This is a genomic window from Streptomyces sp. NRRL F-5650 (assembly GCF_000721365.1).
Taxonomy (GTDB): Bacteria; Actinomycetota; Actinomycetes; order Streptomycetales; family Streptomycetaceae; genus Streptomyces; species Streptomyces ardesiacus.
The window spans coordinates 1-56,569 of the sequence record NZ_JOGV01000014.1 but is presented as its reverse complement, the minus strand read 5'-3'; the positions used below and the strand labels follow the sequence as shown (position 1 = coordinate 56,569).

At 72.1% G+C, this 56,569-nt stretch carries 48 protein-coding genes and 2 pseudogenes (1 of these 50 cut by a window edge); 22 read left to right on the top strand and 28 right to left on the bottom strand.

Features of this window, described 5'->3' with window-relative positions; all coding sequences use genetic code 11:
- Positions 1 to 924, bottom strand: the 5' portion of a protein-coding gene (locus IG88_RS0115670) for an LLM class flavin-dependent oxidoreductase (protein WP_031040622.1). It extends 105 nt beyond the left edge of the window; only the first 924 of its 1,029 coding nucleotides appear in the window; its start codon is at positions 922 to 924; its stop codon lies beyond the left edge, outside the window.
- A gap of 211 nt (positions 925 to 1,135) precedes the next feature.
- Here IG88_RS0115670 and IG88_RS0115665 point away from each other — a divergent pair, with 211 nt between their 5' ends.
- Positions 1,136 to 1,468 (top strand): hypothetical protein, encoded by a 333-nt coding sequence (locus tag IG88_RS0115665; RefSeq protein ID WP_031040618.1) that lies wholly within the window; start codon positions 1,136 to 1,138, stop codon positions 1,466 to 1,468.
- Between the two features lie 12 nt (positions 1,469 to 1,480).
- Here the strand turns inward: IG88_RS0115665 and IG88_RS0115660 are convergent, their stop codons facing one another.
- From IG88_RS0115660 to mce, 7 genes are all read right to left on the bottom strand, one after another.
- Positions 1,481 to 2,350 carry an ABC transporter permease subunit gene (locus IG88_RS0115660; RefSeq protein WP_031040614.1) on the bottom strand — a complete coding sequence of 290 codons (870 nt, stop codon included), beginning with the start codon at positions 2,348 to 2,350 and terminating at the stop codon, positions 1,481 to 1,483.
- Entirely contained in the window at positions 2,347 to 3,597 is a 1,251-nt protein-coding gene (locus IG88_RS0115655; RefSeq protein WP_031040610.1) for an ABC transporter ATP-binding protein, read from the bottom strand. The genes IG88_RS0115660 and IG88_RS0115655 overlap by 4 nt, the downstream gene beginning before the upstream one ends.
- A gap of 135 nt (positions 3,598 to 3,732) precedes the next feature.
- Entirely contained in the window at positions 3,733 to 4,503 is a 771-nt protein-coding gene (locus IG88_RS0115650) for an ABC transporter permease (protein WP_031040608.1), read from the bottom strand.
- 2 nt (positions 4,504 to 4,505) lie between these two features.
- Complete coding sequence (locus IG88_RS0115645) at positions 4,506 to 5,504, bottom strand: ABC transporter ATP-binding protein (RefSeq protein ID WP_031040605.1); 999 nt, start codon at positions 5,502 to 5,504, stop codon at positions 4,506 to 4,508.
- Between the two features lie 112 nt (positions 5,505 to 5,616).
- Entirely contained in the window at positions 5,617 to 6,549 is a 933-nt protein-coding gene (locus tag IG88_RS0115640) for a DivIVA domain-containing protein (RefSeq protein ID WP_031040602.1), read from the bottom strand.
- 207 nt (positions 6,550 to 6,756) lie between these two features.
- Positions 6,757 to 10,671, bottom strand: a complete 3,915-nt coding sequence (scy, locus tag IG88_RS0115635) for a polarized growth protein Scy (RefSeq protein ID WP_031040599.1) — start codon at positions 10,669 to 10,671, stop codon at positions 6,757 to 6,759.
- A 233-nt stretch (positions 10,672 to 10,904) separates the two neighbouring features.
- Positions 10,905 to 11,345, bottom strand: a complete 441-nt coding sequence (mce, locus tag IG88_RS0115630; protein WP_031040596.1) for a methylmalonyl-CoA epimerase — start codon at positions 11,343 to 11,345, stop codon at positions 10,905 to 10,907.
- A 149-nt stretch (positions 11,346 to 11,494) separates the two neighbouring features.
- Between mce and IG88_RS0115625 the strand changes: the two genes are divergently transcribed.
- From IG88_RS0115625 to IG88_RS0115615, 3 genes are all read left to right on the top strand, one after another.
- Entirely contained in the window at positions 11,495 to 12,721 is a 1,227-nt protein-coding gene (locus IG88_RS0115625; RefSeq protein ID WP_063760619.1) for an acetyl-CoA C-acetyltransferase, read from the top strand.
- A gap of 46 nt (positions 12,722 to 12,767) precedes the next feature.
- Positions 12,768 to 13,724, top strand: coding sequence for a methylmalonyl Co-A mutase-associated GTPase MeaB (meaB, locus tag IG88_RS0115620; protein ID WP_030402704.1), 957 nt, complete (start codon positions 12,768 to 12,770; stop codon positions 13,722 to 13,724).
- A 220-nt stretch (positions 13,725 to 13,944) separates the two neighbouring features.
- On the top strand, positions 13,945 to 15,228 hold the full coding sequence (locus IG88_RS0115615; protein ID WP_051851921.1) for an MFS transporter: 1,284 nt from the start codon (positions 13,945 to 13,947) through the stop codon (positions 15,226 to 15,228).
- On the opposite strand, the gene IG88_RS0115610 is transcribed toward IG88_RS0115615, so the two are convergent.
- Complete coding sequence (locus tag IG88_RS0115610) at positions 15,137 to 15,898, bottom strand: PepSY domain-containing protein (RefSeq protein WP_031040587.1); 762 nt, start codon at positions 15,896 to 15,898, stop codon at positions 15,137 to 15,139. The genes IG88_RS0115615 and IG88_RS0115610 overlap by 92 nt on opposite strands.
- Positions 15,899 to 16,041: 143 nt before the next feature.
- Here IG88_RS0115610 and IG88_RS0115605 point away from each other — a divergent pair, with 143 nt between their 5' ends.
- Positions 16,042 to 16,758 carry a response regulator transcription factor gene (locus tag IG88_RS0115605; RefSeq protein WP_051851920.1) on the top strand — a complete coding sequence of 239 codons (717 nt, stop codon included), beginning with the start codon at positions 16,042 to 16,044 and terminating at the stop codon, positions 16,756 to 16,758.
- On the top strand, positions 16,755 to 18,215 hold the full coding sequence (locus IG88_RS0115600; RefSeq protein WP_031040580.1) for a sensor histidine kinase: 1,461 nt from the start codon (positions 16,755 to 16,757) through the stop codon (positions 18,213 to 18,215). Before IG88_RS0115605 ends, IG88_RS0115600 begins: the two co-directional genes overlap by 4 nt.
- A gap of 20 nt (positions 18,216 to 18,235) precedes the next feature.
- Here the strand turns inward: IG88_RS0115600 and IG88_RS0115595 are convergent, their stop codons facing one another.
- The 4 genes from IG88_RS0115595 to IG88_RS0115580 all read right to left on the bottom strand — a co-directional run bounded on the left by IG88_RS0115595 (position 18,236) and on the right by IG88_RS0115580 (position 20,871).
- Entirely contained in the window at positions 18,236 to 18,712 is a 477-nt protein-coding gene (locus IG88_RS0115595; protein WP_031040577.1) for a MarR family winged helix-turn-helix transcriptional regulator, read from the bottom strand.
- A gap of 101 nt (positions 18,713 to 18,813) precedes the next feature.
- Complete coding sequence (locus tag IG88_RS0115590) at positions 18,814 to 19,590, bottom strand: AIM24 family protein (protein WP_031040576.1); 777 nt, start codon at positions 19,588 to 19,590, stop codon at positions 18,814 to 18,816.
- Entirely contained in the window at positions 19,587 to 20,237 is a 651-nt protein-coding gene (locus IG88_RS0115585; protein WP_031040573.1) for an AIM24 family protein, read from the bottom strand. Before IG88_RS0115585 ends, IG88_RS0115590 begins: the two co-directional genes overlap by 4 nt.
- Before the next feature lies 1 nt (position 20,238).
- Positions 20,239 to 20,871, bottom strand: a complete 633-nt coding sequence (locus IG88_RS0115580; RefSeq protein ID WP_031040571.1) for an AIM24 family protein — start codon at positions 20,869 to 20,871, stop codon at positions 20,239 to 20,241.
- Positions 20,872 to 21,057: 186 nt separating this feature from the next.
- On the opposite strand from IG88_RS0115580, the gene IG88_RS0115575 reads away from it, so the two are divergent.
- The 5 genes from IG88_RS0115575 to IG88_RS0115555 all read left to right on the top strand — a co-directional run bounded on the left by IG88_RS0115575 (position 21,058) and on the right by IG88_RS0115555 (position 24,503).
- Positions 21,058 to 21,402: a DUF3817 domain-containing protein gene (locus IG88_RS0115575; protein ID WP_030402695.1), complete on the top strand. Its 345-nt coding sequence runs from the start codon at positions 21,058 to 21,060 to the stop codon at positions 21,400 to 21,402.
- Complete coding sequence (locus IG88_RS0115570; protein WP_030187368.1) at positions 21,399 to 21,692, top strand: MTH1187 family thiamine-binding protein; 294 nt, start codon at positions 21,399 to 21,401, stop codon at positions 21,690 to 21,692. Before IG88_RS0115575 ends, IG88_RS0115570 begins: the two co-directional genes overlap by 4 nt.
- Before the next feature lie 77 nt (positions 21,693 to 21,769).
- Positions 21,770 to 22,279, top strand: a complete 510-nt coding sequence (locus IG88_RS0115565; protein WP_030402693.1) for a MarR family winged helix-turn-helix transcriptional regulator — start codon at positions 21,770 to 21,772, stop codon at positions 22,277 to 22,279.
- An 89-nt stretch (positions 22,280 to 22,368) separates the two neighbouring features.
- Positions 22,369 to 22,710 carry a DUF3817 domain-containing protein gene (locus IG88_RS0115560; protein ID WP_031040568.1) on the top strand — a complete coding sequence of 114 codons (342 nt, stop codon included), beginning with the start codon at positions 22,369 to 22,371 and terminating at the stop codon, positions 22,708 to 22,710.
- A 92-nt stretch (positions 22,711 to 22,802) separates the two neighbouring features.
- Positions 22,803 to 24,503 carry an acyl-CoA mutase large subunit family protein gene (locus tag IG88_RS0115555; RefSeq protein ID WP_031040566.1) on the top strand — a complete coding sequence of 567 codons (1,701 nt, stop codon included), beginning with the start codon at positions 22,803 to 22,805 and terminating at the stop codon, positions 24,501 to 24,503.
- 96 nt (positions 24,504 to 24,599) lie between these two features.
- On the opposite strand, the gene IG88_RS0115550 is transcribed toward IG88_RS0115555, so the two are convergent.
- The gene (locus IG88_RS0115550) at positions 24,600 to 25,235 is read right to left on the bottom strand and encodes a TetR/AcrR family transcriptional regulator (protein ID WP_031040563.1); all 636 of its coding nucleotides are present in this window, start codon (positions 25,233 to 25,235) and stop codon (positions 24,600 to 24,602) included.
- A 252-nt stretch (positions 25,236 to 25,487) separates the two neighbouring features.
- Here IG88_RS0115550 and IG88_RS0115545 point away from each other — a divergent pair, with 252 nt between their 5' ends.
- The 4 genes from IG88_RS0115545 to IG88_RS0115530 all read left to right on the top strand — a co-directional run bounded on the left by IG88_RS0115545 (position 25,488) and on the right by IG88_RS0115530 (position 29,890).
- The gene (locus IG88_RS0115545) at positions 25,488 to 26,465 is read left to right on the top strand and encodes a tetratricopeptide repeat protein (protein WP_031040561.1); all 978 of its coding nucleotides are present in this window, start codon (positions 25,488 to 25,490) and stop codon (positions 26,463 to 26,465) included.
- A gap of 639 nt (positions 26,466 to 27,104) precedes the next feature.
- On the top strand, positions 27,105 to 27,737 hold the full coding sequence (locus IG88_RS0115540) for a DUF6230 family protein (protein WP_031040558.1): 633 nt from the start codon (positions 27,105 to 27,107) through the stop codon (positions 27,735 to 27,737).
- Between the two features lie 118 nt (positions 27,738 to 27,855).
- Positions 27,856 to 28,503 carry a DUF6114 domain-containing protein gene (locus tag IG88_RS0115535; RefSeq protein WP_031040557.1) on the top strand — a complete coding sequence of 216 codons (648 nt, stop codon included), beginning with the start codon at positions 27,856 to 27,858 and terminating at the stop codon, positions 28,501 to 28,503.
- Positions 28,493 to 29,890, top strand: a complete 1,398-nt coding sequence (locus tag IG88_RS0115530) for a hypothetical protein (protein ID WP_031040555.1) — start codon at positions 28,493 to 28,495, stop codon at positions 29,888 to 29,890. Before IG88_RS0115535 ends, IG88_RS0115530 begins: the two co-directional genes overlap by 11 nt.
- Positions 29,891 to 29,997: 107 nt before the next feature.
- On the opposite strand, the gene pyk is transcribed toward IG88_RS0115530, so the two are convergent.
- The 3 genes from pyk to pta all read right to left on the bottom strand — a co-directional run bounded on the left by pyk (position 29,998) and on the right by pta (position 34,816).
- Complete coding sequence (gene pyk / locus IG88_RS0115525; protein WP_031040553.1) at positions 29,998 to 31,428, bottom strand: pyruvate kinase; 1,431 nt, start codon at positions 31,426 to 31,428, stop codon at positions 29,998 to 30,000.
- Between the two features lie 74 nt (positions 31,429 to 31,502).
- A complete protein-coding gene (locus IG88_RS0115520; RefSeq protein ID WP_031040551.1) occupies positions 31,503 to 32,726 on the bottom strand; it encodes an acetate kinase in 1,224 nt (407 codons plus the stop codon).
- A complete protein-coding gene (gene pta, locus IG88_RS0115515) occupies positions 32,723 to 34,816 on the bottom strand; it encodes a phosphate acetyltransferase (protein ID WP_031040548.1) in 2,094 nt (697 codons plus the stop codon). The genes IG88_RS0115520 and pta overlap by 4 nt, the downstream gene beginning before the upstream one ends.
- A 245-nt stretch (positions 34,817 to 35,061) precedes the next feature.
- Between pta and IG88_RS0115505 the strand changes: the two genes are divergently transcribed.
- Entirely contained in the window at positions 35,062 to 36,087 is a 1,026-nt protein-coding gene (locus IG88_RS0115505; RefSeq protein ID WP_031040543.1) for an ATP-dependent 6-phosphofructokinase, read from the top strand.
- A gap of 21 nt (positions 36,088 to 36,108) precedes the next feature.
- Here the strand turns inward: IG88_RS0115505 and IG88_RS0115500 are convergent, their stop codons facing one another.
- The 5 genes from IG88_RS0115500 to IG88_RS0115480 form a co-directional block, all read right to left on the bottom strand.
- Positions 36,109 to 36,822 carry a helix-turn-helix domain-containing protein gene (locus IG88_RS0115500; protein WP_031040538.1) on the bottom strand — a complete coding sequence of 238 codons (714 nt, stop codon included), beginning with the start codon at positions 36,820 to 36,822 and terminating at the stop codon, positions 36,109 to 36,111.
- Between the two features lie 80 nt (positions 36,823 to 36,902).
- The gene (locus tag IG88_RS0115495) at positions 36,903 to 37,742 is read right to left on the bottom strand and encodes a carbohydrate ABC transporter permease (protein WP_031040535.1); all 840 of its coding nucleotides are present in this window, start codon (positions 37,740 to 37,742) and stop codon (positions 36,903 to 36,905) included.
- A gap of 1 nt (position 37,743) precedes the next feature.
- Positions 37,744 to 38,685, bottom strand: coding sequence for a carbohydrate ABC transporter permease (locus tag IG88_RS0115490; RefSeq protein ID WP_031040532.1), 942 nt, complete (start codon positions 38,683 to 38,685; stop codon positions 37,744 to 37,746).
- Positions 38,682 to 40,064 (bottom strand): extracellular solute-binding protein, encoded by a 1,383-nt coding sequence (locus IG88_RS0115485; protein WP_031040529.1) that lies wholly within the window; start codon positions 40,062 to 40,064, stop codon positions 38,682 to 38,684. The genes IG88_RS0115490 and IG88_RS0115485 overlap by 4 nt, the downstream gene beginning before the upstream one ends.
- Positions 40,065 to 40,260: 196 nt before the next feature.
- Positions 40,261 to 41,106 (bottom strand): 5'-methylthioadenosine/S-adenosylhomocysteine nucleosidase, encoded by an 846-nt coding sequence (locus tag IG88_RS0115480; protein ID WP_031040526.1) that lies wholly within the window; start codon positions 41,104 to 41,106, stop codon positions 40,261 to 40,263.
- Between the two features lie 33 nt (positions 41,107 to 41,139).
- Here IG88_RS0115480 and IG88_RS0115475 point away from each other — a divergent pair, with 33 nt between their 5' ends.
- The gene (locus IG88_RS0115475) at positions 41,140 to 41,679 is read left to right on the top strand and encodes a hypothetical protein (RefSeq protein WP_031040522.1); all 540 of its coding nucleotides are present in this window, start codon (positions 41,140 to 41,142) and stop codon (positions 41,677 to 41,679) included.
- Positions 41,680 to 41,902: 223 nt separating this feature from the next.
- On the top strand, positions 41,903 to 44,188 hold the full coding sequence (locus IG88_RS41215; RefSeq protein WP_158853958.1) for a tetratricopeptide repeat protein: 2,286 nt from the start codon (positions 41,903 to 41,905) through the stop codon (positions 44,186 to 44,188).
- Here IG88_RS41215 and IG88_RS0115465 read toward each other — a convergent pair.
- Both IG88_RS0115465 and IG88_RS0115460 read right to left on the bottom strand, forming a co-directional pair.
- Complete coding sequence (locus tag IG88_RS0115465; protein ID WP_031040516.1) at positions 44,073 to 44,762, bottom strand: response regulator; 690 nt, start codon at positions 44,760 to 44,762, stop codon at positions 44,073 to 44,075. The two genes, IG88_RS41215 and IG88_RS0115465, sit on opposite strands and share 116 nt — an antisense overlap.
- A 103-nt stretch (positions 44,763 to 44,865) precedes the next feature.
- A complete protein-coding gene (locus IG88_RS0115460; RefSeq protein ID WP_031040513.1) occupies positions 44,866 to 46,545 on the bottom strand; it encodes a sensor histidine kinase in 1,680 nt (559 codons plus the stop codon).
- Positions 46,546 to 46,698: 153 nt separating this feature from the next.
- Between IG88_RS0115460 and IG88_RS0115455 the strand changes: the two genes are divergently transcribed.
- From IG88_RS0115455 to IG88_RS0115440, 4 genes are all read left to right on the top strand, one after another.
- A complete protein-coding gene (locus tag IG88_RS0115455) occupies positions 46,699 to 48,093 on the top strand; it encodes a cation:dicarboxylate symporter family transporter (RefSeq protein ID WP_031040510.1) in 1,395 nt (464 codons plus the stop codon).
- A gap of 155 nt (positions 48,094 to 48,248) precedes the next feature.
- Positions 48,249 to 48,647 carry a MerR family transcriptional regulator gene (locus IG88_RS0115450; protein ID WP_031040508.1) on the top strand — a complete coding sequence of 133 codons (399 nt, stop codon included), beginning with the start codon at positions 48,249 to 48,251 and terminating at the stop codon, positions 48,645 to 48,647.
- Positions 48,644 to 48,976 carry a thioredoxin gene (trxA, locus tag IG88_RS0115445; RefSeq protein ID WP_031040506.1) on the top strand — a complete coding sequence of 111 codons (333 nt, stop codon included), beginning with the start codon at positions 48,644 to 48,646 and terminating at the stop codon, positions 48,974 to 48,976. The genes IG88_RS0115450 and trxA overlap by 4 nt, the downstream gene beginning before the upstream one ends.
- 132 nt (positions 48,977 to 49,108) lie before the next feature.
- Positions 49,109 to 51,385 carry a HelD family protein gene (locus IG88_RS0115440; protein WP_031040505.1) on the top strand — a complete coding sequence of 759 codons (2,277 nt, stop codon included), beginning with the start codon at positions 49,109 to 49,111 and terminating at the stop codon, positions 51,383 to 51,385.
- A gap of 3 nt (positions 51,386 to 51,388) precedes the next feature.
- On the opposite strand, the gene glgB is transcribed toward IG88_RS0115440, so the two are convergent.
- From glgB to IG88_RS44275, 4 genes and pseudogenes are all read right to left on the bottom strand, one after another.
- Positions 51,389 to 53,731, bottom strand: a complete 2,343-nt coding sequence (glgB, locus tag IG88_RS0115435) for a 1,4-alpha-glucan branching enzyme (RefSeq protein ID WP_078861503.1) — start codon at positions 53,729 to 53,731, stop codon at positions 51,389 to 51,391.
- A 40-nt stretch (positions 53,732 to 53,771) separates the two neighbouring features.
- Positions 53,772 to 55,166 (bottom strand): maltokinase N-terminal cap-like domain-containing protein, encoded by a 1,395-nt coding sequence (locus IG88_RS0115430; RefSeq protein WP_031040503.1) that lies wholly within the window; start codon positions 55,164 to 55,166, stop codon positions 53,772 to 53,774.
- A 95-nt stretch (positions 55,167 to 55,261) separates the two neighbouring features.
- A pseudogene (locus tag IG88_RS45300) lies at positions 55,262 to 55,630 on the bottom strand (alpha-glucosidase C-terminal domain-containing protein); the annotation flags it as partial.
- Between the two features lie 2 nt (positions 55,631 to 55,632).
- Positions 55,633 to 56,569 (bottom strand): annotated as a pseudogene (locus IG88_RS44275) (alpha-amylase family glycosyl hydrolase); the annotation flags it as partial.

Here is a 56,569-nt window from a genome sequence, read left to right as displayed (position 1 = left end):
GGTCCGCTCGCCGGTCGCCGCGAGCCGGTCCGCGCACAGCCGGGGCGTGCCCACCGGGTGCAGCCCGCAGAGCAGTTCGGTGTAGGCGTGCGGGTCGCGCATCCGCCGCTGACGGCCGTCCACCGTGACATGGGCACCGAGCCCCTGCCGCAGCCAGCCCGGCATCGCCTTGAGCAGGGTCTCCGCCGCGTCCGGGCGCCGGTCCGCGATCTGGCAGACGCCGGCCGAGACATGGGCCGCGCCGTGGATCTCCGCCGCCGGCCGCCCGGCAGCGCGGGCGTGGCGGCGCCACAGGGCGACCATCTCCGCCTTCTCCTCGTCCCCGACGTGCATCCCGAGGAGCATCGGCAGCCCCCGCTCGGCCGCCATGCGCACGCTCGACGGCGAGGTGCAGGCGACGACGACCTCCGGGCCCGGCTCCTCGGACAGGGACTCCGAGGGCCGCGGCACGACCGGCACCTCGCGGAACCGGTAGCGGTCCCCCGAGGCGCCGACGGCCGGCTCGCGCAGCCAGCGCAGCAGCAGGTCGAGCGACTCCGGGAACCCCTTCTCGTACGCCTCCAGGCCCGCGCCGAACACCTCCAGGTCCACCCACGGGCCGCCGCGGCCCACGCCCAGCGAGAAACGGCCGCCGCTCGTGACGTGCAGCAGCGCCGCCTGCTCGCCGAGCGCCACGGGGTGGACGGTGGGCAGCACGCTGACCGCGGTGCCGACCCGCAGGCGCCGGGTGCGGCCCAGCAGCAGCGCGGCCAGGGTCACGGCCGACGGACACGTGCCGTACGGCACGAAGTGGTGTTCGGCCAGCCAGGCCGTGTCGAGCCCGGCTTCCTCGGCGACCTCGGCCGAGCGGACCGCGCGGTGCAGCGCTTCCCCCTGGCCCTGCCCCGGGAACTGGGCTCCCAGCACGAAACTTCCTACGCGCATTGCCTTTTCCTGCTTCCTCGGCCCCGACACGGAGCTCCCCCACAGGGCATAACCGCCTGACACGTGCCGAGGACACGGCCGGACGGAGGACTTTGCGGATTGTCTGCAGAATCGGTTCCGGTGGGACGGCCGCCGGGGCACGCACCGGAGGCCCCCGTGCCGCGTAGGCTGGATGCCGCCCTGCTTCCTGTATAGCTCCGTGAGGTGTCCTGTGTCCCCGCGTCGCAACCGACCCAAGGGAGCCGGTTCCTCCGGCCGGAGCGCCGAGGCGGACGGCTCCGGCCGCTACGGCGGCTGGCAGTCCGCGGAGAGCTGGCAGGGGGAGGAGTGGAGCGTCCGGCACGTGGCGGGCGCGAGCGCGCAGGGGAAGTCGTACCGCTGCCCGGGGTGCGACCAGCTCATCCCGGACGGTGTCCCGCACGTGGTCGCCTGGCCCGCCCACGCGGGCGTCGACGACCGCCGGCACTGGCACAAGGCGTGCTGGAACGCGAAGGACCGCCGCACCACGCGGGTGCAGCGGTCCCGTAACGCGCCGAGGTTCTGAAGCCGCCGGACCCTACACGTCCCGCTTCTCCAGCAGCGCGAAGGCGGCGGCGAACGCGACCGCGGTCACGCCGAGCACGATCCACAACGGGTCCCAGCCCGAGGGCCCGGAATCGGAGAGCGAGTTGGCGTAGAAGATGCTCATCTGGTTCGGGATCGAGTACTCGAACAGCGCCTGCTGCACGTCCTTGAGCGACTCCGAGAACATGAACAGCGCGATCACCAGCGGGGCGAGCAGGACGCCGATCATGAGGGTGATGGCGCCCGCCGAGTGCCGGATGATCGAGCCCACGGCCAGCGAGAGCAGTCCGAGCAGCGCGATGTAGAGCGAGACGCCGACGGTGCCCTTCAGCCACTCCGTGCCGGTGGGATCACCGGCGCCGTTGCCCTCCAGCATGGACACGTGGAGCAGTCCGACCAGCGTCGCGGACACCAGGGTCACCACGAAGGCGACCAGGAAGAACACGATGCCCTTGGCGGCCAGCACCCGGCCGCGGCTGGGGCAGGCGGTCATGGTCGTGCGGATCATGCCCGTGCCGTACTCCGACGCGGTGGTGAGCACGCCGAGCGTGATCACGCAGATGCTGCCGAGCAGCAGGCCGAAGAAGCCGAGGCTCAGCGCGCTCTCGCCGGCCAGGTCGGAGTCCGAGTTCGCCACCACGACGCCGGTCAGCAGCCCGATGCCGAGCACCAGCAGGACGAACACGCCCAGCGTCCACATCGTGGAGCGCACCGACCTGATCTTCGTCCACTCGGAGGCCAGCGCGTGCACGAGGGTCGTGCGCACCACCGGGATCGGCGAGGTGTAGGTCGGGTACGGCGAACCGGGCGCCGCCTGCCAGTCGGGCGCGGCCTGCTGCGTCGGGGGCTGGGGGGTGCTCATCGGGCGTCCTCGGGCTTGGTCGGGTCGGTGACGGGCGCGGAGGCGGGCGCCGGGGCGGCGGCGGGCGGTGCGGGGGCCGCGGCGGGCGGCTGGGGCGTCTGCGCCGCGTACGGGTTGCCCGGCTGACCGCCCGGCACCGCGCCGGGCGCCGCCGGGGCGCCGTAAGGGCCCGCCGGGGCCTGGCCCGGTGCGCCCTGCGGCGCGGCGAAGGGCTGACCGCCCTGCTGGGGCGGCGGCGGGGCGTACCACCCCGGCTGGCCCTGTCCGGGCACCGGCATCGGCGGCTGCGCGCCCGGCGGCAGGGGCTGCTGGAGGCCGGCCTTCTGGTCGGTGGTCGAGCGGTAGTCCACGGCGCCCTGCGTCATCCGCATGTACGCCTCCTCCAGCGAGGCCTGGTGCGGCGACAGCTCCCACAGCCGTACGTCGGCGCCGTGCGCGATGTCGCTGATCCGGGGGAGGGGGAGGCCGGTCACCCGCAGCGCGCCGTCCTGCTCGGGCAGCACGTTGCCGCCCGCCTCGGTCAGCGCGGAGGTCAGCTTCTCCCGGAGCTGGGGCTCGCTGTCCGGCGTCCGCACACGGGCGAAGTCGGCCGAGTTGGCCGAGATGAAGTCCGTCACACTCATGTCGGCGAGCAACTGGCCCCGCCCGATGACGATCAGGTGGTCGGCGGTCAGCGCCATCTCGCTCATCAGGTGCGAGGAGACGAAGACGGTGCGGCCCTCCGCCGCGAGCGCCTTCATCAGGTTGCGCACCCAGTGGATGCCCTCCGGGTCGAGGCCGTTGACCGGCTCGTCGAAGAGCAGCACCTGCGGGTCGCCCAGCAGCGCGGCGGCGATGCCGAGCCGCTGGCCCATGCCGAGGGAGAAGCCCTTGGAACGCCGCCTGGCCACGTCCTGGAGGCCCACCACGCCGAGTACCTCGTCCACCCGGCGGGCCGGGATGCCGGAGAGCTGGGCGAGGCTCAGCAGGTGGTTGCGGGCGGCCCGGCCGCCGTGCACCGCCTTGGCGTCCAGCAGCGCACCGACCTGGCGCGCGGCGTTCGGCAGTTTGCGGTACGGGTGACCGCCGATCGTCACGTGCCCCGCGGTGGGGTTGTCCAGGCCCAGGATCATCCGCATCGTCGTCGACTTGCCCGAGCCGTTCGGCCCGAGGAAGCCGGTGACGGCACCGGGCCGCACCTGGAAGGAGAGGTTGTACACGGCGGTCTTGTCGCCGTATCGCTTGGTCAGGCCGACAGCCTCGATCATGCTCCGCACCCATCGGAAGGTTCAGGGACAGCAGGGCACACGCCCCCGTAAGGGTTAGGAGGATATCCAGGCGCTGACGGTTCCGTTCAAGCCCGGGCAAAACCCGGACCGGCCCGAAGGCGGCCGGTCCGCCTCCTAGGCGTCCCGGTGCCTCAGCACCGCGTACCCGCCGACGAGCGCCGCGACCACCCACAGTGCCATGATCCCGAGGCCGCCCCACGGTCCGTACGGCACGTTGTCGTCGACCGGGGTGACCACCTGCATGATCCGGCTGCCCGCCTGGTCGGGCAGGAACCGGCCCACCTTCCGGGTCGCGGGGACGTTGCCCAGGACGTTGGAGATCAGGAAGAAGAACGGCATCAGGATGCCCAGCGACAGCATGGGGGAGCGCAGCATCGCCGCGACGCCCATCGAGAACATCGCGATGAGGGTCATGTAGAGGCCGCCGCCGAAGACCGCGCGCAGGACGCCCGGATCGCCGATCGACGCCCGCAGGTCGCCGAGCATCGCCTGCCCGAGGAAGAAGGTGGCGAAGCTGGTGACCATGCCCACGACCAGGGCCAGGGCGGTCGCCACCGCGATCTTGCCGAACAGGAAGGTGCCGCGCCGGGGCACGGCCGCCAGCGAGGTGCGGATCATGCCGGAGCTGTACTCGTTGCCCACGACCAGGACGCCGAACACGATCATCGCGAGCTGGCCGAGGCTCGTGCCGGCGAAGCTGATGAAGGTCGGGTCGAAGGAGAGCTGGTCCCGCCGGCTCAGGTCGTTGAACTGGCTCTTGGTCAGGGCCGAGATCAGCATGCCGAGGGCGATGGTGACGACCACGGCCAGGCCCAGCGTCCACACCGTCGACGCCACCGACCGGATCTTGGTCCACTCGGACCGCAGAACCTGTGTCGCCGCCATGCTCAACCCCTCTTCCAGTCGCTGCCCCACTGCTGCCGCGGCGGTTGCCCCGGGGGCTGTTGCTGCTGCTGCGGCGGCACCGCGCCGGGCCGCTGCCCGTCGTGCGCGTGGTACTCCACGGACTCGGCGGTCAGCTGCATGAACGCCTCCTCCAGGGAGGCCCGCTGCGGGCTCAGCTCGTGCAGCACGATCTGCTGCCGGGCCGCCAGCTCGCCGACCGCCTCCGACGCGTCGCCGTCCACCTCCAGGACCCCGTCGGCCTCCTCGACGACCGGGATCCGGGCAGCGTGCAGCGCGTCGAGCAACTGCTCGCGCTGCGGGGTGCGGATGCGGACGTAGCTGCGCGAGTTCTCCGCGATGAACTCGGCCATGGAGGTGTCCGCCAGCAGCCTGCCCTGGCCGATGACCACCAGGTGGTCGGCGGTCAGCGCCATCTCGCTCATCAGGTGGGAGGAGACGAAGACCGTGCGCCCCTGGGAGGCCAGGGTCTTCATCAGGTTGCGGATCCAGTGGATGCCCTCGGGGTCGAGGCCGTTGACCGGCTCGTCGAACATCAGGATCCGCGGGTCGCCCAGGAGGGCGGCGGCGATGCCGAGCCGCTGGCCCATGCCGAGGGAGAAGCCCTTCGTCTTCTTCCGGGCGACCGCCGACAGCCCGACCGTGTCCAGCACCTCGCGCACCCGGCTCGCCGGGATGCCGTTGCTCTGCGCGAGGCACAGCAGGTGGTTGTAGGCGCTGCGCCCGCCGTGCCAGGCCTTCGCCTCCAGGAGCGCGCCGATGTACGTCAGCGGGTCCTTCAGCTCCTCGTAGTGCCTGCCGTCGATCCGCACGTCCCCGGCGGTGGGCCGGTCCAGGCCGAGCACCATCCGCATGGTGGTCGACTTGCCCGCGCCGTTGGGGCCGAGGAAGCCCGTGATGATGCCGGGTCTGACGGTGAAGGAGAGGTTGTCGACCGCCACCTTCTCGCCGTACCGCTTGGTCAGCCCCTCGAGCTCGATCATGGCGCCCACGCTAGAACGGGACGAGGCCCGCTGCCACCCCAGTGACAACGGGCCTCGCTCTTCTTCGTACGTGTTCAGCAGGCGTACGCCCCCCGAGCGGACGCCGGCCGGGTCAGCGGGACTGCTGGGCCGGCACCCCGCGGGAGACCGACTCGTCCTCGACCGCCGGGGCGGCGGCCACCGCGGCACCCGTGAGCGACGCCAGCATCTCGCGCACGTTGGTGAGCTGCGCGTTGATGGAGTCGCGGCGGTTGGTGAGGGCGGCCAGCTCGCGCTCGGACTCCGAACGGATCCGGTCGGCCTTGGCGTTGGCGTCGGCCACGATGTCCTCGGACTGGCGCTGCGCCGTCTCCACGGTCTGGCGGGCCCGGCGCTCGGCGTCCGTGCGCAGCTTCTCCGCCTCCAGGCGGAGCTGCTCCGCGCGGTGCTCGATCTCCGCGAGCCGCTTCTCGGCCTTGGCCTGACGGGAGGCCAGGTCGCGCTCGGACTGCTCGCGGCGCTTGGCGAGGTTCGTCTCGAAGTCGGCGGCGGCCTGCGCGGCCTTCGCGCGGGTCTCCTCGAAGAGCGCGTCGGCCTCGTCGCGCTTGGACTGCGCGTCCTTCTGCGCCTCGGAACGCAGCTGGGAGGCGTCGCTCTTGGCCTTCTCGACGATCCGGACGCCCTCGTCCTCGGCCTTGGCCTTGCGCTCGGCGGCGTACGACTCCGCGTCGTTGCGCACCTGCTGGGCGGCCGACTCGGCCAGCTCGCGGTGCTGCTCCGCCGCGCGCCGGGCCTCCTCGCGCAGGTCCTTCGCCTCTTCCTCGGCGAGCCGCAGGATCTTCTCGACCCGGGCACCGAGACCGGCGTACGACGGCTCGGCGTCGTTGACCTGGGCCTGGGCGTTCTGGGTCTCGAGGTGGAGTTCCTCGATGCGCTTTTCCAGAGCGGTGATGCGGGTGTGAGCGCTGTCACGGTCGGAGACGAGCTTGGCGATGTAGTCGTCCACCTGAGCGCGGTCGTACCCACGCCGCACGTGCTCGAAGCCGTAGGGGGAAGTGTCGCTCATGGGGTTCCTGTCGAAAGAGACCGGGTGAGGTGATAGAGGGAATCCTAGGCGCCAATGCGGTGTGTCATCGAGCGGATGCACGTTTGATACGGAGAATGACACCTCTTTTGGGTGGCTGACCCACGGATGGCTTGCCAAAGCTCTGGGCAGTGGTCCCGTCGGGACCCGGCCAAAGATCTCCAGCAGACACCCAAATCCCCCTGAATGCTAGCTGTCTGACGACTTGCCACCCGAACGTGGGGCGCCCACCGTCGCTCCGGCCTTCACGCCGTTGTCCTTCGCGCCCCCGGGCGCCTCGAACGACTCCAGCGCTTCCAGGACGTCCTGCACCCGGGAGATCTCCGCGTTGATGTCCTCGCGGCGCCGGACCAGCACCTCCAGCTCGCGCTTGCCCTCGTCGACCGTGCGCCGGGCCTCGCGGACCGCCTCCGCCTTCAGCTCCTCGGCCTCGCGGACCAGGGTGGCCTTCTTCTGCTCGGCCTCCTTGAGCAGCCCCTCGGCCTTCTTGACGGCGGCGATGCGCACCTTGCCCGCCTCGGAGTTGGCCTCCGACACCAGCTCCTTCGCCTTCGCCTCCGCCTTGGCGAGCTGCTCCTCGGCCGCCTTGACGAGCGCGTCGCAGCGGTCGCCGGCCGACTTCATCGTCTCGGCGGCCTCGCGGCGGGCCCGCTCGTGCAGCTCCTCGATCTCGGAGGTGAGCCGCTCGCGCAGCTCCTCCGCGCGCTCCCTTATGGCGGTCGCGTCCCGGCGGGCGCCGACCAGCAGTTCGTCGGCGTCCGTACGGGCCTTCTCCACGCGGGTGTTGCCCTCGACCGTCGCCTCCTGGACGATCCGGTCGGCCTCCGCGCGGGCCGCCCCGACCATCGTGTCGGCCTGCGACTCGGCGTCCGCGGTGGTCTTCTGGGCCTGCTGCCGCGCCTCGGTGAGCAGTTTGTCGGCCTCCGCCGCGGTCTCCGTGATGAGGGTGTCGACCTGCTCGGCCGCCTCCGAACGCCGCTTGTTGGCGTCCTTGCGGGCCTCGTCGAGGGTCCGCTCGGCCTCCTCGCGGGCGGCCGTGGTGACCCGCTCCGCCTCCGCGGCCGCCTCGGCCTTGGCCCGCTCCGCCTCGGCGCGGATCCGCTGCGCGTGCTGCTGGGCGGAGCCGACCGTCTCGGCGGCCTCGGCCCGCAGCCGCTCCGCCTCGCCGGTGGCCTCCGAGACGAGCTGCTCGGCCCGGGCGCCCGCCTCGGCGCGGACCCGCTCGGCCGCCTGGGCCGCCTCGGTGGTGACGCGCTCCGCCTCGGCGAGGGTCTCCGTGCGGAGCCGGTCGGTCTCGGCCGCCGTCTCCGCGGTCAGCCGCTCCGCCTCGGAACGCGCCTCGGTGATCAGGGTGTCCGCCTGCGTCGCCGCGTCGGACCGGATGCGGTTGGCGTCCTCGCGGGCGTCCGCCCGGGTGCGCGAAGCGGACTGCTCCGCCTCGGCGATGGCGTCGGAGGCCTCCGTACGCACCCGCTGGGCGTGCTCGTTGACGTCCGTGCGGATCCGGTCGGCCTCTGCGAGCGCCTCGGACACCGTCCGCTCGGCCAGCGCCTTGGCCGCCTCCGTCTCCTCCTGCGCCTCGCGCCTGAGGCGTGCGGCGTCCTCGCTCGCCCGCTCCCGCTCCGCGTAGGCGTCGGCGCGGACCCGGTCCGCCTCCTCCTGGGCCTCCTGCCGGGTGCGCTCGGCCGCGTGCTCGGCGGCGCTGCGCAGCCCCGTGATCTCCTCCTGGGCCTGCTCGTGCAGCCCCGCCACGGACTCCCGGACCTGCTGCGCGTGCTGCTCGGCGGCGGACACCATCTCGGTGGCGCGCCGGTCGGCCTCCTCGACCAGCCGGACCGCCTCGGCCTGCGCCTCCTCCACGCGGGTGCGCGCCGAGGCCAGCAGCTCCTCGCTCTGCTCGCGGGCCTGCCTGCGCTCCGAGTCGGCCTCCTGCCGGGCCGAGCCGAGCAGCTCCTCCGCCTCGCGGCGGCGCCGGGCGGCCTCCTCCTGCGCGGCGGCCAGCGTCTCCGACGCCTCCGCCGCGATGCGCTCGGCGGCGCTCTGCGCCTCCGCCCGCACCCGGTCGGCGCTCTCCTGCGCCTCCGACTTCAGCCGCTCCGCCTCGCTCGCCGCCTCCGAACGCAGCCGTACGGCGACGGCCTCGCCCTCCGCGCGGGAGGCCGACGCGTCCGCCGCGGCCTCGGTGCGCAGCCGCTCGGCCTCCGTCTCGGCCTGCTGCTGGAGCGTACGGATGCGCTCCGCGGCCTCGGCGCGCAGCCGCTCGCTCTCCTCGGCGGCCTCGCGGCGGATCCGCTCGCCCTCCTCGCGGGCCTCGCCCAGCGCCTCCTCGGCGGCGGTGCGGCGCTCCTCGGCCTCGGTGTGCAGCCGCGTCAGCTCCTCGGCGGCCTCCGCCTGCCGGGCCTCGACGGCGCGCTCGGTCTCCTCGCGCAGCTCGCGGGCGGCCCGCTCGGCCTCCGCCTGCAGCTCCTCCACCCGCTCGGCGGCCTCCGCGCGGTGCCGCTCGGCCTCCGCGCGGGTGCGCTCCAGGGTCTCCTCGGCCTGCCGGCGCAGCGTCGTCGCCCGCTCGATGGCCTCGGTACGGACCTTCTCGCTGTCCGCCGTCGCGGTCTGCCGCAGCTCGTCCGCGTCCGCCTTGGCCTTGGCGAGCAGCTCCTCGGCGGTCTTCGCCGCCTCCTCGATCTGCGCCACGGCCTCCTTGCGGGCCTCGGCGCGGATCTTCTCGCCCTCTTCGACCGCGTCGGCCCGCAACTGCTCGGCCTCGCCGCGCAGGCGGCGCGCCTCCTCCTGCAGCTCGACCGTCTTGGCGCGGTACTCCTTGGTGTCGTCCTTGGCCGCGCCCTTGAGCTGCTCGGCGATGTCGTGCGCCTCGCCGCGCAGCCGGTCCGCCTCGGCCTCGGCCTCGGAGCGGATCCGCTCGGCCTCCTCGGTGGCGGCCTTCGTGGTGCGCTTGGCGTCCTCCGCCGCCTTGTTCAGCACGTCCTCGGCGGTCTTGGCCGCCTTGGAGAGCTGGGTCGCCGACTCCTCGGCGGTGATCGTACGGGCCTTCTCGGCGGCCTCGGCGACGATCCGCTCGGCCTCGGCCCGGGCGTCGGCGACGACCTGCTCGGCCTCGGACCGGGTGTTCTCGGCGTCCTTGGTGGCCTCGCCGACCAGCCGGGCGACCTGCTCCTTGGCGGTGCGGGTGCGCTGCTCGTTGGTCGCCTCGGCGCTCGACAGCGCCTTGGCCGCGGCCTCCTGGGCCTCGGTGACCACCTTCTCGGCCTCGGCCTGCGCCTTGCGCAGCGCCTCCTCGGCCTCGGCCATGCGCTGTTCGGCGGCCCGGCTCAGCTCCTGGGCCTCGCGGCGGGCGGACTCCGACTCGCTGGCGGTGGAGCTGCGCAACTGCTCCGCGTGGTCGGTGGCCTCCTGCGCCTGCGTGGAGGCGGCGTTCAGCAGCCGCTCCGCGTCGGTGCGGGCCCGGCGCAGGATCTGCTCGGCCTCCGCGCGGGCGCTCTCCGCCTCGTCGCGCAGCCGGCGGCGGGCCTCGGCGGTCAGCCGCTCGGCCTCCGCGCGGGCCGCGCTCATGGCCTGTTCGGCCTCCGCGCGGGACTCGTCGAGCAGCCGGCGGGCCTGCTGCTCGGTGCGGGCGCGCAGTTGCTCCGCCCACGCCACGTTCTCGTTGACGTGCGACTCGACGGTCTGGCGGCGCTCGGCCAGCTCCTGGTCGAGCTGCTGGCGGCGGGTCACCGCCTCCTGGTGCAGCTCGGCCTGGAGCCGGGCGGCCTGCTCGGCGTGCTCCTGGAGGATCCGCTGCGTCTGCGCGCGGGCCTGGCTCAGCTCCCGCTCCGCGTCCGCGCGGAGCTGGTCGGCCTGCGTCTGCGCGTTGCGCAGCAACTGCTCGGCCTGGTACCCGATGTCGCCGCCGTCGAAGGCGGGCCGGGACATGATGGTGCGCCGCGCCTCGTGCAGCTTGGCGCGCAGCACCTCGACCTGGTAGCCGAGGTCCTCGGCGTGCTGGATCGCCTTTTCCCGCTCGGTCTTCAGCCGCTTCATCTCGGCCTCGAACCGAGAGAGGTGGTCGACGTCAGCCGCCGGCTCTCGCTCCTGGCTCTCGTAGCCCCGCACTGCGCGGTCCCATCCGTCCCCTGGTCGCAAATCTTCCCGAACGAGCTCCGTCCGTACGCCGGACGGTGCCCCCGGGGAATGGTGTCAGATCAACGGCGGAGCATGTGCTGCTGCCCCGTCGCCGACCCCCCGAAACACGACCCCGGCGGTCCCGGCGCCCAAGACGACAGGACCGGGTCACCCTGGACTGAGCGGCGACCGCACCCAACCCTACCGGCCCCTATGTACGAAGGTCAGTGCTCAGGTGACTCAACGGGCGCCGAAGTGACCAGTTCTGTCAGGACGCCGTGGCAGTCCTTGGGGTGCAGGAAGGTGATCCGCGATCCCATCGAACCGCGCCGGGGCTCGTCGTACAGAACGCGTACGCCCTTGTCCCGGATGTCCGCGGCGTCCGCGTCCACGTCCGCCGTGCCGAACGCGATGTGGTGGACGCCCTCGCCGTTCTTCGCGAGCCACTTGCCGACCGCGGAGTCCTCGCGGACGGGCTCCAGGAGCTGGAGGTAGGAGGCGCCGCCGTCCGAGGTGCCGTTGATCCTGAGCATGGCCTCCCGGACCCCCTGCTCTTCGTTGACCTCGGTGTGGAACACCTCGAAGCCGTACGTGGCACGGTAGAACTCGACGGTGGTGTCGAGGTCGTGGCAGGCGATTCCGATGTGGTCGATTCGCGTCAGCATGGATTCAGTGCAGCGCTCCGCAGGCAGTTACGCAACGTGCGCGCGATCACACCGACCGCCGGGTGACGGGCGGCATACCGCTCAGTACATTCGAGTAAACCCTCGTTCACTCCGCGGCCTGTGCGGGCCGGAAAAGGGGATCGCAGCCCATGTCATCTGCAGCTTCTGGAACGTCCTCCGGTACGAACGGCACGACGTCCGTCGTCGTCGCGGGTGCGCGCACCCCGATGGGGCGGCTGCTCGGCTCCCTGAAGTCCTTCTCCGGCGCCGACCTCGGCGGCTTCGCGATCAAGGCCGCCCTGGACCGCGCGGGGATCGGCGGCGACCAGGTCCAGTACGTGATCATGGGGCAGGTGCTCCAGGCCGGCGCCGGGCAGATCCCCGCCCGCCAGGCCGCCGTCAAGGCCGGCATCCCGATGAGCGTCCCGGCGCTCACGATCAACAAGGTCTGCCTCTCCGGCCTCGACGCCATCGCACTCGCCGACCAGCTCATTCGCGCGGGTGAATTCGACGTGGTCGTCGCCGGCGGCCAGGAGTCCATGACCAACGCCCCGCACCTGCTCCCCAACTCCCGCGAGGGCCACAAGTACGGCGCGATCGAGATGATCGACGCCATGGCGTACGACGGTCTGACCGACTCCTTCGAGAACATCGCGATGGGCGAGTCCACGGAGAAGCACAACACCCGGCTCGGCATCGACCGCGCCGCCCAGGACGAGATCGCCGCCCTGTCCCACCAGCGCGCCGCCGCCGCCCAGAAGAACGGGGTCTTCGACGCCGAGATCACCCCGGTCGAGATCCCGCAGCGCAAGGGCGACCCGGTGCTGTTCAGCAAGGACGAGGGCATCCGCGGCGACACCACCGCCGAGTCGCTGGCCAAGCTCCGCCCGGCCTTCGCCAAGGACGGCACGATCACCGCCGGCTCCTCCTCGCAGATCTCCGACGGCGCGGCGGCCGTGGTCGTCATGAGCCGGGCCAAGGCCGAGGAACTGGGCCTGGAGTGGATCGCGGAGATCGGCGCGCACGGCAATGTCGCGGGACCCGACAACTCTTTGCAGTCGCAGCCGTCGAACGCCATCCGGCACGCCCTGAAGAAGGAGGGCCTGACCGTCGGCGACCTGGACCTGATCGAGATCAACGAGGCGTTCGCGGCCGTCGCCGTCCAGTCAATGAAGGACCTCGGTGTTTCCACCGAAAAGGTGAACGTCAACGGGGGTGCCATCGCCCTCGGTCACCCGATCGGCATGTCCGGCGCCCGGCTGGTGCTGCACCTGGCGCTGGAACTGAAGCGGCGCGGCGGCGGCGTCGGCGCGGCGGCGCTGTGCGGCGGCGGCGGTCAGGGCGACGCGCTGATCGTGCGGGTACCCGGGGCCTGACCCCAGAGTCACGACATCTCACCGAGCGGAGCTGAACGGAGCTGTGATGCAGGACGTCTCCTCACTGGTGGCCCAGGCCCGAGAAGGCCGGCCGCGGGCCGTGGCCCGGCTGATCTCCCTGGTGGAGGGGGCGTCCCCGCAGCTCAGGGAGGTCATGGAGGCCCTGGCGCCGCTCACGGGCAACGCGTACGTCGTCGGCCTGACCGGTTCGCCGGGCGTCGGCAAGTCGACGTCCACCTCGGCGCTGGTGACGGCCTACCGCAAGCAGGGCAGGCGGGTCGGCGTCCTCGCCGTCGACCCGTCCTCGCCCTTCTCCGGCGGCGCGCTGCTCGGCGACCGGGTGCGGATGTCGGAGCACGCCTCCGACCCGGGCGTCTACATCCGCTCGATGGCCACCCGCGGCCACCTCGGCGGCCTTGCCTGGGCCGCGCCGCAGGCGATCCGCGTGCTCGACGCGGCCGGCTGCGACGTGGTTCTCGTCGAGACGGTGGGCGTGGGCCAGTCGGAGGTCGAGATCGCCTCCCAGGCCGACACCTCCGTCGTCCTGCTCGCCCCCGGCATGGGCGACGGCATCCAGGCCGCCAAGGCCGGAATCCTGGAGATCGGCGACGTCTACGTCGTCAACAAGGCGGACCGGGACGGCGCCGACGCCACCGCCCGCGAGCTGAACCACATGCTGGGCCTCGGCGAGGCCCGCGCCGCCGGCGACTGGCGCCCGCCCATCGTCAAGACCGTCGCCGCCCGCGGCGAGGGCGTCGACGAGGTCGTCGAGGCGCTGGAGAAGCACCGCGCGTGGATGGAGGAGCGGGACGTCCTCGCCGAACGGCGCCGTGCCCGTGCGGCGCGCGAGGTGGAGACGATCGCCGTCACCACGCTGCGGGAACGCATCGGCGACCTGCACGGCGACCGGCGCCTGGGCGCCCTCGCGGAGCGCATCGTCGCCGGGGAACTGGACCCGTACCGGGCGGCGGACGAACTGGTGGCGGGGCTGACACGGGGCTGACAGGGGCTTCGCCGGGGGTGCGGGGCCGGTGCACGGCCTCGTCTCGCGGGGCCGGTGCACGGCCTCGTCGGAAAAGCCCTCGTGGAGAGAGGCCCCACGGGCTAAAGTGACGCGCGTGTTCCTCCTCTTGGCATAGGGCCCGCCCCGTGCGCGACCGCCGTGTCCGGCCGTCGCGCGCCTCGGCGTCCCCTCGTTGCCTTCCTGTTGAGGAACCCTTCGCGTGTCCACGCCCCTGCCGCGGCCCTCGTACGCCGCCGTGCTCCGTGTCCCCCATGCCCGCCGCACGTTCGCGGCCGCCCTCGTCGGTCGGCTGTCCTACGGCACGGTCTCCCTCGCCCTGATGCTCTCCCTGACCCGGTCCACCGGGTCGTACGCCGTGGCCGGTCTGGTCATGGCGCTCTTCGGCGCCATGGGCGTCCTCCTGTCCCCCTACCGGGCCGCCCTCGTCGACCGGCACGGTCCGCGCAGGGCGCTGCTGCCCATGGCCCTGCTGTACGCCGCGCTGCTCTGCGTGCTGGCGGCGGTCTGCCGGCCGGGCACGCCCGAGGCCGTCCTCGTGGTGACCGCCGCGCTCGCCGGGGCCTGCCCGCCCCCGCTCGGCCCCACGATGCGCGCGGTGTGGGCGGAACTGCTGCCCGACCGCGCCCTGCTCCAGCGCGCCTACAGCCTGGACGGCGTCGCCGAGGAACTGCTCTTCGTCTCCGGCCCGCTGCTGGTCGGTGCCGTCGTCGCCGTCGCCCCGCCGACCGCCGGCGTCGTGCTCAGCGCGGTACTGGTGGCGGGCGGCACCCTCGCCTTCGTCACCTCCGCGACGACCGCCGCGCCGTCTCCGGCGGGGCCGGAGAAGGACGAGGGCGCCGCACCCGGGGGCGGTGCCACCGGGCAGGCCCGCGCCCTGCTGCAGCCCGTGGTCGTCGCGGCGGGCGTCGGCGTCTCGGTGAGCGCCGTCGACCTGCTCGTCGTCGCCTACGCGGGGGAGCGCGGTCTCGGGGACGGCGCCGCCGCCTGGGTGCTCGCGGCGCTGTCCGTGGGCAGCGCGGCCGGCGGTCTCGTCAACGGCGCCGTCACCTGGACCTCCTCGACCCGCGCCCGGCTGCCGTTCTTCGCGGCCGGACTCGGCCTCTGCCTCGCCGCCGCGGGCCTAGCCCCCGGGCTCGGCACGCTGCTCCCGGCCGTCATGTGCGCGGGTCTGTTCGTCGCCCCCGCGCTGACCACCGCCTACCTCGTCGCCGACGAGAACGCGGCGCCCGGATTCCGGGTCCGGGCGGGCACCTGGTGCAACACCGCGGTCAACGCCGGGAGTTCCGCCGGGGCCGCCGCCGTCGGCCTGTTGGTGGAGCGGCTGCCCCTGCCGGTGTGCTTCGCGGTCTCCGGCGCGGTCGCCGCGGCGGCGGCCCTGGTGCCGGGGCCGGTCAGTCGTCGTCGGAGTCGGGTCCGTCGTGCGAGTCGTCCGCGTCGTCCCCGTCAGGGGAGTCGTGCCGGTCGTGCGGGTGGCCGGCCGTGACCTTGCCGGTCTTCGCGTCGACCCGCCACTCCTGACCGCCCTTGCCCAGGGCGTGCGTCTCGACCTCCCAGGCGGGCCGTCCGTCGCCGTGGTGGCCGTCCTCGTCCAGCTCGACCGAGGTCACGGTCCCGTGTCCCGCCGCGGCCCTCGCGGCCGCGGCGGCGTCGACGGAGGTGCCCTGGAGCGCCGCGCGCACCTCGGCGGTGTCGTCCTCGTCGTCGTCCCGCTCCGAGCCGAGGACCTTGCCGGTGACCGCGTCGACCCGGACGCCGTGCCAGGTGCCGTCGCCCGACAGGACGTCGACCTCCCAGGCCGCCCGCTCCCGGCGGTCGCCGCCGTTGCCGTCGTCGCGGTCGCCGTCGTCGTCCTCGTCCTCGTCGTCCAGCTCGGCGGAGACGGCGGTGCCCGGGGTGTCCGCCAGCGCGGCGGCGACGGCTTCGGCCGCCGTGACCTTCGCCGAGGCGGCACGAGCCGCGTCCTCGCGGTCGTCGTCGCGGTCGTCGTCGCGGTCGTCGGCCTCGTCCCGTACGCCGCCGTCGTCCGGCACGCTCACGTCCGCGCGGGGCGCGGTGCTCCGCCCGTCGTCCCCCGTCGTCGCCAGAGCCGTCGCCGTACCGCCTCCGGCCAGCGCGGCGGCGGCCAGTGCGGCGATCACGATCTTGCGCTTCATGCGGCTTCCTCCGATTCGTCGGACATCGTCCACAGTCCGGTGGTTCCAGTGGTTCTCGACGTCCTCACTGTCGGGGACCGACGCTGAGGCCGAGCTGAAGCCGCCTGAAGCGATCTTCAGCTCCGCTTTGCCACTCTTGACGCATGCGCCCGCCCGTCGCCCACCATCACCCTGCCCGAGGCGCTTCGCGCCGCCCCTTCCGACTCTTGATCGTGGAGGACGAGAAGCGCCTCGCCGTGTCGCTCGCCAAGGGCCTCACCGCCGAGGGATACGCCGTGGACGTCGTCCACGACGGCCTGGAGGGACTGCACCGGGCCGGCGAGGGCGGGTACGACCTCGTCGTCCTCGACATCATGCTGCCCGGTCTCAACGGCTACCGGGTCTGCGCCGCCCTGCGCGCCGCCGGACACGACGTGCCGATCCTGATGCTCACCGCCAAGGACGGCGAGTACGACGAGGCCGAGGGCCTGGACACGGGCGCCGACGACTACCTCACCAAGCCCTTCTCGTACGTCGTCCTCGTCGCCCGGGTGAAGGCCCTGCTGCGGCGGCGGGGCGTCGAGGCCTCGCCCGTCCACGTCCACGGCGACCTCAGGGTCGACACCGCCGCCCGCCGGGTGTTCCTCGGCGAGGACGAGATCACCCTCACCGCCAAGGAGTTCGCGGTCCTGGAGCAGCTCGTGGTGCGCGCCGGGCAGGTGGTCTCCAAGGCCGAGATCCTGGAACACGTCTGGGACTTCGCCTACGACGGCGACCCCAACATCGTCGAGGTGTACGTCAGCGCGCTCCGGCGCAAGCTGCGCGCCGGGCTCATCCGGACCGTGCGCGGCGCCGGCTACCGGCTGGAGACCGGCCGGTGAGCCGCCTCTTCGGCTCCGTGCGGGCCCGCGCCACGCTGGCGGCGACCCTCGTGGTCGCCGTCGCCCTCGTCGCGGCCGGCACCGCCGTCCTGCTGTCCCTGCGCTCCAACCTGCTCGGCGAGGCGGGCACCCAGGCAGAGCGCTCGGCGCGGGACGTGGCGACCGCGCTGGCCGTCGGAACGCGGTACACGGAACTGAACCTGGACGACGACGAACGCCCCGTGCAGGTCGTCGACGAGGCGGGCACCCTGGTCGCCGCCACCGAGGACCTGCGCCGGATCACCGGCACCGGCGTCGACGCGGTCAAGCCGCAGCCGTCGGCCGCGGACGACGACTCCGGCTCCGATTCCGATTCCGATTCCGACTCCGACTCCGACGACGGGGGCACCGAGGACGACACCGACGCGTCGCTGGAGGCCGGCGAGATCGGCGAGCCGGCCACCGTGGGCGACGGCACCGCGACCATCGACGGCGACACGGAGGACTACCGCTTCGTCGCCGTCCCCGTGGAGACCCGCGCCGGCGACCGGCTCACCGTCTACGCCGGTGCCCCGCTCTCGGCCGAGCACGGTGCCGTGAACACGGCGCTCACGGTGATGCTGATCGGCTTCCCGCTGCTGCTCGCGGTCGTCGCGTGGGTGACCTGGCTGGTCACCCGGCGCGCACTGCGCCCGGTGGAGGGCATCCGGCGGGAGATGGCCGCGATCACCGCCAGCGAGGACCTGGCCCGCCGCGTCCCGGTGCCGGGCACCCACGACGAGGTGGCCAGGCTCGCCTCGACCACCAACGAGACGCTGGCCGCGCTGGAGTCCTCGGTGGAGCGGCAGCGCCGGTTCGTCGCGGACGCCTCGCACGAGCTGCGCAGCCCGATCGCCTCGCTGCGCACCCAGTTGGAGGTGGCCGCCGCCCACCCCGAACTGCTGGACCTCGACGGCGCCGTGGAGGACACCGTACGGCTCCAGCGGCTCGCCGCCGACCTGCTGCTGCTGGCCAGGCTGGACGCCGGGGAGCGGCCCGCCGACGGCCGGGTCGACCTGGCCGCCCTCGCCCGGGAGGCCGCCGAGGGGCGGGCGGGGGTGAGGGTGCGGGACGGCGACGCGGGCCCGGTGAGCGTGGCCGGATCACGGGGGCAGCTCGGGCGGGTGCTGGCCAATCTGCTGGACAACGCCCAGCGGCACGCGCGCTCGGCGGTGGAGGTGTCCGTGGGCCGGGACGGGGACGTGGCGGTGGTCGCCGTGGCCGACGACGGCGAGGGGGTGCCGGCCGCCGACCGGGAGCGGATCTTCGAGCGCTTCGTACGGCTCGACGCGGCCCGCAGCCGCGACGACGGCGGGGCCGGTCTCGGGCTGGCCATCGCCCGCGACGTCGCCGTACGGCACGGCGGCACGCTCACGGTGCACGACGCGCCGGCAGGCGGCGCCCTGTTCGAGCTCCGCCTGCCGGGCGCCGGTGCCTGAGCGGGCTCAGGGGGACGTGGTCAGGGGCGTCCCCGCTGCCCGCGCAGGTGCTCGGCGATGGGCCTGAGCGCCTTGTCCAGCTCCGTCAGGTCCTCCGGGGCCAGCAGGTCGATGAAGTGCCTGCGGACGGAGGCCACGTGGTGCGGGGCGACCTTGCGCATGGTCTCCAGGCCGTGCTCGGTGAGGACGGCGAAGAGCCCGCGGCGGTCGGACTCGCAGTTCTCCCGCCGGACCAGGTTCGCGTTCTGCATGCGCGTGATCTGGTGGGACAGGCGGCTCTTGGACTGCATCGTGGCGGCGGCCAGATCGCTCATCCGCATCCTGTCGCCCTCCGACTCGGAGAGGTTCACCAGGATCTCGTAGTCGTTCATTGTCAGGCCGAACGGCTGCAGGTCCTTCTCGAGCTGGTGCGTCAACAGCCTGTTGACCTCCAGGTGGGTGCGCCAAGCACACTGCTCCGTATCGGTCAGCCAGCGAGTGGCCGTCTCGGTCTCCATGAATGAAGTCTACCTAAAAGGTTGAAAGGCGAACTAGTGAGGGGTTTTCCGTGACAGTGACGGTGCGCACGCGTTCGACGTCACACTCCGCAGATTACCGCTCACAGCCCGAAGCGGCGTTGGAGGTCCCCGAGCTGTCCGGGAAGCCCCGGTCCGCCCGAACGGCCGCCCTGCGCTCCGGGAGCGCCGCCTGCGGGCACCCCGGCCTGCTGCGGCGGAGCCCCCACGTCCTGCTCGGCCATCAGCACCTCGCTCGACTGAAGGAGCACCGTCCCCGCCCCCACGAACTCGAACTGGTGCTCCTCCCCGGAGGCCCCGCCGAGCCCCGTCATCGCACGTAGACCGCCCAGTAGGCCGGTCAGGTACCCGTGGTCGTAGTGGTGGCACGGGGACGGGCAGTCGGCCCAGCCGACCAGGGCCTGCGGGTCGACCCGGACCGGCGGTTCCATGAACACCACCGGGCCGTTGGACGCGGCCACGAACTTCCCGGTCCCGATCAGCGTCAGGAAGCCCGGCACGATCGACTGCTTGAGCGCGAGGCTTGGCTGAAAAGCGAGCAGGTTGCCCGAGCGAATGGTCAGGTTGCCGTCCTCCAGGTCGTACGAGTTCACGTCGAAGGCCCGGTCGGCGAGGAGCATCTTGCCCGAGCCCTCCGCCACGACCCAGTCGCTCGCGTGCAGAGGCGAATGGAACGACGTGCGCACCAGACGGTCCAGCCGGCCGTGCCCGATCCCGTTGAAATCGATCGCCCCGTAGTAGGCGATCATCTTCCCCTTCTGCAGGAACCACTGGCTCCCCTTGAGCTCCACGCAGAAGGTGTACGCGTTGACGTTGTCGTCGGCCGGCAGCGTCGCCGGGTCGTGGTGGACCGTGTTCACAGCTTCTCCTCCGAGGCCTGGACGAACACCGCGCCGCTGCCGCTCAGCTCCAGTTGGAACGCCTCGCCGGAACCGCGTCCCACCATGTCCCGCCAGCCCAGGGCCGTGGAGAGCCTGTTACGGACGTCGCCGTGGTGGGCGACGTAGGCCTGCGGGTCCACGTGGACCGGACGCTGGGGAGTGATGGGCACCTCGAAGACCCCGCCGTGGGCCATCACGGCCACCGCACCGTGGCCCTTGAGGGACGTGGTGAACAGCCCCTGCCCGCTCACCTGGCCCCGCACCATGCCCATGACCCCGCCCTGCGAGCCCAGGAACACGGTGCTCCGCTCCAGGCTGCCCTCGAAGGCGAGCAGGCGGTCGGCCTCCACGTACAGCGTGTCACCCGAAAGGTTGATCACCTGGACGTGGTGGCCGCCGTGCCCGAAGAAGACGGTGCCGCTGCCCTCCACGGTCATCAGCGGCGTGTCCTCGTTGGCCACCCGGCGGCCGATCATCGACATGACCCCGCCCTGCCCGCCGCGCAGATTGGGGGTGAAGGACACCTCGCCCCGGTAGGCGAGCATCGCCCCGCGCTGACTGAACAGCCGCTGCCCGGGGGCGACGGTGGCCCGGACCATCTTGGAGTTGATCTCGTCGAAGCCCATCTCACACATCCCCCGCGATCGTGTTCCGCTCGCTCGGCTGCACGTAGACCAGTCCGTCGCCCTCGAAGCGGATCTGGAAGGCCTCCCCGCCGCCCTCCCCCAGCAGCGTGCGGAAGCTCACCCCCGACTGGAAGGACTGCCGCAGGTCGCCCTGGTGCGCGACGTAGGCCCCCGGGTCGACGGTCAGCGGGTACTGCGGACTGACGCGCAGCACCACCGCGGGACCGTCGGACATGATCGCCGCCTGCCCGTGCCCCTCGATCGTCGTGGTGAACAGCCCGTTGCCCTGCGAGGCGCCGCGCGTGCCCGTGAAACGGGTGCCGGTACGCAGTCCGGCGTCGGCCGCCAGGAAGTTGCTCGACTCCACGTACAGCCTGTCGCCCTGGAGGGCCACGAGGTTGATCTCCGAGGCCCGGTCCGCGAACCAGCAGGTCCCCCGCCCCTTCACCTCCATCACCGTCATCTGCTCACCGGTGATCCGCCGGGTCACCATCCCCCGGAGCCCCTCACCGCCGCCCGTCAGCTTCTTGAAGGCCATCTCGCCGTCGTACGCGACCATCGAGCCGTTCTTCGCCTTCACGGCGTCTCCGGTCATGTCGACGGCGAGGACCTTGCTGCCTTGAAGTCGGAACATCGCCACATTGCGAAAGTAGCCCCGCCAAGGGTGGACAGAACAGGGCCCACGGGTGGAGACCGACCCTGAGTCCACCCCTTAGGGCGCTGTTTGCCACAATGGCCGAGCGATTGTGCTTCCGTTCACAAGGCGGAGCGCACGTGCCACCCGCACCGTCAGCGACCTCCTCCCTCCCGAAGGTGACCCGTGGACCTCAAGACCGCCACCGCCCTCCGCCGCCTCCGCCTGGTCTCGGCGCCCGAGGCGATCTCGTTCCTCCTCCTGCTCGTCTGCTCCGTCCTGAAGCGGACCACCGACTTCAACGCGGTGCCGGTGATGGGCGCGATCCACGGCCTCCTCTTCGTCCTCTACGTGCTCTTCTGGGCGGACGCCTGGAACCGGGCCAAGTGGCCGCTGAAGACCGCCGCGCTCTACTTCGTCCTCTCCGTCCTGCCCACCGGCGGCTTCTTCGCCGAGCGCCGCCTCAAGCGCGAGGCCGAGGACGCGGTCATCGCCTCCCGCGCCCGCCAGGAAGGGGTCGTGAACGCATGATCGTCGCCTTCTCCGTGACGCCGCTCGGCGTCGGCGAGGACGTGGGGGAGTACGTGGCCGACGCCGTCCGGGTGGTCCGCGAGTCCGGCCTGCCGAACCGCACCGACGCGATGTTCACGTCCGTCGAGGGCGAGTGGGACGAGGTCATGGACGTCGTCCGGCGGGCCGTCGCCGCCGTCGAGGCGCGCGCTCCGCGGGTCTCCCTGGTCCTCAAGGCCGACATCCGCCCCGGCGTGACGGACGGCCTCACGTCGAAGGTCGAGACGGTCGAGCGCCACCTCGCCGGCTGACCGCCCGGCCCGGGCGGTGGTATCGAAAGGCGAGACGGGGCTGACCGGCATGTGACCGGCCGGTAAGGTCTGGTGGCGTGCCGAAGCCCCTCAGTCTCTCCTTCGATCCCATCGCCCGAGCCGACGAACTCTGGGCACAGCGCTGGGGCGGTGTGCCCTCCATGGCCGCGATCACGTCGATCATGCGGGCCCAGCAGATCCTGCTGGCCGAGGTCGACGCCGTGGTCAAGCCGTACGGGCTCACGTTCGCGCGCTACGAGGCGCTGGTGCTGCTCACCTTCTCCAAGTCGGGCGAGCTGCCGATGTCCAAGATCGGCGAGCGCCTGATGGTGCACCCCACCTCCGTGACGAACACCGTCGACCGGCTGGTGCGCTCCGGCCTGGTGGCCAAGCGCCCCAACCCCAACGACGGCCGCGGCACCCTGGCCACCATCACCGACAAGGGCCGCGAGGTCGTCGAGGCGGCCACCCGCGAGCTGATGGCGATGGACTTCGGCCTGGGCGCGTACGACGCCGAGGAGTGCGGGGAGATCTTCGCGATGCTCCGGCCGCTGCGGGTCGCCGCGGGGGACTTCAAGGAGGACTGAGCCGGGGCCGCCGGGCCGGCCCCGGGGGGCCCGGCGAGCCGCCCGACCCGGTCGAAGATCGCGCGAAACGGGCGGTTACGCTCGTATCCATGAAACGAAGCGTGCTGACCCGCTACCGGGTCATGGCGTACGTCACCGGTGTGCTGCTGATCGCGCTGTGCCTTGGCATGATCGCCAAGTACGGGCTGGATCTGGGTGGCGCCGCCGACTTCACCCAGGTCGTCAGCATCGCCCACGGCTGGCTGTACGTGATCTACCTGATCTTCGCGTTCGACCTCGGTTCCAAGGCGAAGTGGCCGGTGAAGAAGCAGTTGTGGGTGCTGCTCGCCGGGACCGTTCCGACCGCGGCGTTCTTCGTGGAACGCAGGATCAGCAAGGAACTGGACGCCAAGGTCGCCGCCGCCGAGGCGCCCGCCCCCGTCAAGGCGTAACCGGCCCTTCACCGGCCGCACCACCGCCGTGCGGACACCCGTACGGCGGTACCCCATCGACATTTAGTTGGACGTCCTAGTAAATTTGAAGGATGGACGCTCACGCCATAGAAGAGGGCCGCCGTCGCTGGCAGGCCCGGTACGACGCGGCACGCAAGCGCGACGCGGACTTCACCACGCTCTCGGGGGACCCCGTGGAGCCGGTGTACGGGCCGAGGCCCGGGGACGGGTACGAGGGCTTCGAGCGGATCGGCTGGCCGGGCGAGTACCCCTTCACCCGCGGCCTGTATCCGACCGGGTACCGGGGGCGTACGTGGACCATCCGGCAGTTCGCCGGGTTCGGCAACGCCGAGCAGACCAACGAGCGCTACAAGATGATCCTCCGCAACGGCGGCGGCGGACTCTCGGTCGCCTTCGACATGCCGACCCTGATGGGCCGCGACTCCGACGACCCGCGCTCGCTCGGCGAGGTCGGGCACTGCGGGGTGGCCATCGACTCGGCCGCCGACATGGAGGTGCTGTTCAAGGACATCCCGCTGGGCGACGTGACGACCTCCATGACGATCAGCGGGCCCGCCGTGCCCGTGTTCTGCATGTACCTGGTCGCCGCCGAGCGGCAGGGCGTCGACGCGTCCGTGCTCAACGGCACGCTGCAGACCGACATCTTCAAGGAGTACATCGCACAGAAGGAGTGGCTCTTCCAGCCCGAGCCCCACCTGCGGCTCATCGGCGACCTCATGGAGTACTGCGCGGCCGGCATCCCCGCCTACAAGCCGCTCTCCGTCTCCGGCTACCACATCCGCGAGGCCGGGGCGACGGCCGCGCAGGAGCTGGCGTACACGCTCGCCGACGGGTTCGGGTACGTGGAGCTGGGGCTCAGCCGCGGTCTCGACGTGGACGTGTTCGCGCCCGGCCTCTCCTTCTTCTTCGACGCGCACGTCGACTTCTTCGAGGAGATCGCCAAGTTCCGCGCGGCGCGCAGGATCTGGGCCCGCTGGATGCGCGACGTGTACGGGGCGAAGACCGACAAGGCGCAGTGGCTGCGGTTCCACACCCAGACCGCCGGCGTCTCGCTGACCGCGCAGCAGCCGTACAACAACGTGGTGCGTACGGCCGTGGAGGCGCTGGCGGCCGTGCTCGGAGGGACCAACTCCCTGCACACCAACGCGCTCGACGAGACCCTCGCGCTGCCCAGCGAGCAGGCCGCCGAGATCGCGCTGCGCACCCAGCAGGTGCTGATGGAGGAGACCGGCGTCGCCAACGTCGCCGACCCGCTGGGCGGTTCCTGGTTCGTCGAGCAGCTTACGGACCGGATCGAGGCCGACGCCGAGAAGATCTTCGAGCAGATCAAGGAGCGGGGGCTGCGCGCCCACCCCGACGGGCGGCACCCCGTCGGGCCGATCACCTCCGGTCTCCTGCGCGGCATCGAGGACGGCTGGTTCACCGGGGAGATCGCCGAGTCGGCCTTCCGCTACCAGCAGGCTTTGGAGAAGGACGACAAGAAGGTGGTCGGCGTCAACGTCCACACCGGCTCGGTCACCGGCGACCTGGAGATCCTGCGGGTCAGCCACGAGGTCGAGCGCGAGCAGGTGCGGGTGCTCGGCGAGCGCAGGGCCGCCCGCGACGACGCGGCGGTGCGGGGAGCCCTGGACGCGATGCTGGCGGTGGCCCGCTCCGGCGGGAACATGATCGAGCCGATGCTGGACGCGGTGCGTGCGGAGGCGACGCTGGGCGAGATCTGCGGAGTGCTGCGCGAGGAGTGGGGGGTGTACACGGAGCCCGCGGGGTTCTAGGCGCCGCGTGCCGCGGCGGGCGTCACCAGGGGGCGGAGCCCCCTGGACCCCCGGCTTGTGCTCACCCACCCTCCGGCTCGGCCGGCCGCCGAGAGGTCACCCGCCCCCCGGCTCGGCCGGCCGAGAGGTGAGCCCCCAGAGCAGGACCCGGGTCAGGCTCCGGACCCAGTCGCCGTTCGCGGTCTCGGCGCTGACCAGGGTGCGGTGCACGACCGCTCCCGCCACCATGTCGAAGATCAGGTCCGCCGTGCGGGCCGCCTCCGCGGCGTCCGGCTCCGGGGGCAGCTCCCCCCGTGCCTGCGCCCGGGCCCTGCCCTCCAGGACCAGGCGCTTCTGGCGTTCGACGATCGACGTGCGGATGCGTTCGCGCAGCACCTCGTCGCGGGTCGACTCCGCGACCACCGCCATCAGGCCGCTGCGGGCCTCCGGGCGGGCCAGGATCGCCGCGAACTGGAGGACCACGCCCTCGATGTCGGCGGCCAGGGAGCCGCGGTCGGGCAGTTCCAGCTCGTCGAAGAGTTCCGCGACCGCGTCCACCACCAGTTCGTTCTTGCCCGACCAGCGGCGGTAGAGCGTCGTCTTGGCAACCCCGGCCCGCGTGGCGACGTCTCCCAGGGTGAGCCTGGACCAGCCGAGGTCGACCAGGGCGGCCCGCGTCGCGGCCAGGATCGCCGCGTCCGCCGCGGCACTGCGGGGGCGTCCGGCACGGCCGGCGGGGCTGCTGCTCTGCATGGACCGACCTTAACCGGCGGGTAACACGCGGTCCCCCGTGAGACAGATCACCGGGGCGGGGTGTTCCGGCGGGCCCTCATGGCATTACGCTACGACCCGTAGCGAAAGCGCGGGTCCGCCCGCGCCCCAGCGACGACCACGGGTGCGGGGTGGGGACCCCGCGCCGACAGCACACACGCCGAACAGCACACATCCGGGCGGGCTTTCGACCCGCTTTTCACACGCGCGCGCCGTACGGGGGAGGATAGACCCATGCAGCCACGGAACATGTCCATGAGCGGGGTCGTCGACCTCGCCGCGGTGAAGCAGGCCCAGGAGGCCAAGGCGAAGGCGGAGCAGGCGCGCGCCGAGGCGGCCCGCCAGGGCGGGACGGGCGCCGTCTCCCCGGCCGACCTCGTCATCGACGTCGACGAGGCCGGCTTCGAGAGCGCGGTCCTGCAGCGGTCCACCGAGGTCCCGGTCGTCATCGACTTCTGGGCCGAGTGGTGCGAGCCCTGCAAGCAGTTGAGCCCGGTCCTGGAGCGGCTGGCCGTCGAGTACGGCGGACGCTTCCTCCTCGCCAAGATCGACGTCGACGCCAACCAGATGCTGATGCAGCAGTTCGGCGTCCAGGGCATCCCCGCCGTCTTCGCGGTCGTCGCCGGACAGGCACTGCCGCTCTTCCAGGGGGCCGCGAGCGAGACGCAGATCCGCCAGACCCTGGACCAGTTGGTGCAGGTGGCCGAGGAGCGCTTCGGTCTGACCGGTCTCACCGTCGACCCCGAGGCCGAGCCGGGCGCCGCGCGCTCCGCCGCCCCCGAGCGCCCGGCCGGGCCGCACGACGCCGCGCTGGAGGCCGCCGTACAGGCCCTGGACGCGGGCGACCTGGGCGGTGCCGTCCAGGCGTACAAGAACGTGCTGGCCGAGGAGCCGGGCAACACGGAGGCCAAACTGGGCCTGGCACAGGCCGAGTTGCTCCAGCGGGTGCAGAACGCCGACCCGCAGAAGGTCCGTCAGGACGCGGCCGACAAGCCGGGCGACGCCCAGGCGCAGATCGCCGCCGCCGACCTGGACCTGGTGGGCGGTCACGTCGAGGACGCCTTCGGGCGCCTCATCGACACGGTGCGCGTCACGGCGGGCGACGACCGCGACGCCGTACGGCTGCGGCTGCTCGAACTGTTCGAGGTGGTCGGTGCCGAGGACCCGCGGGTCACCGCGGCACGCCGGTCGCTCGCTCGCGCCCTGTTCTAGCCCGGCTTCCGGCGGCGTTCCAAACACCCACGGCGTGTGGCGTGTGTGAAGGAGCTGTCGAAGAGGCGTCACTGCGGCCGCGCTTTACCAAAACTTGGTAATCGCGGCCGCTGTTACTGCCAGTAAGTCAGCCGCGTCGATCTGTCTGTCTCTGTCCGGCGATCAGTGCTTTTGTTCAGCCCTCAGGGCGCACCCAGCGTCGCCGTTCGGGCCCGATGCGTCGCCCCGCCGCAACACGTCCGCTACTAGCCAGTAACGAACCCCCTTGTGTCGGCGGCGAGAATGCACCACGATCGGCGACGCTCGGTCCATTCCCGTACCCCGACAGCCGGTCGGGTCGCGGGGGTTCCTGGGTCCCCACCGAGCAGGGTCGGCGGCAGTGAGGCCGGCCCTTTGGGCAGGGGGGTCTTCGCTCATCCGGCGAAGCCTGTCCAGCAGGGTTGTGCGTGATGCGTGTCAGGCGCGACCAGTGGTTGTCGCTCGGGGGTGATCGCCGGTTATTCGGGCGCGTTGTACGTGCCGCCGAGTGCGGGCGCTCTCCTTCCCGAGGACGTAGCACTTCTCCCATCCCTGCCAGACCGAGCCGCCGAACCCGGGGCCGGCCGAGGCCAGGAGATGTACGTCCGAGAAGGAGGAAATATGGAGTCCCAGGTGCGTGGCGGGACCAGATGGAAGCGGTTCGCTGTGGTGATGGTGCCCAGCGTCGCCGCCACGGCTGCGATAGGCGTCGCGCTCGCGCAGGGCGCTCTGGCCGCGTCGTTCAGCGTGTCGGGGCAGTCGTTCAAGGTGACGGCGGACCGGCTCGACGGCACGGGCTTCTTGCAGTACGGCGCGGTCGATTCGGGTTACACGCTGAAGGGCGAGAAGGCGGCTCACCCCGTCGCGGTCTCGGCGTTCGACTCGGCGCAGATCAAGAACATGTGCCAGTCCGTGGTCACCCCGGACATCCCGCTGATCGGCTCGGTCAGCCTCATGCTGAAGGCCGGCGGTGGCGACACCCCGGTCAAGGCGGAGAACCTGTACATCGACGTCGAGGACCTCCAGGCCGATGCCACGTTCCGCGGCATCGACATCGGTGTGGCCGCCAAGGACGCCAACAAGGGTCCCGGCATCAAGAAGGGCGACACCACCAACCCCTACGGGTTCTCGCAGCAGGCCGATTCGGCCACGCTGACCAACGTGAAGCAGACGGCGTGGGCGACCACCGCCGGAACCTTCAAGCTCAGCGGTCTGAAGATGTCGCTGTCCAAGGGTGTCAAGGAGTGCTACTAAGCACTCGTTGACGGGCGGGGGAGCCTGGTGGCGCCCCCGCCCGTCCCCTCTCCGGCCGCGCCTTCACACGCGGACCGCATCTCCACCACAGCAAAGCCGTACCAGGGAGCTGTTTTCCATGAGCGCCGAGACTCCTGCCGCAGCCGGCCAGTTCACCCGCCGGAGGCTGCAGTTCCGCGCCTGGCGTGGCGCACGGCCGTTCTGGGCCGGCCTGTTCGTCGCCCTCGGCGGACTCCCCATCGCCTATTTCCCGTACGCGAACCTCCAGATCGGTCACCTGACGCTGGCGATGTCCACCACCGCGGGCGCCGGGTCCCTGATCATCGGCGTGCTGCTGGTCGTCCTGGGCATCAGCCTGTGGTTCCAGAAGCACGTGCGGGTCTTCGCGGGCGTCGCGGCGATCCTGCTGGCGCTGGTGTCCATCCCCGTGTCCAACCTCGGCGGCTTCCTCATCGGCTTCCTGTTCGCACTCGTCGGCGGGGCCATGGCCGTGTCGTGGGTGCCGGGCGAGCCGCCGCAGGCCGAGCCGCCGCTGGAGGGCAAGGGCACGGACGGCACGCCCGAGGGCGCGGTGCCCGCGGCCGGCGACACCGCCTTCCCCGGCCTCGACAAGCCCGGGACCACGGCGGGCGGCCCCACGGTGCCGGGGCCGCGCGGCGGAGTGGACGACGGGGAACCCTCCCAGGTCCTCACGGCACCGGGGGCGCACGATCTGTCAGGAACGAGCCCGGCCAACGGGGCGAACGGGAGGCACAGTGCCGGCTGACGAGGTGACCCGCGGGACCGACGGGGAGTCGTCCCGCGTGAGAACCGGGCCGCGCCACGCGGCACCCAAGAAGCCGTTGTTCACCAGGTTCCACATGCCGGCCGGCAAGGCGATAGCCATCGCGGCGATGCCCACGGCCGTGCTGATGGGGATGGGGTTCACGCCGACGCTCGCCCTCGCCGACGGCAACGACGCGTCGCCGCCCTCCAACAGCCTGACGGCCGACGAGTACAAGGACTGCGTGGCGGCCATCGAGGACGCCGAGAAGGACCCGTCCGCGTCGCCGACGCCCTCGCCCTCGGCGACCGACGGGGCCGAGGACGGCAAGGACGACGCGAAGGAGCCCGGCCCCTCCGCCTCCGCCGGGGACGCCGGCAAGGACGAGGACAAGAACGCGGACAAGGACGACGACGGCCCCTCTTCGCCGGATTCAGGTTCCGACGACAAGGGCGCCGAGGACGAGCAGTCCGCACCCGCGCCGAGCCCCTCCGCGTCAGGGAGCCGGGCGGCGTCCGGTTCCACCGCCGCGCCGTCCCCCTCCGGGTCGGAGACCAAGGGCGGTCTGCTGGAGGGCATCGGCGACGCCCTGGAGGACCTGTTCACCGGCGGCAAGAAGAACGACGAGAGCCCGAGCCCCACGCCGTCCCCCTCGGCGTCCGAGAGCGCGTCCGGCGTGTCCGGCGCGCTGAAGGACACCACCGAGAAGGCCGCCGACACGGCGAAGGACACCGTCGAGGGCGTGACCGGCACGGCGTCGAAGGCGGCCGAGGACACCGCGAAGTCGGTGGACAAGGCGGCCGAGGCGGCGGAGGAGGCGGCCGGGAAGGCGAAGGAGGACGCGGCGAAGGCGAAGGAGGACGCCACCGCCACGCCCACCCCCAGCGCCTCCGCGAGCACCGGCACGGACGTGGACGACTGCCCGGTCGCCACCGACGAGGAGGGCGGCGTCGACAACACGGTGCCGCTGCCCGACGACCCGTGGTACCTCAACGCCAGCTCGCTGCTGCTGAAGGGCGCCTCCTACAAGGGCATCGTCGAGGTGAAGACGGCCAACGGCACCACCAAGAAGGTGCTGAAGTACGTCATCTCCAACGGCACCGACATCGGCGACCTGCACCAGACGGTGAAGGACAAGCAGATCGGCAAGACCTACCACGTGCAGGCGGCCGAGGGCTCCACGTCCACGATCCGCGACGGCGAGACGGTGATGTACACCGAGAGCATCTCGGGCAACCTGCTCGGGCTGATCCCGATCACCTTCGACCCCGAGCACCCGCCGCCGCTGGACATCCCGCTCATCTACTTCACCAAGGTGACGGTCGTCCAGGCCGGCCAGTTCGGCGGCACGCTGCACATCCCGGGACTGCACCAGTACGTGACCGGCTGACGGCGCCCGCGCTCCGCCGGGAGCCCGCGGGACGCCCGAGGGCGCCCCCTGTCGCAGGGGGCGCCCTCGACGCCGTACGGGAGCCCCCTCGGGGGCCGGTGGTGCCGTCAGCCGCGGCGCGTCTCGCCCAGGTGGTGCACGCGGACCATGTTCGTGGTGCCGGGCACGCCGGGGGGCGAACCGGCGGTGATCACGACGACGTCGCCGTCGTCGAACCGGCCCAGGCGCATCGTCTCCTGGTCCACCAGGTCGACCATCTCGTCGGTGCTGTTCACGAACGGCACCACGTGCGGCTCCACGCCCCAGCTCAGCGCGAGCTGGTTGCGGGTGGACTCGTCGGTGGTGAAGGCCAGGATCGGCTGGCAGGCGCGGTAGCGGGAGAGCCGGCGGGCCGTGTCGCCGGACTGGGTGAAGGCCACCAGGCCCTTGCCGCCCAGGAAGTCGGCGATCTCGGCGGCGGCACGGGCCACCGAACCGCCCTGCGTGCGCGGCTTCTTGCCCGGCACCAGCGGCTGGAGGCCCTTGGAGAGCAGCTCCTGCTCGGCGGCGGTGACGATCTTCGACATCGTCTTGACGGTCTCGATCGGGTACGCGCCCACGCTGGACTCGGCGGAGAGCATGACCGCGTCGGCGCCGTCCAGGATCGCGTTGGCCACGTCGGAGGCCTCGGCGCGGGTCGGACGGGAGTTGGTGATCATCGACTCCATCATCTGGGTCGCCACGATCACCGGCTTGGCGTTGCGCCGGCACAGCTCGATCAGGCGCTTCTGCACCATGGGGACCTTTTCGAGCGGGTACTCGACGGCCAGGTCGCCGCGGGCGACCATCACACCGTCGAACGCCATCACGACGTCCTCCATGTTGTCGACCGCCTGGGGCTTCTCCACCTTGGCGATCACCGGGACGCGGCGGCCCTCCTCGTCCATGACGCGGTGCACGTCGGCGACGTCCTTGGCGTCCCGGACGAAGGAGAGGGCGACCAGGTCGCAGCCCATGCGCAGCGCGAAACGGAGGTCGTCGACGTCCTTCTCGCTCAGCGCGGGGACGTTGACCGCCGCGCCGGGCAGGTTGATGCCCTTGTGGTCGGAGATGACGCCGCCCTCGATGACGATCGTCCTCACCCGGGGGCCCTCGACCTCGGTGACCTTCAGCTCGACGTTGCCGTCGTTGATGAGGACCTGGTCGCCCTTGGTGACGTCCCCGGGCAGGCCCTTGTACGTCGTGCCGCAGATCGTCCTGTCGCCCGGGACGTCCTCGGTGGTGATGGTGAACTCGTCACCGCGCACCAGCTCGACGGGACCCTCGGCGAAGGTCTCCAGGCGGATCTTCGGGCCCTGGAGGTCGGCGAGGACGCCGATGGCCCGGCCGGTCTCCTTGGCGGCGGCCCGCACCCGGTCGTAACGACCCTGGTGCTCGGCGTGGGTGCCGTGGCTGAAGTTGAAGCGGGCCACGTTCATGCCGGCTTCGATCAGCGTGACGAGCTGCTCGTGGGAGTCGACCGCGGGGCCGAGAGTACAGACGATTTTCGAACGGCGCATGGGTGCCATCCTATCGGTTTGTTTCGGCGCGGAATATTCCGGCTGGCGGAAAATACAAAAGGGCGGGATGCCGCTCAGGTGAGAAGGGGATTCCCCGATTCATTCACAAGTGCATAGCTCTGGGTCGCGATCTCCATTTCCTCGTCCGTCGGCACCACCGCCACCGCCACCCGCGCGTCCGGGGGCGAGATCAGCCGCGCCTCGTCGCCGCGTACGGCGTTCAGCCCGCCGTCCACCGCGAGGCCCAGCCCCTCCAGGCCCGCCACGGCGGCCTCCCGCACCGGCGCCGCGTTCTCGCCGACCCCGGCGGTGAACGCCACCGCGTCCACCCGTCCGAGAACGGCGTAATAGGCGCCGATGTACTTCTTCAGCCGGTGAATGTAGATGTCGAAGGCCAGTCCCGCCTGCTCGTCGCCCTCGTCCACCCGGCGGCGGATCTCCCGCATGTCGTTGTCGCCGCACAGACCGAACAGGCCGCTCCTCTTGTTGAGAAGAGTGTCGATCTCGTCGGCGGACATTCCGCCAACGCGCATCAAATGGAAGATGACGGCCGGGTCCATGTCTCCCGAGCGCGTACCCATCACGAGCCCCTCCAAAGGTGTCAGCCCCATGGAGGTGTCCACGCACCGCCCGCCCCGCACGGCCGAGGCGGACGCCCCGTTGCCCAGGTGCAGCACGATCACGTTCACGTCCTCGGGCGCCCGGCCGAGCAGTCGCGCCGTCTCGCGCGAGACGTACGCGTGCGAGGTGCCGTGGAAGCCGTAGCGGCGGATGCGGTACCGGTCGGCGATCTTCGGGTCGATCGCGTAGCGCGCCGCGGACTCGGGCATCGTCGTGTGGAACGCGGTGTCGAAGACCGCCACCTGGGGCAGGTCGGGGCGGAGCGCCCGCGCGGTGCGGATGCCGGTGAGGTTGGCCGGGTTGTGCAGCGGAGCGACCGGGATCAGCCGCTCGATCTCCGTGAGCACGGTCTCGTCGACGAGGGTGGGCTCGCTGAAGAACTCGCCGCCGTGCACCACCCGGTGTCCGATCACGGCCAGCTCCGGGGAGTCCAGACCCAGACCGTCCCGGCCCAGTTCCGCGGCGACCGCCTTCAGGGCGGCCTCGTGGTCGGCGATCGGGCCCTCCTGCTCCCGGGTGTCGCCGGCGGCCACGTGGGTGTGCTTCAGCCGCGACGTCCGCTCGCCGATGCGTTCGACCAGCCCGACCGCCAGCCGCTCGCCCCCGCCCATGTCGATCAGCTGGTACTTCACCGACGAGGAGCCGGAGTTGAGGACGAGGACACGCGTGGGGCTCACTGGGCGGACGCCTTCTCGGTCGGGGACTGCTGGGCCTGGATCGCCGTGATGGCGACGGTGTTGACGATGTCCTGCACGAGCGCACCCCGCGACAGGTCGTTGACCGGCTTGCGCAGGCCCTGGAGGACCGGGCCGACCGCGATGGCACCGGCCGAGCGCTGCACCGCCTTGTACGTGTTGTTGCCGGTGTTCAGGTCGGGGAAGATCAGCACGCTGGCCTGCCCGGCGACCGCCGAGCCGGGGAGTTTGGTCGCGGCCACCGACGGCTCGACCGCCGCGTCGTACTGGATCGGCCCCTCGATGCTGAGGTCCGGGCGGCGCGAGCGGACCAGCTCGGTGGCCTCGCGCACCTTGTCGACGTCCGCGCCGGAACCGGAGGTGCCCGTCGAGTACGACAGCATCGCGATCCGGGGCTCCACCCCGAACTGCGCCGCCGTCGCCGCGGACTGGGCGGCGATGTCGGCGAGCTGCCCGGCGTCCGGGTCCGGGTTGACCGCGCAGTCGCCGTAGACCAGGACCTTGTCGGCCAGGCACATGAAGAAGACGGAGGAGACGATCTCCGCGTCCGGCTTCGTCTTGATGATCTCGAAGGCGGGGCGGATGGTCGCCGCCGTCGAGTGCACCGACCCCGACACCATGCCGTCGGCGAATCCTTCCTGCACCATCAGCGTGCCGAAGTAGTTCACGTCGGCGACCACGTCGTACGCCAGCTCCACGGTGACGCCCTTGTGGGCGCGCAGGGCGGCGTACTTCTCGGCGAAGGAGTCGCGCAGTTCGCTGGCGGCCGGGTCGATCAGCTCCGCCCCGGCGAGGTCGATGCCGAGGTCGGCGGCCTTCTTGCGGATCTGCTCGGCCGGACCGAGCAGCGTCAGCTCGCACACGCCCCGGCGCAGCAGCACCTCCGCCGCCTGCAGCACCCGCTCCTCGGTCCCCTCCGGCAGCACGACCCGGCGCAGGTCGGAACGGGCCTGTTCGAGGAGCTGGTGCTCGAACATCATCGGCGTGACACGGTCGCCGCTGGGCGCCGAGACCCGCTTGCTCAGCTCGGCGGTGTCGACGTACCGCTCGAAGACGCCGAGGGCGGTCTCCGCCTTGCGCGGGGTGGCCGCGCCCAGCTTGCCCTCCAGGGAGAAGAGCTGCTCGGCGGTGGGGAAACTGTTGCCGGTCACCGAGAGCACCGGTGTGCCCGGGGCCAGCCGGCCGGCGAGGGTCAGGATGCCCTCGCCGGGCACCTCGTTCAGGGTCAGCAGCACCCCGGCTATCGGCGGGGTGCCGGCGCTGTGCGCGGCCAGCGTGCCGACCACCAGGTCGGCGCGGTCGCCCGGCGTGACGACCAGGCAGCCCGGGGTCAGCGCGGCCAGCAGGTTGGGCAGCATGGCCCCGCCGAAGACGAAGTCCAGCGCGTCGCGGGCGAGCCCGGAGTCGTCCCCGAGCACCACCCGGGCGCCCAGGGCGTGCGCGATCTGGGAGACGGTCGGCGCGGACAGGGCGGGCTCGTCCGGCACCACCCAGCACGGCACCGGCAGCCGGTGCGCGAGCCGCTCGGCGATCTCGTCCCGGTCCTCGCGCGCGACCCGGTTGGTCACCATGGCCAGCACGTCGCAGCCCAGGCCGTCGTAGGCGCGGAAGGCGTTGTGGGTCTCGGCCAGCACCGAGTCCGCGCTCTGCCTGCGGCCGCCGACGACGGGGAGGACCGAGGCGCCGAACTCGTTGGCGAGCCGCGCGTTCAGCGACAGCTCGTCCGGGAACTGGGTGTCGGCGTAGTCGGTGCCCAGGACGAGGACGACGTCGTAGTCCCGGGCCACCAGGTGGAACCGGTCGACCAGGGCGGACACCAGCTCGTCGACGCCCTGCTCGGCCTGGAGGAGGGAGGCCTCCCGGTAGTCCATGCCGTAGACCGTCCCCGGGTCCTGCGAGAGCCGGTAGCGGGCGCGCAGCAGCTCGAAGAGCCGGTCGGGCCCGTCGTGCACCAGGGGACGGAACACGCCGACCCGGTCGACCTGCCGGGTGAGCAGCTCCATCACCCCCAGCTCGACGACCTGGCGGCCGTCGCCGCGGTCGGTACCGGTCACGTACACGCTGCGCGTCACGCGTGCTCTCCGTTTCGTCGGGGTGAGCGTCTCAGGGGTCCGCCGGGTCCGCCGGGTCCGTCGCATCTGCCGGGTCCGCCGGGTCCGCCGGGTGAGGTTCCTCGTCGGGCCGCGGAACCCTCTTGACAGTACCTCCGGCCAGGGTTAAGGCGCCCGTCAGCAGCATCCGGCGCCCACCGTCCTCGGGGCCGTGGAACAATTGGACCGGCTCACCGGTGTCAACAGCGAGCAGGAGACACAGCACGATGCGTATCGGAGTTCTCACCGCAGGCGGCGACTGCCCCGGCCTGAACGCAGTGATCCGGTCGGTCGTGCACCGAGCGGTCGACAACTACGGCGACGAGGTCATCGGCTTCGAGGACGGCTACGCGGGCCTGCTGGACGGCCGCTACCGCACCCTCGACCTCAACGCCGTCAGCGGCATCCTGGCCCGCGGCGGCACCATCCTCGGCTCCTCCCGCCTGGAGCGCGACCGGCTCCGCGAGGCCTGCGAGAACGCCGGGGACATGATCCAGAACTTCGGGATCGACGCCCTGATCCCGATCGGCGGCGAGGGCACGCTGACCGCCGCCCGGATGCTGTCGGACGCCGGTCTGCCGGTCGTCGGGGTGCCGAAGACCATCGACAACGACATCTCCTCCACCGACCGCACCTTCGGCTTCGACACGGCCGTCGGCGTGGCCACCGAGGCGATGGACCGCCTCAAGACCACCGCCGAGTCCCACCAGCGCGTGATGGTCGTCGAGGTCATGGGCCGGCACGCCGGCTGGATCGCCCTGGAGTCCGGCATGGCCGCCGGCGCCCACGGCATCTGCCTGCCCGAGCGCCCCTTCGACCCCGCCGACCTGGTCAAGATGGTCGAGGAGCGCTTCTCCCGCGGCAAGAAGTTCGCCGTCGTCTGCGTCGCCGAGGGCGCCCACCCCGCCGAGGGCACCATGGACTACGGCAAGGGCGCCATAGACAAGTTCGGCCACGAGCGCTTCCAGGGCATCGGCACCGCGCTCGCCTTCGAGCTGGAGCGCAGGCTCGGCAAGGAGGCCAAGCCGGTCATCCTCGGCCACGTCCAGCGCGGCGGCACCCCGACCGCGTACGACAGGGTCCTGGCCACCCGCTTCGGCTGGCACGCGGTGGAGGCCGCGCACCGGGGCGACTTCGGCCGGATGACGGCGCTGCGCGGCACGGACGTCGTGATGGTGCCGCTCGCGGAGGCCGTCACCGAGCTGAAGAGGGTCCCGAAGGACCGGATGGACGAGGCGGAGTCGGTCTTCTAGGCCCCGACGCCGGGCGGGACCTCAAGGGTGTTTCTCGACCGCCGTCCAGAAGTGCTCCACGATCCGGTCGAGGAAGTCCCGGCCCCCGGCACTGGAGTCGGGGGCGCCGCCGCCCCAGCTCAGGGTGGCGGCCATCCGCCCCTGGTAGTCCTGGTGCAGCACCTGCAGGACGTTCTCCAGCACGCGCCGGTCCAGCGGCGCCAGCTTCGCTATCGGGCGCACACATCCCTGCCAGCGGGTGGTCACCGCGCTCGTCAGCAGGCCGGCCAGCTTCTCCTCGCGCCCGGTGACGGTCACGAAGTCGGGCAGCGTGAGGCCGAGCACGTCGGCGAGCTGGGCCGACTGCCGGTCGGTGCCGCGCCAGTCGTCCGCCTCCTCCATCCGCCGGTAGGCGGCGAGCCCGAGCCCGACGGCCCGCGCCACGTCCTCCGGCGCCAGACCGCGCGCGACGCGGTGCTCGCGCAGGGACTGCGGACGCCCGATCAGCTCGCCCGGCGAGCACCACAGCACCCCCGCGAGCGCGGTCAGCTCCGGGCCCTCGGGGACAGCCGTCCCACGCTCCCAGGCGACGACGAGGTCGGGTGTGACGTACGGCAGGCCGTACGAGACCCGCATGCCGTGGGCGACGTGCTCGGGGCCCATGCGGAGGGCGGCACGCAGCCGGCGGGCGGCGAGGGCGTTGAACGGAGGACCCGACTGGCTCGGGCCGGGTGAGGGTCGGCGCACGCGCCACACCGTAGGGGTCCGGGGCGGCGTTGACTACGGGCTGTTCGGTCAGCGATACGGGTTGTAGGAACGTACGGACCGGTGGGCGCTCACCCCTTGACCGCCCCGCCCAGCGCGAACCCGCCGCCCAGCCGCCGGGAGATCAGCACGTACAGCAGCACGACCGGCGTGGAGTACACGATCGAGAACGCCGCGAGCTGCCCGTACGCCACCATGCCCCGGTTGCCGAAGAAGTCGTTGATGCTCACCGAGGCGGGCATCCGGTCCGGGGAGAGCAGCAGCATGAAGGGGACGAAGAAGTTCCCCCACATCATCACGAAGGAGAACACGGTCACCACCGCCACGCCCGGTCCCATCAGCGGCAGCACGATCCGCAGCAGCGACTGGAAGGACGACGCCCCGTCCGTCCACGCCGCCTCCTCCAGTTCCTTCGGCACCCCGTCCATGAAGTTCTTCATCAGCCAGATCGCGAAGGGAAGTTGCGAGGCGGCGAAGAAGAAGATCGTCCCCTGCACGGTGTCGATCAGGTTCACCCGCACGAACAGCGCGTAGACCGGCACCATGATCGCCGTGATCGGCAGGCTGGTCGCGAAGAGGACGGTGAGCAGGAACGGCCGGTTCAGCCGCGACCGGAAGCGGGAGAGCGGGTACGCCGCGAGCGCCGCGCACACCACCGTCAGCAGCGTCGCCCCGCCGCACAGGATGAGGCTGTTGAGCAGCGGGGTGAAGGTGATCTCCGGGGTGAGGATCGCGTCGAAGTTGTCCAGCGTGACCCCGTCGGGGACCTTGACCCTCAGGCTCGCGTGCGGGTCGAGGGCGGACAGCACCACCCAGGCCAACGGCAGCACGAAGGCCGCGGCCACCACCAGCAGCCCGGCGTCGGCGGCCGTACGGCGCCGGTTGCGCCGGGAGGCGGGGGTGTTCGCCATGTCAGACCTCCGTCCGCAGCAGGCGCAGGTACACGACCGAGAACAGCGAGCCGATCAGCAACAGCAGCAGCGCCACCGCCGTGCCGTACCCGATCAGGCTGTTCTGGAAGGCCTGCTCGTACATGAACAGCGGCAGCGTCTGGCTCCTGCCGCTCGGCCCGCCCCGCGTCATCACCCAGATCAGCCCGAAGACCGACAGCGTCTGCAGCGTGTTGAGCATGAGGTTGGTACCGATGGAGCGCCGGATCATCGGCAGCGTGATGTGCCACATCCGGCGCCAGCCGCTCGCGCCGTCCACCTCGGCGGCCTCGGTGATCTCCTTGGGGATCTCGTTCAGCGCCGCCGAGTACACCAGCATCGAGAACGCCGTTCCCCGCCACACGTTGGCGAAGGACACCGCCAGGATCGGCAGCGTGAACAGCCAGTTCTGGGAGGGCAGATGGAGCCAGTCCAGGATCGCGTTGAGGGTGCCCTCGCGTCGGAAGAAGGCGTAGAGCAGGAAGCCCGCCACCACCTCCGGCAGCACCCAGGCCGTGACAACGATGCCACCGGTGAGCGTGCGGACCGGCTTCGACGCCCGCTGCATCAGCGAGGCCAGCGCCAGCCCCAGCGTGTTCTGCCCGATCAGCGACGACAGCACGGTGAACACCAGGGTCAGCCATACGGCGTTGAGGAACGCCTCGTCCCGGAAGGCGCGGGTGAAGTTGTCGAAGCCGACGAAGGACTCCCGGGCCTGCCCGGTGAGCCGGAGGTCGGTGAAGGCGATGACGACGCAGTAGACGATCGGACCGGCGAGGAAGAGCAGCAGGAGGACGACGGCGGGGGAGAGGGGCAGGGCACGCAGGAGCGACCGGCGCACGGTGCCGGTCCGCCCGCCGGAGGACGCGGCCGCGGGCGCCTTGCGCGCCTCCGGCCCGGCGTGCCCCGGCACGGTCGCCGTCACCTGCTCACCACCTTGCCGTCGGTGGCCTCCTTCAGCGCCTCGTCGTAGTCGCGCGCCGCCTCCTCGACCGACTTGTCGCCGGTCGTCACGCCCTCCATCGCCTCCTGGACGGCGACGGACACCTGTGGGTACGCGGGGTAGGCGGGCCGGTAGTGGGTGTCGGCGACGAGGTCGGTGAAGAACTTGATGCCGGGCTGGGCCGCGACGTAGGCGGGGTCCTCCGCGACGTCCTCGCGGACCGCGATGCCGGAGTTGGCGATGTACCACTTCTGGGCGTTGGCCTTGGTCTGCATCGTCTTGACGAACTCGAAGGCGAGGTCGGGGTTGCCCGCCTTGGCCGGAATCGCCCAGGTCCACCCGCCGGACATGCTCACGCGTCCCGGTGCCTGCCCGTTCTGCGTCGGCATGGCCGCGAGCCCCAGTTCCTTCGACCACTCGGGCCACTCGTGCCCGCTGCCCTCCAGCCAGTCCTGCGGCAGCCAGGAGCCGTCGAGCGCGATCCCGAGCCTGCCCTGCGGCAGCAGCTCACCGCGGACCTTCGTGGAGAAGTTGGGGTCGAGGGCGTCGGAGACCTCCGGCCCGAGCTTCTCCTTGTACACCGTCTCGACGAAACCGAGGGCGTCCTTGAACCCCTGCCCCGCCGTGACCCACTTCTTGCTGCCCTTGTCGTACAGCGGATCGGCGCCACCGTCCCCCGTGCCCGTGCCGTACAGCAGCATCTCGAAGCCCTGCATGGTGGCCGCCTCGCCGGCGGGCTTGCCGGTGTAGACGTTGATCGGCGTGACGCCGGGGACCTTCTCCTTGATCGTGCGGGCGGCGCCGAGGACCTCGTCCCAGGTCTTCGGCTGCCAGTCGGCGGGCAGACCCGCCTTGGCGAACACGTCCTTGCTGAACCAGAGCCCGCGGGTGTCGGTCCCGTCCGGCACGCCGTACGTCTTCCCGTCCTCGCCCCTGGCCGCCGCCTTCGCCGTGTCGATGAACCGGTCCCAGTCCTTCCACTCGGCGAGGTAGTCGTCGAGCGGCTTCAAGTACCCGCTGGTGATGTCGGAGTTGATGAGGAACGTGTCCTCGTAGACCAGGTCGGGCGCGGTCTTGGGGGAGCGGAGCATCTGCTGGAGCTTGGTGTAGTACTCCGAGTCCGGAGCCTTGATCGGCACCAGCTCGACCTTCTTCCCCGGGTTGGCCTTCTCGAACTGCTTCTTGATGTCGCCGAGGTAGGTGTCCATCACCTTGACGGAGTTGTCCGTCGACTGCTTGAAGGAGACCTTCACGGTGTCCGCGTCACCGCCGGAGCCGCTTCCGCAGGCGGCGAGCGAGGCGGAGGCGAGCGCGGTGAGAACGAACAGGGCGGTGAACCGGACGGTGGGGCGCACGGGCATGACCTCCTGGGGGCGCACGACACTGTGGCCTGGACGGCTGCCCGGCGAACGTAAGAGGGGCGGTCTGGTCAGGTCAATGCGTGTGCGCGGGATTGCCCCTGGAGGAGGTGGCCGGCCTCCGGTGAAGCCGGGGAGGCGTGGCGGGAGTGTGGTGGACGCTCGCGGTACCGGGCCGTGAGCGGTGCACCCGCTGTCCCTACCGTCGCCGCGCGTCGCGTTTGCCGGTGACAGGGCCGTAGAAGGTGCCGCCCCGGAAGTCGATGTGGTCTCCGCCGTACGTCGTTGCCCGCGGTTCCTCCTCGGAGTCGGAGGAATCCTCCCGGGGCCGGTGCTTGTGCAGCACCGCCACCGTCACCGCCGCGGCCTGCGCGGCGGCGCGCTGCTGTGAACCCGAGGCGTCGGCCCGGTGTTTCCTCGCGTCGGCCCGGTCGCTGATGCCCCGGATCACCAGGGCGTTCAACCGGCCGTTCAAGTGGGCTGCGTGAGCCGCTCCGGAGCCTTCCATCTCGATGGCGCCCGCGTCGTTGTAACTCCGACGGAGGAAAGCGGCGAACTCCGACTCCGCGTCCGCCAGGACGACGTCTCCCGTGGCGATCGGCACGAAGTGCGCCCGCACCCCGGACATGTCCCGTACGGCGGAACGCGCCGCTTGTTCCAGCGTGTGAGAACCCGGCAGTGACTTGGGACGGACCAGAAAGCCCTCCGGAGACTGCTTGCCGCCGTGGATCTCGTACACCTGCGTGCCCACGACGACGTCGCCGATCTCGACATCGTCCTTCAGGCTGCCGGCGACACCGACGAAGAGCACGGCCTCCGGGCGCAGCCAGTTGATGAGCTGGGTGGTGAGAGCGGCTGCCCGCTCGGCGCCCATGCCCAGCTCGGCCAGGGCGACGTGCCAGGAGGTGCCCGCGAGCCGGCCCACCTCGACCCGGGTCCCGTCCCGGTGCACCCGCTCCTCCCGCTCTCCGACATGTGCGCGGACGGCGGCGTATTCGAGCGGGAGTGCGGTCAGGACCAGAACGGTGGGCTGGATGTCCGGCATAGTCGTAAGTTACCGCCGGCGGAAGGAGGCCCAGTGCCGGAACAGGACGTCACGGTGGGGAAGTTGCTGCTCGCCGAGTACGAGAGCGTGAAGAGCGAGCAGAGGGCGAGGATCGGATTCCGGGACAACCTCCTCTACGTGACGCTCGCCGTCGTGGCCGCCGTCATCGCCGCCACCGCCCAGGCGGAGCGGCCCTCGATGCTGCTGGCGCTGCCACCGGTGTGCCTCGTCCTCGGCTGGACCTACCTCGTCAACGACGAGAAGATCTCGGCGATCGGGCTCTACGTCCGGGACGATCTGGGGCCCAAGCTGGCCGAACTCGCGGCTCACAGCCCGGGATTCGCGACCTTCGGGTGGGAGGCGTACCACCGGAGCGACACCCGTCGCCGGTCCCGCAAGACGATCCAGACCGTGATCGACCTGACGGCGTTCTGCGCGGTACCGCTGGCGGCGCTGGTCGTTTTCTGGGTGAACGGGGACGCCACCCGGCTGCTCGTCGCGCTCTCGGTGCTGGAGGCGCTCGCCGTGGCGGGGCTCGCCGCACAGGTCGTGTGGTACGCGAAGGCGGCGTGACCGTCCCTCCGGCACGGCACGGCACGGCACGGGAGGAACGGTGCGGATGGCAGCGGCACTGCTGACGGCGCTGGCCGAGGGCGCGGGCGGAGACGGTGGACGCCGGGCGGTGGAGTCGCTGGCGCGGGCGGTGGGGCTCGACGCCGGTGCGCCTGTCCGGGACATCGCGCGGGCGGCCGAGGAACCGGCGTGGCGGGATGCCGTACGGGAGTGGGGCGAGGGGGTGGCCGGGCTGCTCGCCGCCGAACCGTCCGGCGTCGCCGGTGCCGTCGCGCGGGCCGTGGAGCGGGCGGCGCCGGGGAGCGGGGCGCCCTGGTACGGCGGCGACCACACCGACTTCCGGGGCGGGGTCTTCCTGCGCGAGGTGATCGGCGTACAGGTCGTGGTCCAGGAGGGCGGGGCCGCCGTTCCGGAGACGACGGCGGGGCTGCCGCCGAGGCCCGGCGGGTTCACCGGTCGGGTGCGCGAGACCGAGGACCTGTTGCGGGCGCTGGACCCGGACGGGGCGCAGTCCGCCGCGGCGCCGGTCGCTTCCGTGTCCGGTCTCGGCGGCATCGGCAAGACCGCGCTCGCCGTCGAGACCGCGTACCTCGCCCGGGAACGGGGCTGGTTCCCCGGCGGTGTCCTCTTCATCGACCTGCACGGCTACGACCGGGAGCCCGTCACCGTCGGCCGAAGTCTGCGGACCCTGCTGCACGCCCTCGGCACCCCGCCGGAACACATGCCCACGACGACGGACGAGCGTGCGGCGCTCTACCGCTCGACGCTGGCCGTCCGGGCCCGTGAGCACGGCGGGGTACTGATCCTGGCCGACAACGCCTCGTCGGCCGACCAGGTACGGCCCCTCGTGCCGGGCGACACCCGGCACCGCGTCCTGGTCACCTCCCGCGACCGACTGCCACAACTGGGTGCACGGCTCCTGCCCCTGGACCAACTCGGAACGGGGGAGGCGTACGAACTCCTCGACCGCGCCCTGCGGATCGCCGATCCGCACGACGGCCGGGTGGGCGACGACCCCGGCACGAGCGACCGGCTCGCGAGCCTCTGCGGGCACCTTCCGCTGGCCCTGCAGATCGCGGCCGCCCTGCTGGCTGCCGATCCGGGCAAGCCGGTGAGCGAACTCGTGGCGGAACTGGCCGAGGCCCACGACCGCCTGGACCACCTCGACGACGGCGAACGCAGCGTCCGCGCCGCCTTCGAGCTGTCCTACCGGCGGCTGCCGCCCGAGCAGGCCCGGCTGCTGCGCCTGCTCGCTCTCGCGCCGGGACCCGAGGTGAGTGACGAGGTCGTCGCCGCGCTGGTCGGCGCCGGCCGTCCTCCGGTGCGTGAGCAACACGCCCTGGCCCGGGCGCACCTCGTGGAGAGGGGGCGCACGCGCGGGTGGTGGCGGTTGCACGACCTGGTGCGGGTGTTCGGGGCGGGAAGGGTGGCCCGAGCAGAGGGCGACTCGGCGCGGGCGCGTGTGCTGCGGCACTACCTGGAGCGGGCCCGCGCGGCGGACGCCCGCCTGAAGCCCCGCACGGAGGACGACACCGGGACCGGGCCGTTCCGGAGCCGTGAGGAGGCACTGGCCTGGTTCGACGCGGAGCGCGCGGGGCTCGTGGCCGCAGTCCAGTGGGCGACGGACCGCCCGCTGGCCTTCGATGCCGCGCGGCTCGCCAGTGCGCTCGGCGAGTACTTCGAATGGCGGCGCTACTTCGACGACGCGGTCACCGTGTGCCGGGCCGCCTGTGCCGCCGCACGCCGGGAGGGCGACAAGGCCGTCGAAGCCACCGCCCGGAACAGGATGGGAACGGCCCTGCGGGGGGCCAGCCGGCTCAGGGAGGCGTGGGAGGCGCACCAACGGGCGGTCGACCTCTACCACGCGGTGGGTCACGACAACGGCGAGGCGATGGCGATGTCCAACCTCGGCAACATCCTCAGCGACGTGGGTCGGATCGACGGGGCCGTCGAAGCCTTCCACATCGCCCTCGACCTCTTCCGCCGCACCGGCGACCGGCACAGCGAGGCCGGTGTGTGGAACAACCTCGCCGTTCCCCTGCGCAAGTCCGGCCGCGTCGACGAGGCCCTCGACACCCTGCGCACCGCCCTCGACCTCTACCGGCAGACGGGGGACCGGCCCCGCGAGGGCAGGGCCCTGCACAACTACGCCGTCGCCCTCAACGCGCGGGGCCGCACCGCGGAAGCCGTGACCGCCTGCCTCGACGCTCTGGACATCTGCGAGGAGTTCGAGGACTGGCACGGCGCCGCCCGGACGCTGTACGCCCTCGGGCTCGTGCACGAGAGGGCCGGGGACGCCGAGCGGGCCCGCGCGCGGATGACGCAGGCCGCCGAAGCCTACGAGCGGGCGGGCTCGCCCGAGGAGGCCGAGCAGGCCCGCAGGGCGGCGCGGATCACCGCCCCCGCACCCACCGGTACACCAGCTCCGGCCGCCCCACCTGCCCGTACTGCGGACTGCGGACCGCTCGCCCCGCGTTCACCAGGTGCTCCAGGTAACGCCGGGCCGTGATGCGGGAGATGCCCACCGCCTCCGCGACCCCGGCCGCCGTGAGGCCCTCGGGCGAGCCGCGCAGGGTGTCCGTGACGCGTTCCAGGGTCGGGCCGCTCAGGCCCTTCGGCAGGGCCGCCGGGGTCGGGGCGCGCAGGGCGGCGAGGGCGCGGTCGACCTCGTCCTGGCCGCTGGCCTCCCCGGCGGCGTTGCGGAACTCCGCGTAGCGCACCAGGCGGTCGCGCAGGGTGGCGAAGGTGAAGGGCTTCAGTACGTACTGGACGACGCCCAGGGAGACCCCTTCCCGTACGACCGCCAGGTCCCTGGCCGACGTCACCGCTATCACGTCGGTCTGATGCCCCGCCGCCCGCAGCGAGCGGGCAAGCTGGAGGCCGTGCACGTCCGGCAGGTGCAGGTCGAGCAGGAGCAGGTCGACCGGCGTGCGGTCCAGCAGGCGCCGGGCCTCCGCGCCGGTGTGCGCCTTGCCGACCGCCGTGAACCCCGGCACCCGGCCGACGTACATCACGTGCGCGTCGGCGGCGACCGGGTCGTCCTCGACGACCAGGACGCGGATGGGCCGCTCGGCGGTGCTCATGCGGCACCTCCGGGTCGGCGGTCGCCGTCAGCCGCACGGCGGGCTCCGGCGGCGGACGCGTGGCCCGCGCCGACCGGGACGGCCGCCGTGATCCGTCGCCGCCTCACACCGCACCCCCGGCTCCCGGTCTGCCGCCCGCCACCGCCGCCGGGGCGGACCCGTCGTCCCCGGGACCGCCCAGCGGCAGCCGGGCCTCGAAGCGGGCGCCGCCGCCCTCCGCCTCCGCCACGGTCAGGGTGCCGTCGTGGCGCCGTACCGCCTGCCGGACCAGGGCGAGGCCCAGGCCGCGTCCGCCCTCGCGGGCCGGCTTGGTCGAGTAGCCCCGCTGGAAGACCAGGTCGGCGTGGGCGGGATCGACGCCGGCGCCGGTGTCCGAGACGCGCAGCACCAGCTCCGAGCCGCCGGTGCCGGCCGCCTCCGTGTACGCCGCCACCGTGACCCGCGACGGCACCGTGCCCTGCGCCGCGTCCACCGCGTTGTCCACCAGGTTGCCCAGGATCGTCACCAGGTCCCGGGAGGGCAGCGACGGCGGCAGCAGTCCGTCGTCCAGTCGGCTGTCCTGCGACACCACCAGCTCCACCCCTCGCTCGTTGGCCTGCGCGGTCTTGCCCAGCAGCAGCGCCGCCAGCACCGGCTCGCTCACCGCCGCCACCACCTGGTCGGTCAGCGCCTGCGCCAGCTCCAGCTCCGCCGTCGCGAACTCCACGGCCTCCTCCGCCCGGCCCAGTTCGATCAGTGAGACGACCGTGTGCAGCCGGTTGGCCGCCTCGTGCGCCTGCGAGCGCAGCGCCTGCGTGAAGCCGCGCTCCGAGTCCAGCTCGCCCGTCAGCGACTGCAGCTCCGTCACGTCCCGCAGCGTCACCACCGTGCCCCGTCGCTCACCGCCGGAGACCGGCGAGGTGTTCACCACCAGCACCCGGTCCGCCGCCAGGTGCACCTCGTCCACCCGCGGCTCCGACGCCAGCAGCGCCCCCGTCAGCCGCGACGGCAGCCCCAGGTCCGCCACCGAGGCCCCCACCACGTCACCGTGCACGCCGAGCAGCTCCCGTCCGCCGTCGTTGATCAGCGCGACGCGGTACTGCCCGTCCAGCATCAGCAGCCCCTCCCGCACCGCGTGCAGCGCCGCCTGATGGTAGTCGTGCATCCGGCTGAGCTGCTCCGCGTTCATGCCGTGCGTGTGCCGGCGCAGCCGCGCGTTGATCACGTACGTACCGACCGCGCCGAGCAGCAGCGCCCCGGCGGCCACCCCCGACAGGGCCGTGAGCTGCTCCTGCGCCCGCTTGCTGATCTCCTCCACCTTGATCCCGGCACTGACCAGGCCGACGATCCGGCCGTCGTCCACGATCGGGGTGACCGCCCGGACCGAGGGGCCGAGCGTGCCCGAGTAGGTCTCGGTGAAGGTGCCGCCCCGCTGTGCGCGCTCGATGTGGCCCTGGAAGGCATGGCCGATTTCCTTCGGCTCGGGGTGGGTCCAGCGGATGCCCCGCGGGTCCATGATCGTCACGAAGTCCACGTCCGTGTCCCGCATGACCCGCACCGCGTACGGCTGGAGACGGGCCGTCGGGTCCGGGGTGCGGATCGCCTCCGCCACGGACGGCGAGTCCGCGATCGCCAGTGCCACCGCCCTGGCCTGGCGTCCGGCGGCGTCCTGGGCCTGGCCCCGGTCGCTGAGGTAGGTGAACAGCGCGTACCCGACCACGACGACCGCTATCAGGACGGCCTGCATGGCGAAGAGCTGCCCGGCCAGACTGCGGGGCCGGAGTCTCGGGACGCGGAGGTGCATGCCGCCAGTCTCCCCCGTGGCTGGATTGTGAACTAAATGAACGCAAGGGTGACGGCGCTCACATGCCGGGAGATAGTCACCCCGTCCCCGATACAACCCCCGGACGTGAGCCGCACGCCGGTGATGCCGACGACGTCGTCAAGGAGGGCCGCCGTGACCAGCAACGCCGCTACGGCACCTGCCGCACCCAAAGCCAAGCGCGACCGCACGCACTATCTCTACATAGCCGTGATCATCGCGGTCGCCCTCGGTATCGCCGTCGGTCTGATCGCCCCGGACTTCGCCACCGAGCTGAAGCCGCTGGGCACCGGCTTCGTGAACCTGATCAAGATGATGATCTCGCCGATCATCTTCTGCACGATCGTTCTGGGCATCGGCTCCGTCCGCAAGGCCGCCAAGGTCGGCGCGGTCGGCGGCATCGCCCTCGTCTACTTCTTCGTGATGTCGCTGGTGGCGCTCGCCGTCGGCCTGATCGTCGGCAACATCCTGGACCCGGGCACGGGCCTCGCGGTCACGGACGCCGTCAAGGAGACCGGACAGGCGCAGGTCGACGCGGAGGCCAAGGGCACTGTCGACTTCCTGATCGGCATCATCCCGACCACGATCGTCTCCGCGTTCACCGCGGGCGAGGTGCTCCAGACCCTGCTCGTCGCCCTGCTCTGCGGCTTCGCCCTGCAGGCCATGGGCAACGCCGGCCGGCCCGTCCTGCGCGGCATCGAGCACATCCAGCGGCTGGTCTTCCGCGTCCTGGCGATGATCATGTGGGCCGCCCCGATCGGTGCCTTCGGCGCCATCGCCGCCGTCACCGGCTCGGCCGGCGTCGACGCCCTCAAGAGCCTGGCCGTGCTGATGCTCGGCTTCTACGTGACCTGCGTCCTCTTCCTCTTCCTGGTGCTCGGCGCGGTGCTGCGCCTGGTCTCCGGGATCAACGTCTTCTCGCTCTTCAAGTACCTGGGCCGCGAGTTCCTGCTGATCCTGTCCACCTCGTCCTCGGAGTCGGCGCTGCCGCGCCTCATCGCGAAGATGGAGCACCTGGGCGTCAGCAAGCCGGTGGTCGGTATCACCGTCCCGACCGGCTACTCGTTCAACCTCGACGGCACCATGATCTACATGACCATGGCCTCGCTGTTCATCTCCGACGCCATGGGTACGCCGATGTCGATCGGTGAGCAGATCCCGCTGCTGCTCTTCCTGCTGGTGGCCTCCAAGGGCGCCGCCGGTGTCTCCGGGGCGGGTCTGGCCACGCTGGCCGGCGGCCTGCAGTCGCACAAGCCCGCGCTGGTGGACGGCATCGGCCTGATCGTCGGCATCGACCGCTTCATGAGCGAGGCCCGCGCCCTGACCAACTTCGGCGGCAACGCCGTGGCCACCGTCCTGATCGGCACCTGGACCAAGGAGATCGACAAGGAGCGGGTCAACGACGTCCTCGCCGGACGCATCCCGTTCGACGAGAAGACCCTCCTGGACGACGCCCACGGCCCCGTGGACGACGACGACACCCCGGACCTGCCCGAACAGGGCGGCGAGAAGGAGCTGACGCGGGCCTGACGCCCGTACGGCGTCCCGGCGTCCCACACGCCGGGCGGCTGAGGTGCTCCCCCCGTTGCTCAGCCGCCCGGTCCCCCCGAAGAAGCCCCGCGCCCTCCCCCCCCGGCGCGGGGCTTCTTGCCCTGACGTCGGCGTCAAGGCATACGTTCGTCCGCATGCGAATCGGCGAGCTGGCCGCACGGGCCGGGACCACCACGCGGACGCTGCGGTACTACGAGTCGCGGGGTCTGCTGCCCGCGCGGCGGGGCGACAACGGCTACCGCACCTACGACGAGGACGACCTGAGGCTGCTGCGGCAGATCAGGACCCTCCAGGACTTCGGGTTCGACCTGGAGGAGACCCGCCCCTTCGTGGAGTGCCTGCGCGCCGGGCACCCCGAGGGCGACTCCTGCCCCGCGTCCCTGCTGGTCTACCGGCGCAAGCTGGCGGAGCTGGACACGCTGATCGAGCAGCTCACGTCGGTGCGCGCGCAGGTCGCCGCGCAGTTGGCGCGGGCCGAGGCGGCGGTTCCGGGGGGTCCGGAACCCAAGTGCGAACTGGGAGGGCACGCATGACGACGATCGCCGGGGTGGCCGAGGTGACGGACGCGGACTTCGCCACCGAGGTGCTGGACAGTGAACTGCCCGTGCTGGTGCAGTTCACCGCCGAGTGGTGCGGGCCCTGCCGGCAGCTCGGGCCGGTGCTGAAAGACATCGCGGCCGAGGAGAGCGAGCGGCTGCGGGTGGTGCGCATCGACGTGGACCGCAATCCGGAGACGACGCTCGCCCACGGTGTGCTCGCCACGCCCACGCTCATGGTCTTCCGCGACGGTGAGCCGGTGCGGTCGATGGTGGGGGCCAAGCCCAAGCGGCGGCTCCTGGAGGAACTGGCCGAGGTGGTCTGAGCGCGTCCGACCGGCCGCGACGCCACAAGAAAATCCCCCGAGCAATTGCGCTCGGGGGATTTCCCTGCGTATATTCGATGATTCGTGACTTCAGAGAATTGAAGTTGCGAAGAAGTTCAGTAGGCACAGTATATGCGGCCGGGAGTGGAATTGTCAAACACCGGATTTCCGGACGATGAATTGCGGCACGAGCAGGAATTCATCGACGGGCTGTACGCGCGCGTGGACGCGCTGCGCGGCGACGCCGAGGTGTCCGTCACCGAGGCGCTCGCGCAGGGCAACACCCCCCAGCAGGCCCGGCTGGAACGGGACATCCTGGTCGCCGAGCGCTCCGGGCTGCTCGCCGCGCTCAACGCGGTGGACGGCTCGCTGTGCTTCGGCCGGATCGACCTCACCTCCGGGGAGGGCCACCACATCGGCCGCATCGGGCTGCGCGCCGACGACGCCGAACGCACCCCGGTCCTCATCGACTGGCGGGCCGACGTCGCCCGCCCCTTCTACCTGGCCACCGGCCACACCCCGATGGGCCTGCGCCGCCGCCGGCACATCACCAGCGAGGGCCGCACCGTCACCGCGCTGCACGACGAGATCCTCGACCTCGGCGACGAGACGCGGACCGGCCACGAGGACCCCTCCGGCGACGCCGTGCTGCTGGCCGCGCTGAACTCCGCGCGCACCGGCCGCATGGGCGACATCGTGCAGACCATCCAGGCCGACCAGGACCGCATCATCCGCGCCCCGCACCGCGGTGTCCTCGTCGTCGAGGGCGGCCCCGGCACCGGCAAGACCGCCGTCGCCCTGCACCGCGCGGCCTACCTGCTCTACGAGCACCGCGAACTGCTCGCCAAGCGCGCCGTCCTCATCGTCGGCCCCAACCCGGCCTTCCTCGGCTACATCGGCGAGGTGCTGCCCTCGCTGGGCGAGACCGGCGTGCTCCTCGCCACCGTCGGCGAGTTGTTCCCGGGGGTGCGGACGACGGCCGCGGACACCCCCGAGGCGGCGGCCGTGAAGGGCCGGGCCGACATGGCCGACGTGCTCGCGCAGGTGGTCCGCGACCGGCAGGCGCTGCCCGACCCGGTCATCGCCGTCGAGCACGACCGGGACGTCCTCCTGCTCGACGACGACCTCGTGAACGTCGCCCGCGAGCGCACCCGCGCCGCGAAACTCCCGCACAACGCGGCCCGGGAGCACTTCGAGGGGCACATCCTCAACACGCTCACCGACATGGTCGCCGAGCGCATCGGCACCGACCCCTACGACGGCACCAACCTCCTCGACCCCAGCGACATCACCCAGATCCGCGACGAACTCGCCGAGAACCCGGAGGTCTGGTCCGCGATCGACCGGTTGTGGCCCCGGCTGACCCCGCAGCGCCTGGTCGCCGACTTCCTCGCCGCCCCCGAGGCCTTCCTGCCCGCCGAGGACGCCGCCGCCGTCCGCCGCCCGGTCACCCGGCGCTGGACCGTCGCCGACGTGCCCCTGCTGGACGAGGCGGCCGAACTGCTCGGCGTGGACGACCGGGTGGCCCGCACCCGCGCCGAACGCGAACGGGAGGAGCAGATCGCCTACGCACAGGGCGTGCTGGACGTGTCGTACGCGTCCCGGACCTACGAGTTCGAGGACAAGGCCGACGAGGAGTCGGAGGTCCTGCTCGCCCACGACGTCATCGACGCCGAGCGCTTCGCCGAGCGCCAGGAGGAGGAGGACCACCGCAGCGCCGCCGAACGCGCGGCGGCCGACCGCACCTGGGCCTTCGGGCACATCATCGTCGACGAGGCGCAGGAACTGTCCCCGATGGCGTGGCGGCTGCTGATGCGCCGCTGCCCCACCCGCTCGATGACCCTGGTCGGCGACCCGGCGCAGACCGCCGAGGCAGCCGGTGTCGGCTCCTGGTCGAAGATCCTCGCCCCGTACGTCGAGGACCGCTGGAAGCACACCCGCCTGGGCGTCAACTACCGCACCCCGGCCGAGATCATGGACCTCGCGGCGGCGGTGGTCCGGGCCGAGGACCCGTCCTTCACGCCGCCCAGCTCGGTGCGCTCGACGGGCGTACGGCCCTGGATCCGGGCCACCGGCGACCTGCCCGCCGCCGTCGCCGAGGCCGTCCGGGAACTGACCCCCGAGGAGGGCCGCCTCGCCGTCATCGCCCCGCGCGAGCTGCACCGCGCCCTCGCCGCCCGGCTCGACGGCGTGACGGCGGGCGTGGAGCCGGACCTGACGCGCAGGACCGTCCTCCTCGACCCGCGCCAGTCCAAGGGCCTGGAATTCGACTCCGTCCTGGTCGTCGAACCCGCCCGCTACGGCACCAGCGACCTCTACGTCGCCCTCACCCGAGCCACCCAGCACCTGGCCATCCTGCACAGCGAGCCGCTCCCGAGGGGGCTCGCGGACGAGGGCGGCGCCGGCTGACGGTCAGGCCGGGCGCAGCCACACCGTGGCCAGGGGCGGGAGGGTCAGGCGGATGCTCGCCGGGCGGCCGTGCCGGCCCTGGGGTTCGGGCTTGACCGGGTGCGGGTTGGTGACGTCGCCGCCGCCGTAGCGGGCGGCGTCGGTGTTGAGGACCTCGTGCCAGGCCGGGATCTCTTCGGGGACGCCGAGGCGGTAGCCGGAGCGGACCACCGGCGCGAAGTTCGACACCGCGAGCAGCGGACTGCCGTCGGCGTCCAGGCGCAGGAAGGCGACGACGTCGTCCTCGGCCGCGTCGCCGACCACCCAGGAGAAACCGGAGGGATGGGTGTCGCGTTGCCACAGCGCGGGCGTGGCCCGGTAGACGGTGTTCAGGTCCCGCACCAGGTCGCGCACGCCCCGGTGGTCGGCCGCCGCCCCGTACTGCGGGTCGAGCAGCCACCAGTCGGGGCCGTGCGCCTCCGACCACTCCGCGCCCTGCGCGAACTCCTGGCCCATGAAGAGCAGTTGCTTGCCGGGATGGGCCCACATCCAGCCCAGGTAGGCCCGTTCGTTCGCGCGCTGCTGCCACCAGTCGCCGGGCATCTTCGACACCAGGGACCGCTTGCCGTGCACCACCTCGTCGTGGGATATCGGCAGCACGTAGTTCTCGCTGTACGCGTACACCATGGAGAAGGTCAGCTCCCCGTGGTGGTACTTGCGGTGCACCGGCTCGTGGCTCATGTACTCCAGGGAGTCGTGCATCCAGCCCATGTTCCACTTCAGTCCGAAGCCGAGCCCGCCGAAGCCGCTCGGCCCCTGGTGGTGGGTGGCCCGCGTGACCCCGTCCCAGGCCGTGGACTCCTCCGCCACCGTCACCACGCCGGGCACCCGCCGGTAGACCGTCGCGTTCATCTCCTGGAGGAACGCCACCGCGTCCAGGTTCTCCCGGCCGCCGTGCTCGTTCGGCGTCCACTCGCCCGGCTCGCGCGAGTAGTCCAGGTACAGCATCGAGGCGACCGCGTCCACGCGCAGCCCGTCGATGTGGAACTCCTCGCACCAGTACACGGCGTTGGCCACCAGGAAGTTGCGCACCTCCCGGCGCCCGAAGTCGAACTCCAGCGTCCCCCAGTCCGGGTGCGCCGCCCGCAGCGGATCGGAGTGCTCGTACAGCGGGCGCCCGTCGAACTCGGCCAGCGCCCAGTCGTCGCGCGGGAAGTGCGCCGGCACCCAGTCCATCAGGACGCCGATGCCCTCCTGGTGCAGCCGGTCCACCAGGTACCGGAAGTCGTCGGGGTCGCCGAGCCGGGCGGTGGGCGCGTAGAAACCGGTGACCTGGTAGCCCCAGGAACCGCCGAAGGGGTGCTCGGCGACCGGCATCAGCTCCACGTGCGTGAAGCCCAGGTCGCAGACGTACGCGGGGAGCTGCTCCGCCAGCTCGCGGTACGTGAGGCCGGGGCGCCAGGACGGCAGGTGGACCTCGTACACCGACATCGGCGCCTCGTGCGCGGGCGTGTCCGCGCGGCGGGCCAGCCACTCCCCGTCGCCCCACGTGTAGTCCGAGGCGTGCACGACCGAGGACGTGGCCGGCGGGACCTCCGTACGGCGGGCCAGCGGGTCGGCGCGGAAGGTGCGCGAACCGTCGGGCCGGGTGATCTCGAACTTGTACGGCTCGCCCGCGCCGACTCCGGGCAGGAACAGCTCCCACACGCCGGTCGAGCCGAGGGAGCGCATCGGATGGGCGGTGCCGTCCCAGAAGTTGAACCCGCCGGCCACCCGGACGCCCCGCGCGTTCGGCGCCCACACCGCGAAGCGGGTGCCCGCCACCCCGTCCAGTGTCGTCGGGTGCGCGCCGAGTGCCCGCCAGAGCTGCTCGTGCCGGCCCTCGCCGATCAGGTGCAGGTCCAGCTCGCCCAGGGTGGGCAGGAAGCGGTACGGGTCCTCGGCCTCCTGGACCGTCCCCTCGTACGCCACCAGGAGCCGGTGGACCGGCACCTCCTCCAGCGGTACGAGGCCGGAGAAGAACCCGTCCCCGTCGTCGTGCAGTTCGACCCTCAGCTCGCCGCAGAGCACGGTCACCGCGAGGGCGTACGGCCGTAGTGCCCGGAACGCGACACCGCCGGGCACCCGGTGGGCCCCGAGCACCGCGTGCGGGTCGTGGTGCGTGCCGGCGAGCAGCCGCTCCCGGTCGGCCGCGTCCGGCGCGGGGGAGACGGCGGGCGCGGCCCCGGGGGAGCCGACGGTCAGCTTCCGGGGCGCCTTCTTCTTCGCGGGCTTCGCGGTCTTGGCGGGCTTCTTCCCGGTGCCGGCCGTCTTCTTCCCGGTCGTCTTCCTCGGGTCGGGGCCGCTGGACGAGGGGCGGGGGGTCACGGGCGGAGCCTCCTGGGCGGGACGTGGGCGGGCGGGGGCGTCATGCCGGGTCGGGCACGGACAGGCGGCGCACCGCCGCCAGCGGCACCTCCAGCCAGTCGGGGCGGTGCCGGGCCTCGTACAGGACCTCGTAGACCGCCTTGTCCGTCTCGTAGGCGCGCAGCAGCACCGGGTCGGTGCGCGGGTCGCGGCCGCCGGCCTGCGCGTACCCGGTGCAGTACGCGGCCCGGCAGGACTCGGACCAGCCCGGCCCGTGCACGCCGGCCGCGTGGGCGGCGTAGTCGAAGGAACGCAGCATCCCCGCGACGTCCCGCACCGCCGGCTGCGGCAGCCGGCGCTCGGCCAGGGACCGCGCGGGCTCCCCCTCGAAGTCGATCAGCGACCATTCCCCGCCGGGCGCGCGCAGGCACTGGCCGAGGTGCAGGTCGCCATGGACCCGCTGGGCGGTCCAGCTACGGCCCTCGGCGGCCAGGTCGGCCAGCGCCGTGAACGCGGTCCGCAGCGCGGGTTCGTACGGCCGCAGCGGCGGCACGGCCCGCGCCGCCTCCTGAAGCCGCGCGGCCATGCCCTCGGCGAGCTGCCGCGTGTGGGCGTGGCCGAGGGTGACGGTCGGCAGCGCGCGGGCCAGCGCGGAGTGCACCTCGGCGGTGGCCCGCCCGAGCGCACGGGCCTCGGCGGCGAAGTCCTCGCCCTTGGCCAGCTCGCGCAGCGCCAGTTCCCAGCCGTCGGTGGCGCCCTGGAGGAAGGGCTGGAGCACGCCCAGCACCCAGGTCCGGCCGTCCAGGTCCGCCACCATCCACCCCGCGGGCGCGGGCACCCGGGGGCAGCCCTCGCGGGCCAGGGCCAGCGGCAGCTCCAGGTCGGGGTTGACGCCGGGCACGATTAGGCGCAGCACCTTGAGGATGAACGTATCTCCGTACACGACCGACGAGTTCGACTGCTCGGCGGTCGTCAGCCGCGGCACCAGCCCGGCACGTATGTCCTGCTCCGGTGCCCGCTCGAAGCGCAGTGCCCCGATGCGGGCCCGCGTGCGCAGTGCTTCCAGCAGCACCTCGGCGGGGCGGGTGTCGTACAGGGCGTCGTAGGCGGTGCGTCCGGCCGCCGGGCCCTCGGTCACATGGCCGATCAGCGCGGGCGCGAGCCGGGGCGGCAGCGCCTCGCGGGTGCCTATGAGGAGCTGGTAGCAGTCGCCGGGCCCCTCGGCCGCGGCCCCGGCCGGCGCGTCCTGCTGGTGGGCGCGGACCAGGACGTGGTGGAGGCCGAGGCGGGAGTCGGCGGGGAGCAGGTCGGTGGCCGCGACCAGGGAGAAGCCGGTGACCGGACGCCCCTTGCCGGCGAACCAGCGCTGCCGTGGAAGCCACTCGCGCAGCAGCGGGGCCAGGGACGGCAGAAGGTCCGGCGGGCTCGTGACGGTGCGTATGACGGCTTCCGACATGGCGTCGCGTCCTTTCCCCGGAGCGTCGGGGTGGTTACTGATGCGTGCCCCGGGCGGAACGGCGGAAACCGCCCCGCCCGGGGACGGGGCCGGATCTAGACGGCGTCCTTGCGGAGCCGGAACCAGTAGAAGCCGTGCCCGCCGAGGGTCAGCAGGTACGGCAGGTCGCCGACCGCCGGGAAGCGGACCCCGCCGAACAGCTCGACCGGGTGGCGTCCGCCGAAGGCGCTGAGGTCCAGCTCCGTGGGCTGCGCGAACCGCGAGAAGTTGTGGACGCACAGCACCAGGTCGTCGCCGTACTCGCGCAGGAAGGCCAGGATCGCCGGGTTGGACGAGGGCAGCTCGGTGTAGGTGCCGAGGCCGAAGGCCGGGTTCTGCTTGCGGATCTCGATCATGCGCCGGGTCCAGTGCAGCAGGGACGAGGGCGAGGCCATGGACGCCTCGACGTTCGTCACCTGGAAGCCGACTGCATGGGGGTGCGCACGGCGTCGCGGTCGCCGAGCCAGATGTTGTCGCCCATGCCGATCTCGTCGCCGTAGTAGAGGATCGGCGAGCCGGGCAGGGACAGCAGCAGGGCGGTGAACAGCTCGATCTGGTTGCGGTCGTTGTCGAGGAGCGGGGCCAGCCTGCGGCGGATGCCGATGTTGGCGCGCATGCGCGGGTCCTTGGCGTACTCCGCGTACATGTAGTCGCGTTCCTCGTCGGTGACCATTTCGAGGGTCAGCTCGTCGTGGTTGCGCAGGAAGATGCCCCACTGGCAGCCGGAGGGGATGGCCGGGGTCTTGGCGAGGATCTCGGAGACCGGATAGCGCGACTCCCTCCTGACCGCCATGAAGATGCGGGGCATGACGGGGAAGTGGAAGGCCATGTGGCACTCGTCGCCGCCGGCGGCGTAGTCGCCGAAGTAGTCGACGACGTCCTCGGGCCACTGGTTGGCCTCCGCCAGCACCACCGTGTCCGGGTACTGCGCGTCGATCTCCTTGCGCACCCGCTTGAGGAAGTCGTGGGTGCGCGGCAGGTTCTCGCAGTTGGTGCCCTCCTCCTGGTAGAGGTACGGCACCGCGTCCAGCCGGAACCCGTCGATGCCCAGGTCCAGCCAGAACTTCAGCGCGGAGATCATCTCCTCCTGCACGGCCGGGTTCTCGTAGTTGAGGTCCGGCTGGTGGGAGAAGAACCGGTGCCAGTAGTACTGCTTGCGCACCGGGTCGTAGGTCCAGTTCGACGCCTCGGTGTCGACGAAGATGATCCGCGCGTCCTGGAACTGCTTGTCGTCGTCGGCCCAGACGTAGTAGTCGCCGTAGGGACCGTCGGGGTTCTTGCGGGACTCCTGGAACCACGGGTGCTGGTCGCTGGTGTGGTTCATGACGAAGTCGATGATCACGCGCATGCCGCGCTGGTGCGCC

What these genes read in the sequence shown, in the direction of transcription:
- IG88_RS0115505 (WP_031040543.1), top strand. Translation starts at nt 35,062, where the DNA reads ATGCGTATCGGAGTTCTCACCGCAGGCGGCGACTGCCCCGGCCTGAAC.
- IG88_RS0115605 (WP_051851920.1), top strand. Translation starts at nt 16,042, where the DNA reads ATGCGCCCGCCCGTCGCCCACCATCACCCTGCCCGAGGCGCTTCGCGC.
- IG88_RS0115535 (WP_031040557.1), top strand. Translation starts at nt 27,856, where the DNA reads ATGAGCGCCGAGACTCCTGCCGCAGCCGGCCAGTTCACCCGCCGGAGG.
- IG88_RS0115640 (WP_031040602.1), bottom strand. Translation starts at nt 6,549, where the DNA reads ATGAGCGACACTTCCCCCTACGGCTTCGAGCACGTGCGGCGTGGGTAC.
- IG88_RS0115430 (WP_031040503.1), bottom strand. Translation starts at nt 55,166, where the DNA reads ATGTCGGAAGCCGTCATACGCACCGTCACGAGCCCGCCGGACCTTCTG.
- IG88_RS0115595 (WP_031040577.1), bottom strand. Translation starts at nt 18,712, where the DNA reads ATGGAGACCGAGACGGCCACTCGCTGGCTGACCGATACGGAGCAGTGT.
- pyk (WP_031040553.1), bottom strand. Translation starts at nt 31,428, where the DNA reads ATGCGCCGTTCGAAAATCGTCTGTACTCTCGGCCCCGCGGTCGACTCC.
- mce (WP_031040596.1), bottom strand. Translation starts at nt 11,345, where the DNA reads ATGCTGACGCGAATCGACCACATCGGAATCGCCTGCCACGACCTCGAC.
- IG88_RS0115610 (WP_031040587.1), bottom strand. Translation starts at nt 15,898, where the DNA reads ATGAAGCGCAAGATCGTGATCGCCGCACTGGCCGCCGCCGCGCTGGCC.
- IG88_RS0115495 (WP_031040535.1), bottom strand. Translation starts at nt 37,742, where the DNA reads ATGGCGAACACCCCCGCCTCCCGGCGCAACCGGCGCCGTACGGCCGCC.
- IG88_RS0115480 (WP_031040526.1), bottom strand. Translation starts at nt 41,106, where the DNA reads ATGCCGGACATCCAGCCCACCGTTCTGGTCCTGACCGCACTCCCGCTC.
- IG88_RS0115660 (WP_031040614.1), bottom strand. Translation starts at nt 2,350, where the DNA reads ATGAGCACCCCCCAGCCCCCGACGCAGCAGGCCGCGCCCGACTGGCAG.
- IG88_RS0115650 (WP_031040608.1), bottom strand. Translation starts at nt 4,503, where the DNA reads ATGGCGGCGACACAGGTTCTGCGGTCCGAGTGGACCAAGATCCGGTCG.
- IG88_RS0115555 (WP_031040566.1), top strand. Translation starts at nt 22,803, where the DNA reads ATGGACGCTCACGCCATAGAAGAGGGCCGCCGTCGCTGGCAGGCCCGG.
- IG88_RS0115585 (WP_031040573.1), bottom strand. Translation starts at nt 20,237, where the DNA reads ATGGGCTTCGACGAGATCAACTCCAAGATGGTCCGGGCCACCGTCGCC.
- IG88_RS0115570 (WP_030187368.1), top strand. Translation starts at nt 21,399, where the DNA reads ATGATCGTCGCCTTCTCCGTGACGCCGCTCGGCGTCGGCGAGGACGTG.
- IG88_RS0115645 (WP_031040605.1), bottom strand. Translation starts at nt 5,504, where the DNA reads ATGATCGAGCTCGAGGGGCTGACCAAGCGGTACGGCGAGAAGGTGGCG.
- IG88_RS0115440 (WP_031040505.1), top strand. Translation starts at nt 49,109, where the DNA reads ATGCGGCCGGGAGTGGAATTGTCAAACACCGGATTTCCGGACGATGAA.
- IG88_RS0115540 (WP_031040558.1), top strand. Translation starts at nt 27,105, where the DNA reads ATGGAGTCCCAGGTGCGTGGCGGGACCAGATGGAAGCGGTTCGCTGTG.
- IG88_RS0115545 (WP_031040561.1), top strand. Translation starts at nt 25,488, where the DNA reads ATGCAGCCACGGAACATGTCCATGAGCGGGGTCGTCGACCTCGCCGCG.
- IG88_RS0115450 (WP_031040508.1), top strand. Translation starts at nt 48,249, where the DNA reads ATGCGAATCGGCGAGCTGGCCGCACGGGCCGGGACCACCACGCGGACG.
- IG88_RS0115485 (WP_031040529.1), bottom strand. Translation starts at nt 40,064, where the DNA reads ATGCCCGTGCGCCCCACCGTCCGGTTCACCGCCCTGTTCGTTCTCACC.
- IG88_RS0115465 (WP_031040516.1), bottom strand. Translation starts at nt 44,762, where the DNA reads ATGAGCACCGCCGAGCGGCCCATCCGCGTCCTGGTCGTCGAGGACGAC.
- IG88_RS0115460 (WP_031040513.1), bottom strand. Translation starts at nt 46,545, where the DNA reads ATGCACCTCCGCGTCCCGAGACTCCGGCCCCGCAGTCTGGCCGGGCAG.
- meaB (WP_030402704.1), top strand. Translation starts at nt 12,768, where the DNA reads ATGCAGGACGTCTCCTCACTGGTGGCCCAGGCCCGAGAAGGCCGGCCG.
- trxA (WP_031040506.1), top strand. Translation starts at nt 48,644, where the DNA reads ATGACGACGATCGCCGGGGTGGCCGAGGTGACGGACGCGGACTTCGCC.
- IG88_RS0115580 (WP_031040571.1), bottom strand. Translation starts at nt 20,871, where the DNA reads ATGTTCCGACTTCAAGGCAGCAAGGTCCTCGCCGTCGACATGACCGGA.
- IG88_RS0115550 (WP_031040563.1), bottom strand. Translation starts at nt 25,235, where the DNA reads ATGCAGAGCAGCAGCCCCGCCGGCCGTGCCGGACGCCCCCGCAGTGCC.
- IG88_RS0115560 (WP_031040568.1), top strand. Translation starts at nt 22,369, where the DNA reads ATGAAACGAAGCGTGCTGACCCGCTACCGGGTCATGGCGTACGTCACC.
- IG88_RS0115655 (WP_031040610.1), bottom strand. Translation starts at nt 3,597, where the DNA reads ATGATCGAGGCTGTCGGCCTGACCAAGCGATACGGCGACAAGACCGCC.
- IG88_RS0115625 (WP_063760619.1), top strand. Translation starts at nt 11,495, where the DNA reads ATGTCATCTGCAGCTTCTGGAACGTCCTCCGGTACGAACGGCACGACG.